Origin of the sequence: Bradyrhizobium sp. (genome assembly GCF_049519115.1) — a bacterium.
Classification (GTDB): Bacteria; Pseudomonadota; Alphaproteobacteria; order Rhizobiales; family Xanthobacteraceae; genus Bradyrhizobium.
Map to the genome: position 1 here is coordinate 113,666 of NZ_JBEKRB010000015.1, position 56,354 is coordinate 170,019.

Below are 56,354 nucleotides of genomic sequence, written 5' to 3' on the forward strand. Positions count from 1 at the left end.
TCGCGTCGTCCCAACGGACGCCTTCCGGATAAAACTGTTCGCCGGGATGGGTCATGGGCGCGATACAAGGTGTGAGGAGAGCACAATGCCAGATGCTCCCCTCCCTCTTGTGGGGAGGGGTTGGGGGTGGGGGTATCTCAGGTACGGTGCCTGCGACTTACCCCCCTGCCTAACCCTCCCCCACAAGGGGGGAGGGAATGGAGAGGGCGCGTTTTCTTTCCCCATCACGCCGCTTTCGCCGTCTGCGCCAACGACGCAAACGTCTTGCCTTCGGCGGCGAGGCGCTTGAGCAGCGGCGCCGGTTCCAGCGACGGATCGTCGGTCTCCTTGGCGTAAAAAGCCAGGCGGTCGGCGACGTGCTTCAGCCCGACCCGATCGGCATAGAACATCGGGCCGCCGCGATAGACCGGCCAGCCATACCCATAAAGCCAGATCACGTCGATATCGCCGGGACGTGCCGCGACTTTTTCTTCGAGTATCCGCGCGCCTTCATTGATCATCGGATACATCATGCGCTCGAGGATCTCCTCGTCGCTGACGACGCGGCGCTTGCGGCCGAGACGTTGCAACGTCTCGTCGATCAGCTTCTCGACTTCGGGATCGGGCAGCGGAGCCCGCGAGCCGGCTTCATATTTGTAGTAGCCCTTGCCGGTTTTCTGGCCGAAGCGGCCGGCTTCGCACAGAGCGTCGGCGATTTCCGACTTGATGCCGCGATCCTTCCGCGACCGCCAGCCGATATCGAGGCCGGCAAGATCGCCCATCGCGAACGGCCCCATCGGCATACCGAATTTAGTGACGACGGCGTCGACCTGTTGCGGCAGCGCACCCTCGAACAACAGTTTTTCGGCCTGCTTGCCGCGCTGCGCCAGCATGCGATTGCCGACGAAGCCGTCGCAGACCCCGACCACCGCCGGAACCTTCGCGATTTTCCGCGCCACCGCCACGGCCGTGGTAAGCGCGTCGGGCGCGGTCTTGGCGGCGCGCACGATTTCGCACAGCTTCATGACGTTGGCCGGCGAGAAGAAGTGCATGCCGAGCACGTCCTGCGGGCGCGTGGTTTCCTTCGCGATCTCGTCGATATTGAGATAGGAGGTGTTAGACGCCAGCACGGCGCCGGCCTTGGCGTATTTGTCGAGCGCGGTAAAGACTTCCTTCTTGATCGCCATGGTCTCGAATACGGCTTCGATAATGAGGTCGGCATCCCTGACGTGCTCAAGTCCGACAACGCCGTTGATGAGGCCCATGCGCTTGGCGGGCGCATCCGCCGGAATACCGCCGCGCGCGGCGGTCGCTTCATAATTCTTCTGCATCACGCCCAGACCACGCTTGAGCTGCTCTTCGCCGGTCTCGATCAGCGTGACGGGAATGCCGGCATTGGCAAACGACATCGCGATGCCGCCACCCATGGTGCCGGCGCCGATGATGGCGACGCGTTCGACGGTGCGCGGCTTGGTGCCGTCGGGAACGCCGGCAATCTTGGCGGCCTCGCGCTCGGCAAAGAACGCGTAGCGCTGCGCCTTGGACTGATCGCTCGATACCAGTTTGAGGAACGTTTCGCGTTCCTTCTTGATCCCTTCATCGAACGGCAAGTCGATAGCCGCGCCCACCGCGTCGGCCGCCGCAAACGGCGCCTCCAGCCCGCGGGCCTTTTTCGTCAAGGCCGCCACCGCATTGGTGAAAATCGAGCGGTCGGCTTTCGCGGCCGCCAACTTGCTGTCGTCATCGCGCAATTTCCGCAGCGGCCGCTTTTCCGCCAATACCTTGCGGGCGAACGCTTCGCCGCCGGCGGCGGGGCCTTCGACGATTTCCTCGATCAGGCCATTCTTCAGGGCGTCGGAGGCGGAAATCGGGTCGCCGCCCACGATCATCTTGACCGCCAGTTCTGGTCCCACCGCGCGCGGCAGGCGCTGCGTGCCACCGGCGCCGGGCAATATCCCCAATTTTACCTCAGGCAGACCCAGCCGGGCTTCCTTGGTTGCGACGCGGTAGTGACAGGCGAGGGCGACTTCAAGCCCGCCGCCCAGCGCGGTACCGTGAATCGCGGCGATCACGGGCTTGGAGGAGCTCTCGATCTCGGCCAGCACGTCGTGAAGGCTCGGAGGGACCGGCGGCTTGCCGAACTCGGTGATGTCGGCGCCGGCGATGAAGGTGCGTCCGGCGCAGGTGAGGACGATCGCCTTCACTTCCGGATCGGCAATCGCGCGTTTGACGCAATCCTTGATGCCGCCGCGCACCGCAGCGCTCAGCGCGTTGACCGGAGGACTATCGACCGTGACGATGGCAACCACGTCATGACGCTCAAGCCTGACCACTTCGTTCACGGCACTCTCCCTAGGACTCGCCTGTTCTTGCGCAGATTATTTTCAGTCTACCAATTTATTCCGCATTGCGGAATTGAATTCCGCATCTTGACAGCGAGGGTTATTTTGAAGCACGTCCCTTGTCAACAAAAGCGCGTTATCGAGCTTTGCTCAAGCGTCGGCGACAGATCATGAAGCGTCAAGGCAAGAAAGTAGCGACTGATCGCAGTTTCGTCGTCGCACTTTCCCGCGGTCTCGATGTGTTGCGCGCATTTCAGCCCAATGACGGGCTGCTCGGCAACCAGGAAATCGCCGCCCGAACCAAGCTGCCCAAGCCGACCATCTCCCGGCTGACCTATACCCTCACCAAGCTCGGTTATCTGACACCGGTTCCGCGGTTCGAGAAATATCAACTCGCCCCCGCAGCGCTCGCGCTCGGCTATTCTGCGCTCGCCAATCTCGGCGTCCGGCACCTGTCGGAACCCTACCGCGAACAATTGATGCGCGAGACCGGCGGTGCGGTCGCCATCGGCGGCCGCGACCGGCTCAGCATGATCTATTTCGGCCAGAGCCGCGGCATGACGCTTGGCGTTCAACTGGACGTCGGCTCGCGCATACCGATCGCCACCACGGCAATGGGGCGCGCCTATCTCTGGGCGCTGCCCGAAGACGAGCGCAACGCATTGCTGCGCGACTTGCGCGAACATTACGGCGCCCGCTGGGCCAAGATGCGCGACGGCATCGAACAGGCCGGCGAAACCATGACCAAACATGGCTTTGCGATCTCGGCCGGCGAATGGCACGACGACATCGCCGCCGTCGGCGTAGCACTAAAGCTCAATGACGGAACCGGCCCATATGCGTTTAACTGTGGCGCGCCCGCGTTCCGCTTCACGGAGGACCGGCTGCGCAACGACATCGGCCCCCGTCTGGTGGCCATGGTCAAGAATATCGAAGCCGTCCTCGGCGGATTAGCGCCGCAAGCAAAAAAACAAGACGGCAGGAAACTGAAAACAGGAGGGAAAGTTGCGCGTGTGGTTGAGGAGATCAGGTAGCGCCTGCCGTTCTGATCAAGCAACGGCTCCGATAACCGGCCTGTGCGGGGCATGATGGGCCAGGCCCAAACGGCACAGGCCTTATCGCCTTTGCTCGCGGTTTGCGACGTCAGCGTCGTGTTCGGCGGCATTGTTGCGTTGAACGGCGTATCGTTCGACATGCAGCAAGGGCAGATCCTGGGCCTGATCGGACCGAACGGCGCCGGCAAGACTACGCTCTTCAACTGCCTGAGCCGGCTCTACCAGCCGAGCAAGGGCGACATCCGCATGGAGGGCGCGAGCATCCTGAAGCGTCCGCCGCACCGGATCGCCGAAATCGGCATCGGCCGCACCTTTCAGAATGTCGCTTTGTTCTCCAACCTTTCCGTGTTCGACAATGTCCGCATCGGCGCGCACGCCCGGACCCGGAGCGACATCGTCAGCGACGCGCTGAGGCTGCCGGGGATTCGCCGCAACGAAGTGGCGCTCAACGCGCGCGTTCAGGAAATCCTCAACTATCTCGAACTTGAGGACGTGGCCCACACCATCGTTTCGGGCCTGCCCTTCGGCACCCAGAAACGCGTGGAGCTGGCGCGCGCGCTCGCCGCCGAACCAAAGATCCTGCTGCTCGACGAGCCGGCCGGTGGCCTCAACCACGAAGAAGTCTATGCGCTCGGCGATCTGATCCGGCGCATTCGCAACGACCGCAGCGTCACGGTGCTATTGGTTGAACATCACATGGGCCTTGTGATGTCGATTGCCGATCACGTGGTGGCGCTTAATTTCGGCCGCAAGCTCGCCGAGGGCACGCCGGCCGCGGTGCAATCCGACCCCGACGTGATCAAAGCCTATCTCGGGAGCAAGGATCAATGACGGCGCTGTTGAACATCAAGGCGCTCAACGCTTACTACGGCCAGGTTCAGGCGCTGCACGGCCTCGAATTCACGTTGAACGAAGGCAGCGTGACGACGCTGCTCGGGGCCAACGGCGCCGGCAAGACCACGACCTTGCGTGCGATCTGCAACATGGTTCGCACCTCGGGCGCAATCGAGTTCGACGGCGCTCCCCTCTCCAACCGCTCGACCGAGAACATCGTCCGTCTCGGCATCGCCCATGTGCCGCAGGGCCGCGGCACCTTCACCACCATGACGGTGGAGGAGAATCTTCAGCTCGGCGCGATCACGCGTGGCGACAAGGCCAATGTGACGTCCGACATCGACCGCATGTATGCGCATTTTCCCGTCCTCAAGCAGCGGCATACCCAGCAGGCTGGCACGCTTTCCGGCGGCGAGCAGCAGATGCTGGCGGTGGCACGCGCGCTGATGCTGCGGCCGCGGCTGATGCTGCTCGACGAACCGTCATTCGGGCTCGCGCCGATCATCGTGCGCGACTTGTTCAAGATACTCGGCAAGATCAACCGCGAAGAAAAGGTCACGATCCTGGTGGTCGAGCAGAACGCACAGCTCGCGCTGGAAATCGCCGACCAGGCCTATGTGATCGAAACCGGCCGCATCGTGATGTCCGGCAGGGCCAACGAGATCGCGGGCAACGAAGACGTCCGCAAATCCTATCTCGGCTATTAGGGAGCGGGGCCATGGAGCTTTTCACCAATCAGGTCCTGGCCGGCATCGCCACCGGCGCGATCTATGCCTGCATGGCGCTCGCTGTCGTCATGATCTATCAGGCGATCGACCATCTCAATTTCGCGCAGGGCGAAATGGCGATGTTCTCCACCTTCATCTCCTGGCAGTTGATGCAGTGGGGCGTACCTTACTGGGGCGCCTTCCTGCTCACGCTGGTCCTCTCCTTCATCGGCGGCATCGCGATCGAACGGCTGTTGTTCAAGCCTCTGGCGAAGGCGCCGATTCTCACCAACGTTGCGGGCTTTATCGCGCTGTTTGCGATCATCAACAGCTGCGCCGGCCTGATCTGGGATTTCACCATCAAGCAATATCCGACGCCGTTCGGCTCGGCGCCCTTCCTCGGCAGTCAGCTGATCTCGACCCATCAGGCCGGCATGATCGGCGTGACCGTGCTGCTCCTGATCGCGCTCTATATCTTCTTCCGTTACACCCGGATCGGGCTCGCGATGCGCGCGGCCGCTTCCGTGCCGGAGTCGGCCCGGCTGGTCGGGATCAACACCTCCTGGATGATTGCGCTCGGCTGGGGCATGGCCGCCGCGATCGGCTCGATTGCCGGCATGCTGATCGCGCCGGTGGTATTTCTCGAACCCAACATGATGGGCGGCGTTTTGATTTACGGTTTCGCTGCCGCCGTGCTCGGCGGCCTCACCAGCCCGTTCGGCGCTGTCATCGGCGGGTTTCTGGTCGGCATCTTCGAAAATCTGGCCGGCACCTACATTCCCGGTGTCGGCAATGAACTGAAGCTGCCGATCGCGCTGGCGCTGATCATCACTGTTCTGGTTGTCAAACCGGCCGGGCTGTTCGGCCGGCCGATCGTGAAGCGAGTTTGAGCATGAGCGCCGTGCAGGAAACCGTCGCCGCAGCGCCCGCGATCGAAGCCGTTCCGAAACGGGCGATGACGCTCGGCGCCGGCACCTCGCTGATCGTGCTGGCGCTGTTGATCGCCATGCCGCTGTTCGTGAAGAACTTCATTATTTTTCAAATGACCATGCTGCTGGTCTATGGACTGGCGGTACTGGCGCTGAACATCCTGACCGGCGGCAGCGGGCAATTTTCGCTGGGACAGAGCGCCTTCTATGCGGTCGGCGCCTACACCTCGGCGATCCTGATGGAACATGCCGGGATGAACTACGCGCTGACGCTGCCGATCTCCGGCCTGATCTGCTTCGCCTTCGGCTTCCTGTTCGGCCTGCCGGCGCTGCGGCTTTCCGGCGTCTATCTCGCGCTCGCGACGTTTGCGCTGGCGACCGCGATGCCGCAACTCCTCAAGCTCGGCTATTTCGAAACCTGGACCGGTGGCGTGCAAGGCCTTGTGGTCACCAAGCCCGACCCGCCGGAGGCCATGCAGAGCGTGCTTTCCTGGGTGCACCTGAAGATGTCGCAGGACATGTGGCTCTATTACTTCACGCTCATCATCACGATTGCGATCTATATCTTTTCCGTCAATCTTCTGAAATCGCGCTCGGGCCGCGCCTTCATGGCAATCCGGGACAACGAGATTGCGGCTTCCGCGATGGGCATCGATGTGGCGCTCTACAAGACGCTGGCGTTCGGCGTCTCGGCCGCGATCACCGGTATTGCCGGCGGACTGGGCGCCATTGCCGTTCAGTTCGTCGCGCCCGACGGCTACACCATCACGCTCGCGATCTCGCTGTTTCTCGGCATGGTGGTCGGCGGCGTCGGGTGGCTGCCCGGTTCGATCGTAGGCTCAGCCTTCATCATTTTCGTGCCGAACATCGCCGAAGGCATCTCAAAAGGTCTTTCCGGCGCCGTGTTCGGCGTCATTCTGTTTCTCGTGATCTTCCTGGTGCCGCACGGCGCGAGGCAAGTCGCCATGGTTGCCCAGCATCTCGCTGGCCGCCTCAAAAGACGTTAAAAACACTTCAAGGAGAAAACGATGCTTGCAAGACGAAACTTACTGATCGCCGCGGTCACCACGGGTGCTGTCGCGTTCTCGACCGGCAGCGCACTGGCGCAAAAGAAATACGACAGCGGCGCGAGCGACACCGAGATCAAGATCGGCAACATCATGCCCTATAGCGGCCCCGCTTCCGCTTACGGCGTGATCGGCAAGACCGAAGCCGCCTATTTCAACAAGATCAATGCCGAGGGCGGCATCAACGGCCGCAAGATCAACTTCATCACCTATGACGACGGCTATAGCCCGCCCAAGGCGGTCGAACAGGCGCGCAAGCTCGTCGAGAGCGACGAGGTGCTGGTGGTCTTCAATCCGCTCGGCACGCCGTCGAATACGGCGATCGAGAAATATATGAATTCCAAAAAAGTCCCGCAGCTCTTTGTTGCGACCGGCGCCACCAAATGGAACGAGCCGAAGGAGTTTCCATGGACCATGGGCTGGCAGCCCAGCTATCAGAGCGAGGCGCGGATCTACGCCAAATATCTGCTGAAGGAAAAGCCCAACGCGAAGATCGGGGTGTTCTATCAGAACGACGATTTCGGCAAGGACTATCTGAAGGGCCTCAAGGACGGCCTTGGCGACAAGGCTACTTCCATGATCATCGCGGAAGAAGGCTATGAGACTTCCGAGCCCTCGATCGACAACCATATCGTCAAACTGAAGGCTTCCGGCCCCGACGTCTTCATCAGCATCACGACGCCGAAATTCGCCGCACAAGCGATCAAGAAGCTCGCCGAAATGAACTGGACGCCGCTGCACATCGTGTCCAACGTGTCGAGTTCGGTCGGCGGCGTGATCAAGCCGGCCGGATTTGAAAATGCGCAAGGCATTCTTTCCGCCAACTACGCCAAGGATGCCTCCGATGCGCAGTGGGACAACGACCCCGGCATGAAGAAATTCGTGGAATTTCTCGCCAAATACGCGCCCGACGCCAACAAGCTCGATGGCTCGGTGGTGTACGGCTACGGCGCCGCGCAGACCATGGTGAAGGTGCTTCAGATGTGCGGCGATGATCTCACGCGGGAGAACGTGATGAAGCAGGCGGCCAGCCTGAAGAACTTCGCCCCCGATATGCTTCTGCCCGGCATCACCATCAACACCTCCGCGACCGACTTTGCGCCAATCAAGCAGTTGCAGATGGAGCGCTTCAAGGGTGAGAAGTGGGAATTGTTCGGCGAGATCATCTCGAGCGAACTGAGCAACTAACGGCAGAACTGCGGAGCCGGTCGTTACGCCTCAAACGCCTACCAAAGAAGCAGCCCTTCACATCACTTGCGGAGGGCTTTTTCTTGTGAGCGACATGGCAAAATGATACGCAAGTCAATGGAAAGAGCTTTCGATCAAGAAAGCCGCTACCCAAAACAACCATCAAATCGTGGACGAGAGGGAGAACGTCATGGCTGCTTTCGCCAACAGAAGTGCGATCGCGTCGCTTGTTGCACTCGCAATATTAGCTGTGTCCGCCGGCGGTGCGCTGGCGCAGAAGAAATACGATACCGGCGCCAGCGATACCGAAATTAAGATCGGCAATATCATGCCCTATAGCGGACCTGCCTCCGCTTACGGCATACAAGGCAGAACCGAGGCCGCCTATTTCAAGATGATCAACGATGCCCACGGCATCAACGGCCGCAAGATCAACTTCATCAGCTATGACGACAGCTATAGCCCGCCCAAGACCGTCGAGCAGGCGCGCAAGCTTGTCGAGAGCGACGAGGTTCTGTTCATCTTCAATTCGCTGGGCACGCCGCCCAATTCGGCGATTCACAAATACATGAACGCCAAGAAGGTGCCGCAACTCTTCGTCGCCACCGGCGCCACCAAATGGAACGATCCGAAGGACTTTCCGTGGACCATGGGCTGGCAGCCGAGCTACCAGAGCGAGGCGCGGATCTACGCCAAATATATTTTGAAGGAAAAACCGAACGCCAAGATCGCGGTGCTCTATCAGAACGACGATTACGGCAAGGACTACCTTAAAGGTCTGAAAGACGGGCTGGGCGACAAGGCTGCGTCCATGATCATCGCCGAAGAAAGCTTCGAGACCTCGGAGCCGACGATCGATAACCATATCGTCAAGCTCAAGGCGACCGGCGCCGATATTTTCGTCGATATCGGGACGCCGAAATTCGCGGCACAGGCGATCAAGAAGGTCGGCGAAATCGACTGGAAGGCGCTGCACTTCCTCAACAACGTGTCCGCGTCGCTCGGCAGCGTCATAAAACCCGCCGGCTTCGAGAATGCCCAAGGCATCATTTCCGCGGCGTATCTGAAGGATGTTTCGGATCCGCAGTGGGACAACGATCCCGGCATGAAGCAATTCCTGGATTTTCTCGCCAAGGATTTCCCGGAGGCCAACAAGCTCGACGGTTCGGTCATCGTCGGCTATGCCGTCGCGCAAACCCTGGTGCAGGTGCTCAAGCAGTGCGGCGACGACCTCACCCGCGAGAACATCATGAAGCAGGCGGCAAACCTGAAAGACTTCCGCACCGACGTGCTGCTGCCCGGCATCCGCATCAACACCTCGGCGACCAATTTCGCTCCGATCAGCCAGCTCCAGTTGATGGTGTTCAAGGGTGAGCGCTGGGTGCTGTTCGGCGATATCATCAGCGGCGAGGTCGGCGGCTGACGTTTTTGTCACGAACCCAGACAAGCCCCCCGAAGACATGGTCTTTCGGGGGTTTTCTTTTGGCTCAATGCGGTGGATAACGGCGTTCCTGCCCTGAGTTTTTCGAGCGAAGCCACAACGCCATGACCGACCGACGCCCTCTGTTGCGCGCGATTTTCGATGCTGCCGTTGCCGCCGCGCATCCGGACGTTATCTTGTCGGCCCATCTGCCGCCCGCGCCGCAGGGAAAGATCATCTGCCTTGCCGCCGGCAAAGGCGCGGCTGCGATGGCCGCGGCCGCGGAACGGTATTATCTCGACGAACTCAAACTCGAGCCCGCGCGCCTCTTTGGCCTCGCCACAACCCGCCACGGCCATGGCGTGCCGACACGGCGGATCAGGGTGGTCGAAGCCGGTCATCCCGTGCCGGACGAAGCCGGGCTGAAAGCCGCCGATGAGACGCTTGCACTCGCGCGAGAAGCGGGCCCCGATGACCTGCTATTGGTGTTGCTGTCCGGCGGCGGTTCGGCCAACTGGGTTGCGCCGGCCGACGGCGTGACCTTCACGCAGAAACAGCAGGTGAACCGCGCGTTGTTGCGCTCGGGCGCCCCGATCGGCGAGGTCAACACGGTTCGCAAACATCTGTCGCGAATCAAGGGTGGCAGGCTCGCGCGTGCCGGACAGCGCGCCGAGATCGTCACGCTCGCGATCTCCGACGTGCCCCATGACGATCCCTCCGCAATCGCCTCCGGACCCACGGTGCCGGATCCGACGACGCTGGCGGATGCGCGCGCCCTCGTCGCCAAATATAACCTCGCGATCGACGATGCCGTTCGCCGCGCCCTCGACGATCCCAAAAATGAAAGCTGCAAGCCGGCCGATGCCGCCTTTGCCCGCGCGACGTTTGAATTGATCGCGCGGCCAAAGGCTTCGCTCGACGCCGCCATCAAGGTCGCGGTGGATGCCGGCTATACCACCATCGATCTCGGCGCCGATCTCGAAGGCGAAGCGCGCGAGGTTGCCGCCGATCACGCCAAGCTTGCGTTGAAAGCGCGCGCGGAAGGCAAGCGGGTGGCGATCCTCTCGGGCGGCGAACTCACGGTGACCGTGCGCGGCAACGGGCGCGGCGGCCCCAACCAGGAATATGCGCTGGCGCTCGCGGACCTTCTCAAGGACACGCCAGACATCTCGGCGCTGGCCGCCGATACTGATGGTGCCGACGGCGGCGCCGGCTCGGCCTCCGATCCCGCTGGCGCCATCATCGACCACGCCACTTTCGCGAAAATGAAATCGCTTTCGCTCGATCCCGCGGCCTATCTCGCCAACAACGACGCGACCGCGTTCTTCGCCGCCACCGGCGACCTGCTCCAGACCGGGCCGACGCTGACCAATGTCAACGATGTCCGGGTGATTTTGGTGGATTGAAGACCCCCTCATCCCGAGGAGGCGCGCCTGCGCCGTCTCGAGGGATGGTCCATCGGCCTTCATGGTCCGAGGCGCGCTAAGACGCGCTCCTCACCATGAGGCATCCACCTCAAAACTCGTTGGCAACCCTGGTCAGCATCGCCACCAGCGCCGCGCGATTAGAAGGACCGAGCAACTCGTTGAGACGCGCCTCATGCTTGGCGGCCACCAGTTTCTTGGCCCGCGCGAGCGTTGTCCTGCCCTTGTCGGTCAGAACGAGATGATGCGACCGCCGGTCGCTCGCCGACCGAACCCGCGCACATAGTTCGCGGGTTTCGAGGGTATCGAGCATCGCCACAAAATTTGGCCGGAGAATTCCGAGCGTGTTGGCGATCTCGGTCTGGTTACGGCCGGGATTGCGGTCGAGCAGCAGCAGCACGGAAAATTGCGCGGGCGTCAGTTGCAGCGGTGCCACGCAGCGCAGAAAATCCTCGAAGATTCTCAGCTGCGCGCGTTTCAGCGCATAGCCGAGCATTTCCGACAATTCGCCGAGCTCGATCGGCGCGTCGTCGGTCTCCTTGCGGGCGGAACGCGATGCTTTGGCGGCGGTGCCGGTTCTGGAAACGGTCATCATCAGGTGTTTGAAAATCGCGTTACGGTCGAATACCCCATACCCGAAGGAAATTCCTGAAGGCAGCCGGGCCTTGAGGTTATAGATGATAATTGTTATCCACCATACCAAAGTTGCACGGCGGACATCAACCGCCGGCTCGCATGAGGGATGAGGGAGCGGCCCGCTTGAACACGACCATCATGCTGTTCCTGCTGCAGGACGGCATCACCAACGGCGCGATCTATGCCCTGCTCGGCCTCGCGCTGGTATTGGTCTTCGCCGTGACGCGCGTCATCCTGATTCCGCAAGGCGAATTCGTCACCTACGGCGCGCTGACCTATGCGACTCTGGCGTCGGGTCAGGTACCGGGCACGGCGCGGCTCGCCGTCGTCATGGGCATCGCCGCTCTCGGCCTTGACCTCGTGATGCGCCGGCGAATCTTGCGGCCCGCTTTGATCGGACGGAGCCTTGCGATCAATGTGCTGTTGCCCGTAGCCATCCTGGCGCTGACCTCGACGCTTGCCGGCAAACAAACGCCGATCGGGATCGACATCGCACTCTCGCTTCTGATCGTCGGCGCGATCGGGCTTTATCTTTACCGCATCGCCTTTGCGCCGATCGCGCACACTTCCGTGCTGGTGCTATTGATCGCGGCGGTCGGTTGTCATCTTGCGTTGCAAGGCATTGGTCTCGTCTTCTTCGGCGCCGAGGGCCAGCGCGGTCCGCCGCTGTCGAACGCGTCTTTCACCATCGATCCCTTGCGCTTCACCGGCCAGAGCGTTGCGGTCTATGCGGTGACGCTCGCGCTGATCGCTGCGCTCTGGCTGTTTTTCGGATTCACGCTGTATGGCAAGGCGCTGCGCGCCACCGCCGTGAACCGTCTGGGCGCACGGCTGGTCGGCATCAGAACCGCGATGTCGGGACAAGTCGCGTTCCTGCTCGCCGCCGTCATCGGCGCCACTTCGGGCATCCTGATCGTGCCGATCACCACGCTTTATTACGACACCGGCTTTTTGATCGGCTTGAAAGGCTTTGTCGCGGCCATCATCGGCGGCCTCGTCAGCTATCCCTTGACGGCGATCGCCGCACTTCTGGTCGGCACCGTCGAATCGTTCTCGTCGTTCTACGCCAGCAACTTCAAGGAAGTGATCGTGTTCGCGCTGATCATTCCGGTGCTGCTGTTGCGCTCGCTGGCTGCGCCTGCGGCCGACGACGAAAAGGATTAACCGCGATGGGGCAGCGGTGGCCAGCGATGCTGTTTGCGCTCGTCATGGTGGCGATCCCGTTCGTGCCGGGCATGCCGCCGTTCTGGATCGTGCTGCTGGACAATATCGGGCTTTCGGCGCTGGTTGCGATGGGGCTCGTGATGCTCACCGGCGTCGGCGGCCTGACGTCGTTCGGCCAGGCGGCATTTTGCGGCTTCGGCGCCTACACCACGGCCGTGCTGACGACCGCTTACGGTCTCTCGCCATGGCTGACACTGCCGCTTTCGCTGCTCGTCAGCGGCGTCTTCGCGGTGGCGCTCGGTCTGATCACCGTGAGGCTCTCCGGTCACTATCTGCCGCTCGGCACCCTCGCCTGGGGCCTCGCCCTTTTTTACCTGTTCAGCAAGCTCGAATTTCTCGGCCGCAACGACGGCATCTCTGGCATTCCGCCGCTTGCGATTTTCTCGCTGAAGATGATCAACCCCGACACGATCTATTTCGCGATCTGGGCCGCGGTTGTCCTTTGCGCGCTGCTCACGATGAATCTGCTGGATTCCCGCACCGGGCGGGCGATCCGCGCCTTGAGACGGGGGCACGTTGCGGCCGAAGCTTTCGGCATCCACCCGCCGCGCACCAAACTTCTGGTGTTTATTTACGCCGCCGTGCTGGCGGGATTATCCGGCTGGCTCTATGCGCACTTCCAGCGCGCGGTGAATCCGACCCCGTTCGGGGTCCAGACCGGCATCGAATATCTTTTCGTCGCGGTGATCGGTGGCGCCGGTTATGTCTGGGGCGGTGTATTGGGTGCCGCGATCGTCGTCGTCCTGAAGGAAATCCTTCAGGACTATTTGCCTTATCTGTTCCATGGCGAAGGCCAGCTCGAGACCATCGTGTTCGGCATGATGCTGGTGCTGCTGCTTCAACTCGCCCCTCACGGCGTTTGGCCATGGCTGGTCCGGCGCTTGCCGATCAAGGCAGATCGCAAACACACAGATCCATCCCTGCTATTGCCACCACGGAAAAAGACCGGCGCGGAAAGCGACGTGCTGCTGCGCGTCGATCACGCGCGCAAGCAGTTTGGCGGCGTGATCGCGGTCAATGACGTCTCCTTCGATGTGAGGGCGCGCGAGATCGTCGCCTTGATAGGCCCGAACGGCGCCGGCAAGAGCACGACGTTCAACCTCATTACCGGCGTGCTTCCTGCTTCCGGCGGCACCATTTCCGTGCTCGGCAAGGTTCTCCAAAACGCAATCCCGCAGGCGGTGACGAAACTCGGCATCTCCCGAACATTCCAGCACGTCAAACTCGTGGCCGACATGACGGTCCTCGAAAACGTCGCGATCGGCGCGCATCTTCGCGGCAATGCGGGCGCACTCGCCAGCCTGTTTCGCCTCGACCGCAACGACGAAGCGAGATTACTGACAGAGGCGATGCGCCAGATCGACCGCGTCGGGCTATCGGAACAGGCCTATGCGCTTGCCGGAAACCTGTCGCTCGGCCAGCAGCGCATTGTCGAGATTGCGCGCGCATTGTGTGCGGACCCGATGCTGTTGCTGCTCGATGAACCGGCGGCGGGGCTGCGCCACCTCGAAAAGCAGCGGCTGGCCCATTTGCTGCGCGAGCTTCGCGATGGCGGCATGTCGGTGCTGCTGGTGGAGCACGACATGGGATTTGTTATGGGCCTGGCCGATCGCGTCGTGGTGCTCGACTTCGGCACCAAACTTGCCGAAGGCAACCCCGAAACCATCAAGACCAATCCCGATGTGATCCGCGCCTATCTCGGAGCCGCGACATGAGCGCCAGCACGCGCAACCTGTTGCAGCTCACCGATGCCCACATCGCCTATGGCAAGGTCGAAGCGGTTCGCGGCGTGTCGCTCGATGTCGCCGAGGGCGAGATCGTCACCATCATCGGCGCCAACGGCGCCGGCAAGACGACCCTGTTGAACGCCATCATGGGCATTCTGCCGCTCAGGGGCGGCGTGACTTTTGCCGGAACCGATTTCGCCCGGCTGGAGATCGAGGACCGCGTCGCGGCCGGATTGAGCCTCGTGCCGGAGCATCGCGAACTGTTCACGGCGATGAATGTCGAAGACAATCTGCGGCTCGGCGCCTTCCGGGTCGGAAAATCATCGCCGGCCCAATCGCTGGACCGCGTCTATGCGCTGTTTCCGCGGCTGAAGGAGCGGCGCCGGCAATTGGCGGGAACGTTGTCCGGCGGCGAACAGCAAATGCTGGCCATGGGCCGCGCGCTGATGGGCGTGCCGAAACTCCTGATGCTGGACGAGCCGAGCCTTGGGCTCGCGCCGACCATCGTTGCCGACATCTTCCGGACCATCACCGAATTGCGCGGCAGCGGCGTGTCGGTGTTGCTGGTCGAGCAGAACGCACAGGCCGCGCTGCAGATCGCCGGCCGCGCCTATGTCATGGAACTCGGCGAATTCGTCTTAGCCGGGACCGCAAAGGATATCGCCGCTAACGCGGGCGTCGCGGCAAGCTATCTCGGCTTCTAGTGCAATGTTACCCATGAGCAATGTTGCCGGGGACCCATTTGTCTCTCCAGATCAGGTGTTTCACCCCCGGCTCTCCTTCCGAGGCCGCCGCTTCCGTATTAACACCTTAATGAAACTTTAGCCGTTGTAAGGGTACCTTGGCCGGATCAGAAACAATTGCATGACGATTTTGACAAGGCTGCCCGAGTTTTGTCGAAGCCCAGAGGTCCCCGGTGGTAGCGGCATCGGCAGCATTACTTTCAGAATTGGACGCGATTGATGGATGGCCTCCCGAGCGGTGGGCCGACATCCTCAATCAAGTTACAAAGTTTTTCTTGGGCCATGCGGACAGCCTGACTACCCACCAGATTGCCCTGTTTGATGACGTCTTTGTCCGGTTGATTGATCGGGTCGACCGACAGCTCCTGACACAAATCAGCCGCCAGTTGACCGAAGGGAAATGCACGTTGCCGCTGGCAACCCGGCGGCTTGCCTTGCACGAAGACGAATCGATCTCGCTACCTATCCTGAAATCCGGAAATCTCGCGCAGGCCCTGCTGATCGACGTGGTTCAATCCTGCGGCAGCAAGCAACGCCTGGCGGTCGCATGCCGGAACGACATCGCCCGTTCCGTCAGCGAGGTCCTCGTGGGTTGCGAAGATCGGGCCGTTCATCACGCGCTTGCCGAGAACAAGGGTGCCAAACTGTCCGAGGAGAGTTGGGCCGGGCTGATCAAGCTCGGTGAGAGCGACGCGGCCCTTGCGGAAAGGCTCGGGCGAAGAAGGGACATTCCGGCCCAGCTTAAACGCCAGTTTCGCTCCAAGCTGGAAGACACCCGGATGCGCGAATTGAACGCGATGCCCGGCGTGATGCGAGATCAAATTGAAAATACGATCGCCACGACCGAGATCGTGGAGAATTCGGATCAGCGCCCGGACTATGCGAGCGCACAGGCTAAAATGATGGAACTCGGCCGCAAGGGCAGGTTAAACGATTCGACCATCAACCGCTTCGCGATATCAGGTGAGTACACCAACATCGTCGCGGCGCTTGCCTTGCTGACCGGCTCGCCAACGGACGTCATCGAGCGTTTGATAGCCAGCGATAGCATTGAAGGGGTCGTTCTGGCCTGCAAGGCATCCAGGCTTGACTGGGCAACGGCCAACGCGATCGTAAGGCACCGCCCCGGCCACTCGCCGGTCCCTGCCGAAGAGTTGGAAAAAGCCAAGAAGACCTTCGAGACATTTTCACTATCGGCGGCGCAGCGGACGGTTCGATTCTGACGGTGGTTCGCCGGTTAGAGCGTTTTCGAGCGAAGTGGAAACCGGTTCGCGTAAAGAAAACGCGTCAAAACAAAAGACTGGTGCGCCCGCTTCAGCCGAATTTGCCCTGATCTATCGGTCGGTAAACCTCTGCATTTTTCAAGGACGTTTTACGCGCTTCTGTTCGGCCTTGTTGTTTGTCAGAAAGCGTATGCCTGCGATCGTGCCGTCAAGCCAAACCAGCTCACAGCGTCGAAACGCCAGCCCGGTCGATGACAGGACCAAAAAGAATTCCTTGGCCTGCAAGAGGTCGGTCGTTCCCTCGATTTCAAGCCTTGCCCCCGTCGACGACACGTCGCGCATCATGCAACTGCCGCCGCCACGTACCATCGACGCCCATGAGGTTCGCAGGGTAGGCGTGTTGAAACTGAACCCGGTCCGATTTGCGATTGCCCCAGGTCACGCGATCCCTTTCGCGCAGCCGCATCACCATACCTGGTGGACGCCTGCGCCTTTACGTCTTCCGGCAAAGTCAGGATGGTTCATGACGGCGGCCGAACAGGTCAGCGCAATAACGCGCGTTATCTGCCAATCGATTTTGATAGCGTGATAGCTTCCAAAGCGGAACCTAGTTTCGAACGATTAATGAAGCGTGATGATTACAGCCTCGTGATCCGCGCGGCCGACGGACTTCATTTTCATATTCAGAAAATTTCAGAAAGTGCGGCCTCTCACATCGCCGGGATGTATTTGCCGTCCTTCACCGTCAGCAGAATGCGCGAACGATCGTCGAGGCCGGAGCGATCCTTTTCGGTCCAGTTGTAGACGCCCTGCGTCGCCGCGATTTCGCGTTCGCTCATGAAGCCCTGACGAATCGCTTCGCGGAATTCGCTCGTACCCGGCTTGGCGCTCTTGAGCGCGGCCGGAATTACACGCTTGAGAACCTCGAATGCGTCATAGGCGTGGCCGGCGAACTGGCTGCGGCTGTTGGCGCCATATTTGGTTTCGTAAGCTGTATTCAGCGCGAGGCCCGGCTTTTTGGTGAGCGCGCCATCCGCCTGACCTTCCGGATTCATCACCGGGCCCGACGCCATGATCACACCTTCGGCCGCAGGACCTGCGATCCGGATGAAATCCATGCTGGCGGCGCCGTGGGTCTGATAGATCAGGCCCTTGTAGCCACGTTCGCGCAACGCCGACTGCGGCAGGCCTGCCGCGGTGCCGGACGCGCCGACCAGGATCGCATCGGGATTGGCGGCGACGAGCTTCAGCACCTGGCCAGCGACCGACGTATCCGGCCGCGCAAAGCGTTCCTCGTCGACCAGCGTCAGCCCCATCGGACCACCCTGACGTTTGAAATCGTCAAACCAGAGATCGCCGTAGGAATCGGAGTAACCGATATAGCCAACGGTTTTGATGTTGTGCGCCTTCATGTGCTCATACAGCACCTTGCCCATGATCGGCACCGGCTGGGGCAGCACAACCGACCATTTGGCGCGCTCCGGCGTCACCGGAAACGGCGCCAGACCGATATGAGGAATGCCGGCCTCGGCGGCGACATTGGAGATCGCAATCGTCGGCGGCGTGGTCGAAGACCCCACAATGACGTCGGCCTTCGATTCCGTGACGAAGCGCCGCGCATTGGTGGTGGCATTGGTCGGATCGCCGCCGTCGTCGAGCACGATAACCTTGAGCGGGATGCCTGCGATTTCCTTCGGCACGAATTCGAGCGCATTGCGCTCGGGCACCCCTAACGCGGCGGCGGGCCCCGTCGTGGAAATCGAGATGCCAATCGTGATTTCGCTTGTCTGCGCACCGGCCGGCGACACCGGCAACGCGATGACGGCGAGCGCGGCCGCAATGAGAACCATCCTGTTCATGAATTCCTCCCTCATTTTATCTCGTTGTTTCGCTCTCGCTTATCGAGCGGTTATCACTTCATGAATTTCGCAACGATTTCCTCGGGCACCGGAGCCGACTTCAGACGGCTGGGTTCGTCGGGGTGATGCCCGACCAGCACCCGCGTCTCGAACGCCTCGATTGCAAGCCGCTCGCCCTTGTAGACCTTGTGGGTCACCTCGAAGCTCGACCGCTTGAAGCCATCGACCCGGCTTTCGATCGTGATCCAGTCGCCATGGGTCGAGGAGATATAGAATTTGGCCCGCGTGTCCACCATGGGAATGCCGACCAGGCCGTATTTCCTGACGATGTCCTGCTTGGAGAAGCCGGCCGCCTCGAACATGATCGAGGTCGAGTCATCGAACATTTCGAAATAGCGCGGGTAATAAACGATATTGGCGGGGTCGCAATCGCCCCACTGGATTTGCACATCCCTGCGATGAACGAACATTCCGATCGGTCCTACTTCGGCGCCATCCGCAGCGAAGCATCGAGCCGCACCACTTCGCCGTTCAGATAAGGATTATCGATCATCTGCATCACGAGCGAGGCAAATTCTGTGGGATCGCCGAGGCGGCGCGGAAACGGAATTGCGGCGGCGAGCGAATCCTGCGCTTCCTGCGGCAGGCTGGCGAGCAGCGGTGTCAGGAACAGGCCCGGCGCAATCGCCAAAACCCGAATACCGAACTGCGCGAATTCGCGTGCGATCGGCAGCGTCATCGCGACAATGCCGCCTTTCGAGGCCGAATAGGCCGCCTGCCCGATCTGGCCGTCATAGGCGGCGATCGAGGCGGTGGAGATCACCACGCCGCGTTCACCATTCGACAGCGGCTCGAGCTTCGACATATCGGCAGTCGCGAGCCTCAGCATGTTGAAGGAGCCGATCAGGTTGATCTTGATGACGCGGTCGAAATCGGCGAGCGGCATTGGCCCCTCGCGGCCGATCACCCGCTTGGCGACGCCGATGCCGGCACAGTTGATCAATACCCGCGCCGGGCCATGGGCCTTGGCAGCTGCGGCAAGCGCGGCTTCCGCCGACGCCGAATCTGAGACGTCGCAGGTCACGGCGACGCCGCCGATCTCGGCCGCCACTGTTTCCGCCAACTTGGTATTGAGATCGCACACCGCGACCTTGGCGCCGTCCTTGGCGAGCCGCCGCGCAGTGGCGGCGCCCAAACCGGACGCACCGCCGGTGACAATCGCAGCCTGACCTTTCAATTGCATGACTTCCTCCTGAAATATTTCTCGGCTTAAGGCGATATCACGTCGGCGTCCGGCGTGGGCGAATAAAGCGTTTCAACCGTGGCCCTGCGGTGGTCGAGCACCGCGCGCTGGTTGATCGATCCCTTGTCGGTGACTTCGCCGCGATCGATCGAGAGCGGCGCATCGAGCAGAAGCGCGCGGGCAACACGCGTCGAGGAGCCGGTCGCGGCTGAATGAAATGCGGCAAATCGCTGCCGGAAGGCGCGGCGGACTTCCGTATCTTGCGCGCAGACGGCGACGTCGTTGGAAGGCAGCGCCGGGTTGATCAGGCGGCAGCCTTCGAGATCGAGCACGACCAGTGCGGTGACGTCGTCGCGGTTGATGCCGGCGATCACGACGTCGCGCACCAGAGGCGCGCACGCCGCGATGAAGCGGGCGCGCAGCGGACCGACGCTGACCCAGGTGCCACTTGCCAACTTGAAATCCTCGGCAATGCGGCCATCGAAGTCGAGACCGGCCGAAAGATCGCCCGCGACCGCGGGTTTGGCGGCATCGCCGAATTTGTAAAATCCCTCCTCGTCGAAGGCGGCCAGGGTGAGATCGGGTTGGCGCCAATAACCCGGCGTGACATTGGGCCCCCTGACGCGCAATTCGTGCTTGCCGTTGGCCGGCACGAGTTTGATTTCGTTGCCGGCAACCGGAAGCCCGATATGGCCGGAGCGGCTGGTACGCGGATTGACTGAGACGCTCATTGGCGCGCTCTCGGTGGCGCCCAGCCCCGTCAGCATCGGCACGCGGAAGCCGGTTTCCAAGACCGAGAGTTCGTCGAGGCTATTCCAGACGAAGGGCGACATCGCCGCTCCCGAGAAAAACATCGCCTGCAAGCGGCGGAAGAAGGTTTGCCGCAACTGTGCGTCGTCGCGCAGATAAGGCAGCAACGATTCGTAACCTTTCGGGACATTGAAATAGACCGTCGGCGAAATCTCGCGCAAGTTTCGCACGGTCGCCTCGATCCCGCCGGGCATCGGCTTCCCGGCATCGAGATAGATCGAGCCGCCGTTGAACAGCACCAGCCCGAGATTGTGGTTGCCGCCAAAAGTGTGATTCCACGGCAGCCAGTCAACGATGACCGGCGGCTCCTCTTTCAGGAAAGCCAGGGTCTCGCGGATCATGACCTGATTGGCGCAAAGCATCCGCTGCGTGTTGATGACGGCCTTGGGATTGCCGGTCGAGCCCGACGTCAGCAGGAATTTGACGATCGTGTCGGGACCGGTCGCCCGATACGCATCGCCGAGATCGGAATGCAACGGTTTGATCAGCAAATCGGAAAACTTCGTGACCGCGCGGCCGGACAGCGTGCCGCGGGAGGCCACGACTTCGACGTCTCCGGAAACGTTCGCTTGCAAGGCGGCTGCGAATTGATCCGCGTCCTCGACGAAGACCAGTCCCGGCGTCAGGAGCTTCATTAGATATGAAAGCTTGCCGTAGTCTTTGGAGATCAACGAATAGGCCGGCGACACCGGACAAAACGGCACGCCCGCGACCATGGCGCCGAACGACATCAGCGCATGGTCGATCGAGTTGCCGGACAGAATCAGAAGCGGCCTCTCGGCCGACAGGTCGCGCGCCAGCAAGCCGGACGCGATGCTATGGCTTGAGCTCAGAAGTTCTGCGTACGTGATCTTGCGCCAGCCGCCATGATGATCGCGCTCGGCCATGAAAAGGCGGTCTGGCGCAACGGCGGCCCAATGATGCAGGGAATCGGTCAGCCGGGCTGGATATTCAACGATCGCCTGTTGCGGCATGAGATAGATGGTGCCGTCGTCGCGGCGATCGATCGTGACTTTGGGATCGCTAAACGAAATCGGACGCAACGGAGGCAAGCTGACGCCCGATGACGGCAGGTCACCGCTCGCTTGCAAGGACAGGTCGGCTTTCGCGCTCATGTCCGGTGCTCATCCTCCCGATTAGTTATGTTTTATAACTAATTTGGTTGGAGTCAATAATTCCGAGGCCGATGGCGATGGTCTTTATCCCTCCCCCGCGGAACGCGTGGGGAGGGTGGCCGTCGCGAAGCGACGGTCGGGTGGGGGCGTGAGTGAGTGTAAACGAAAAAGTCCAATAGCTTTTCTAGATTCCCCACCCCGCAAAGGGGAGGGATAAGAAAGGACATGACTCACAACACCTGATGCACGTCGATCACGACACGATCGGTGTGACGGGCGGCGGATGCCACGAACAGGCTTTGCATCAGCCAGCGATATTTTGGTGCTCCGGTTTCAAACCGCGGCACGGTGCGGAAATAGAGCAGCGCCGGATCGACCGCATCGCCACGGTTGAGCCTTTGCACGAGTTCGGCCGGCCCCCGGCGGATGCCTCTGTTCTCGACATAGATCACCGCGCCATCGTCCGTTTCAACCGCGTATTTCGCCTCGAGCTCGATCGAGGAATCCGGCCGCACGATCTGGAAATCCGCCCCAAAGGCGCAGACCTTCCCGCTGATGTCGCGGCCCCTCACCTCGCCGCCAACGATCGGAACGATACGGCGCTCGCCGGTGCCGATATCGCCGACTGACACGATACCGGCGACGTGAGCGGTGATGGTGAAGACGTAGCGGGTCGCAAGGAGAGGCCCCATCGAATCACTCCGTGACTTGTCAACGCGCCATCATGTGTTGCGGCAACCAGGTCGCCAGCAGCGGAAATGAGATCAGGATAATCAGGCGAACGATATCGGTAACGACAAAGGGAATAACGCCCTTGAAGATCGTGGTGAAGGAGACGTCCTTGACCACGCTCTTGATGACAAAGACGTTCATGCCGACCGGCGGATGGATCAGGCCGAGTTCGACCGTCATCACGATGATGACGCCGAACCAGATCGGATCAAATCCGAGTTGGGAGACCACCGGAAAGATGATCGGTACGGTGAGGATGATCATCGCCATGGCGTCCATCAGGCAGCCCAGTACCAGATACATCACCATGATCACCGCGAGCACGCCGTAGCTGCCGAGACCGAGCCCGGTGAGGAATTCAGTCACCTTTTGCGGCGTCTGCGTCACCGTGAGGAAATAGCCGAAAATCAAGGCGCCGATCAGCACCGTGAACACGGCCGCCGCCGTCCGCGTCGCCTGCAATAGCGAGGCGAGGATTTTCTCCTTGTCGAGCCGGCCGGTGAAGACGCCGATCAGAAACGCGCCGGTCGCACCGACGCCGCCGGCCTCGGTCGGCGTAAAGCGCGGCAGATAAGGCAGGCCGTAAAGGCCGCCGATGACGAAAACGAAAAGCAGAACCGGCGCCCAGATATCCCCAAGCGTGGCAAAACTCTCGCGCCATGACGTTTGCGTGCCCTTGGGGAGGAAGCCCGGCCGCAAATAGCCGATCAGCGCAATCGTCATCATATACATCGTCATCGCGAGCAGGCCGGGGATGATGCCGGCCATGAACAGTTTGCCGATGTCCTGCTCGGTGATGATGCCGTAAACCGCGAGCACGGTCGACGGCGGCAGCATCGCACCCAGGGTGCCGCCGGCTGCAATCACGCCGGTCGCAAAAGACTGCGGATAGCCGAAGCGGCGCATTTCCGGATAGGCCACGGCGGAAAATGTCGCGGCGGTCGCAACCGACGAGCCGCAGATCGCGGCGAAGCCGCCGCAGGCCGCGACCGTCGCGATCCCGAGACCGCCGCGCAAATGCCCAACAAAACCATTGGCGGCGCGGAACAGGTCACGGCTCATGCCGGAATGACTGACGAAAGTCCCCATCAACAGGAACATCGGAATCACACCGAACGTATAGTCGGTCACCGTGCGCATCGAGGTTTGACCGACCAGCTTGAGCGCCGGCGTGAAGCCGACGAGATAGCCGAAGCCGGAGACGCCGACGAGGCCCATCGCCATGCCGACCGGCACGCGCAGCAACATCAGCGCGAACAACGCGACAAATCCGAGGACGGCGACGGCATCCGTGCTCATGCCGCGCTCACTCCGTGCTCTTGAACTGGGGGTCGTGCATGTCTTCCGGATGGAAGATCAGCCGGTAGGTCCGGATTGCAATCAGAAGCACGGCAGAGACGTCGCCGATCCAGGCGACCGCGAAGAACGGCCAGGTGGGCAGGTGCATGTCGAAGGTCGTGACATGGTCCTGATAGGTGCCGCGCACCTTGTCAAACAGCGTCCAGGTCTGCACCGTCACCACGAACAGAAGTACCAGTGTCGCGAACACGTCGATCATGCGCTGGTATTTCGGGCCGACATTGCCCCAGATGAGATCGACGGTGATGTGGGTGCCGCGATAGCTGGTCGCGGCAATACCCCAGAAGATCAGAATGCCGAGCAGCATGCGGCCGATATCGAAGGAATCGGGAATCGAATAACTGAAAATATTTCGCAACAGCACCGCGACGAAAATATTGACGGCGACGATGCCGACAAAGCCCGCCGCGATCCACTCGATCGTGTCGATGAAGCGATCCATGAAATGGCGCATCAGCTATCGCTCCGAGAATGCTCGGGTTGGTTTGCCGCTAAAGCGCACTGGTTTTCACACGACATCATCATCGCGCTTTAGCTTGTCCTTTTCGCATGTCTCCGCGCAAACGCTTTCGCGTTTGTCGCGAGGGAAAACCGCTACACACTTTTCCGGATCATGCGTTACGGCGTCAGGGCGTTGTACTTGGTGAGCGAAGCGCGCAACTCAGTGAGCGCGGCATCAGGATCGACGCCCGCCTTGCGCACCCCGTCGCCCCAGGTCTTGATCAGTGGCTCGGAGGCTTTCTTCCACAACGCGGTCTGTTCCGCCGTCAGCTGGTAGACGTCTTGGCCCGCTTCCGCCTTCACCTTGTCGAGGCCAGAGTCTTCGAACTTGCCCCAGAGCTCGCCGACGCGCCCGGCAGCCTCGGTGTTGCAGTTGTCGTCGATCGCCTTTTTCTGGCGCTCCGACATGTCGTTGTATTTGTCCTTATTGATGACAAAGACGAAGGTCGTGACGTAAAGCGGCGCGTCCATCTGGAATTTCGTCACTTTGTCGATGCCGAACAAGACCAGCGATCCCCATGGGAAGGTGACGGCATCCGCCACGCCGCGCTCGATGATGTCGCGGACTTCCGGCGCGGAGGATTGCACATTGGTGCCGCCAAGCAGCGTCACGAAATTCGCGATCGTCGCGTCGGCGGGGCGAATCTTCATGCCCTTGATGTCGTCGGGCACGACGATCTTCTTGGTGCGGGAATGAAATGAAGACGGAGAATGGATGAAGGCGAGACAGAATTTGACGTCCTTCATCTCCTTGTCGGCATATTTGCGGTACCAGGCGTCCAGCCCCATCGAGCCGCCCTTGGCGTCCGACATCAGGAACGGCAATTCCCCGGCGCCGATGACCGGGAAGCGCCCGGGCTGATAGCCGGGATTGACGTAGGTGACGTCGGCGATGCCGTCGCGCGCCATGTCGTAATGATCGAACGCCTTGCCGAGCTGCTGTGCCGGATAGACGCGGGACTTGATCGTGCCGCTAGAGGCCTTCTCGACCGCGGCGCCCCAATCTTCCAGCGCCTTTTGCAAGGGATGCGATGCCGGCACCCAATGCGATAGCTTCAACTCGAAGGTTTTTTCCTGCGCGAAAGCGGCAGTCGTGCTGACGGCCAGCAGCAAGGCCAGCAGGGCTTTTCTCATTGGTCTCCCTCCCCGGGACGAACGCGGGCTTGGCTCAGCCGTCTTTATTTAACATGTTATATACAGCGCAATTGGCTTTCAAGGCGCGCGGATTGCCTGGGGCCACACGTCGAGCGTGCCTTCCAGCGTGCCTTGGCAGACCGTTATACGTTATAATCAGTTTTGGCGCTTGCATATGACGATTGCGGATCGCAGGCTGACGCCATCGGGGAGAACGCGCGTTGCGGACGAAAATAGCCATCATCGGCGCCGGGCCTGCCGGCCTTTTGCTTGGTCAGTTGCTGCACACCTGCGGCATCGACAACGTCATTCTGGAACGTCACACGCCGGACTATGTGCTTGGCCGCATCCGGGCCGGCCTTCTGGAGGGGGGCACCGTCGCACTGCTCGATGAGGTCGGCGCCGGCGAGCGCGCGCACCGCGAAGGCCTGGTCCATGAAGGCATCGAGCTTGCCTTTGGCGGAGAGCGCCACCGGATCGATCTGCATCGGCCCAGCGGAAAAACGGTGATGATCTACGGCCAGACCGAGGTGACCCTCGATCTGATGAACGCCCGGCGCGCCGCCGGGCTCACCAGCATTTACGAGGCTGAACACGTCAAGCCGATCGATTTCGACACCGACCATCCCCGCGTCTCCTATGTCAAGGACGGCATCACCCACGAGATGACGTGCGACTTCATCGCTGGATGCGACGGCTTTCACGGCGTCAGCCGCGCCAGCGTCGAACCAACCGCGATCGCGACTTATGAGCGGATTTATCCGTTCGGCTGGCTCGGCATCCTCTCGGAAACCCCGCCGGTCAGCCATGAGCTGATCTATTCCAATCACGCGCGAGGATTCGCGCTGTGCACCATGCGTTCGACCAAGCGCAGCCGCTATTACGTGCAATGTCCGCTCGAGGATCACGTCGACCAGTGGCCGGACGACCGGTTTTGGGACGAGTTGAAGCGGCGCCTCGACCAAAAAGCCGCCGATGAACTCATTATCGGCCCCTCGATCGAAAAGAGTATCGCGCCCTTGCGCAGTTTTGTCGCCGAGCCGATGCGGTTCGGACGCATGTTTCTTGCCGGCGATGCCGCCCACATCGTGCCGCCGACGGGCGCCAAGGGGCTCAATCTCGCGGCCAGCGATGCGCATTACCTGGCGCAGGCGTTCCGCGAATATTACGACGAGAAATCCACCGCCGGAATCGACGCCTATTCCGCCAAAGCGCTGTCGCGCGTCTGGAAAGCCGTGCGCTTCTCTTGGTGGATGACGTCCATGCTGCACCAGTTCCCGGACACCGGCACCTTTGGCGCCCGGATTCAGCTCGCCGAACTCGATTATGTCGTGAATTCGGCGGCGGCCGCCGCGTCGCTGGCTGAAAACTACGTCGGCCTGCCGTATTAGTTTTCCGTTTTAAACTTTGTAGGCGGTGATTTTCGTTCTTCTCTTGTCTTCAATGGCCGCTCACTCAGAGTGAGGGTCATCCATGATGGCGTCCGATATTCCCGAAGGTTTCGAACGCCAAACCCGGCGTAGCCCCCTCACCGATCCTTGGGAGCCGATCTATTCGAAGCAAACGCCTGACGCGATCATCCTGGGACTTCGACTGGCCACGGCGCACACCAACGCGCGCGGCTTCGGCCATGGTGGGTTGATTGCGGCGCTCACCGATAAAGCCATGGGCCATAGTTGCGGCCACAAGATGCGCGGCGCTCACTCGCTGGTGACGGTCAGCATGTCGATCGATTTCATCAGCAGCGCCCAAATCGGTCAGTGGCTCCTGTTCGAGAGCGAGGTGATCAAGACCGGTGGCACGCTTTGTTTTGCGCAGTGCCGCGTCACCACCGATGACGCCGTAATTGCCCGCGCCAACGGAACGTTCCGCGTAGTGAAGAAAGAACTAGCCTAACCAAAGTGCCAGTCGCTGATTTCGACCACGAGATCGATGAAGGTGCGCACCTTCGCCGACAGCAACCGCGAGGTCGGGTAGATCATATGGATCGGCAGCGCCGGCTGCTCGAATTTTGTCAACACGGCTTTGAGGCGGCCGCGCTTGATCGCTTCCGCAGCCTGATAGGCCAGCACCCGCGTCAAGCCGCCGCCCGCCTCCGCATACCGGATCGCGGCGTCTGCCGAATTGGTCGACAAGCGCGGTGAATGGTCCAGGCGGACTTCGTTTCCGCCTTCGACGAATCGCCATTCATCCGAGCCCGCCGCGCCGCCGAACTGAATGGTATCGTGCGCGGCGATGTCCTGAGGCCTCTTCGGCTCGCCGCGGGCCCTCAGATATCCAGGCGAGGCCACCGTGATCCGCCGCATCTCGCCGACATGGCGCGCCACCAGCGAAGAATCGGCCAGATGGCCGATCCGGACCGCGAGATCGATGCCCTCCTCGACCAGATTGATCATACGATCCTCCAACCTCAATTCGGCGGACACCTCGCGGTAGCGCTTGAGATAGGCCGTCAGCACGGGGCTGACGTGAAGACGCCCGAAGCCGACCGGCGCGGAGATCACGAGCCGCCCGCTCGGGCGGGCGCGTTCGCTTTCGGCCGCGATCTCGGCTTCCTCGACATCGGCGAGAATTCGCCTAGCACGTTCGAGATAGCGCGCGCCCGCATCGGTGAGCGTCACCGACCGCGTGGTCCGCTGCAACAAACGCGTGCTGAGATGATTCTCCAGCCCCGCAATCAGCCGCGTGACCCCGGAGGGCGACAGGCCAAGCTTGCGCGCGGCCGGGGCGAACCCCTTGAGATCCGCAACCGTCACAAAAGCCTGCATCGCGTCGAGCCGATCCATTGCATTATTTCATATATTGCAATGATCTGCTGTCAACCGCGGTGATTGTTTTAGAAGGGGATGGGGACCATTTCTACGTCGAAGAACGATCACTATCTCCGGAGATTTCCGATGTCAGAAACCCATCTTTATTCCAGCGATGTCGGGTTCACTCCCGCCGTCAAGGCGATCCAGACACGCAAGGGATCGCGCGAGGCCTATGCCCATGTCGAGGAACGCGGCGGCTGGCGCACCGAGGTCGATGAAAACCTCGCGGCGTTCCTGGCCGAGGCCAATAGCTTCTATCTTGCAACCGCGTCCGCCGATGGTCAGCCCTATATCCAGCATCGCGGAGGGCCGAAGGGCTTTATCCGGATTCTCGACAAGAACACGCTCGCCTTTGCCGACTACAAGGGAAACCAGCAATTCATCACGCAAGGGAATTTATCCGAAAATCCCAAGGCCTATATTTTCGTGATGGATTATGCCCACCGCCGCAGGGTCAAGCTGTGGGGCGAAGCGCGAATCGTCGAAGACGATCCCGCGCTTCTAAAATCGTTGATGCCTGGAGGTTATCGGGCGCGCCCCGAGCAGGCGATCCTGTTTCGGATCTCCGCCTGGGATACCAATTGCCCGCAGCACATTCCGCAGAAATTCGATGCGGCTGACGTTGCCGCGGCACTTGCCTCGCGCGATACGCACATCGCGGAGCTTGAGGCGGAACTCGCCGCGCTCAAGGGAGCGAGCGGCGAGGCCACATCTTAGGCCGCCTCGCGGAGCGGGGCCCAGGCGAATTCCGGATAATATCGTCCCATCATCCGGTCGACGTAAGCGACCAGGTTATCGAATTGTTGGGCTCGCTCGCGCAACGACGAGATAAAGAACGGCGTTAGAATTCCGGCCAACATGCCAAACGCGGTCGCATCCGCGCCGCAGGGGGTTTCGCCCGTCAGATATGACTTGTCGCCAAGCTGCAGCGACAACGCGAGCAGCGAGCGCACGGCGAGATCGACATCCTCATCCGGCGCATGCCGGCCGAGACCGCTGATCAGATAATTCTCGGCAACGCGGAATTGCGCATCTTCGCGCAGCTTTTCGCGCATATGCGCCGGCGCGCCGTCAAAGAAGTGCGCCGGCCCTTTGGCGAAATTTTCCGGATTGACCCAGCGTGCACCGACCAGCGCCCAGTACATATGATGTTCGATCATGCGTTCGAACGCCCAGGCCTGCGCCCGCTGCTGCAGATTAAGCGGCGCGTCGAAATCGAAGCCATATTTGCCCTCGAGATGCGCGCGGATGAACGTCGAATCGGCGATCGCCTCGGCATCGTCCTGGATGTAGGGCAACTGCCCCTTCGGCGATGCCGTCGGCCTGGCCTTTTCCTTGACGTAGGCGAGGCCCGCCATCTTGAGCTGGACCTCGGTTTTGGTCACGAAGGGGCTGATTTCCGGCAGGCCGAAGCCGGGGCCAAAGCCATAGAGCGTAATCACTGGAGCACTCCCATTCTCCTGAGAAACCGCGTCAGACTAGCCGTGGCCTGCTGCCACCGTGGTGTCAGCAGCGGCGCCAGTATCGCCCAGAGATCCAGGCCGTAGAGTATGATCATGGGACAACCCCTCTCGATTTGAGTCTTGCCCCCGGTATACTTGCCAGCTGCTGCCAACGTGGTGTCAGCATCGAATGACACTGTCGGAAAAAGATACGAGACCTCCGATGCGACGTGCCGATCGTCTGTTCCAGATCATCCAGGTGCTCCGACGCACCCGCAAGCCGATGACCGCGGATGCAATCGCGGCCGAACTGGAAACCTCCAAGCGCACGATCTATCGCGATATCACAACCTTGATGGAGCAACGGGTACCGATCCGCGGCGAGGCTGGCGTGGGCTATATCCTCGAAAAGGGCTTCGACCTGCCGCCCTTGATGCTGACACCCGACGAGATCGAGGCTGCGGTGCTTGGCGCGCAATGGGTCGCCGGCCATGCCGACGAAGCGTTGTCACGCGCCGCGGCCGACTTGATTGCGAAAATCGCCGAGACCGTGCCGGAGCGGTTGCGGCCGTTCGTGCTCGAACCGGCGAGCCGCGCCCGTCCGGGATGGCGCAAGGAGCCCGACTGCATCGATATGGGGCGAACACGGACGCAAATCCACGAGGGACGAAAGATCGCGCTGCGCTATCGGGACGAGCACGGGCGCGACAGCGAGCGCACGATCTGGCCGATCGCCATCGGCTATCTGGAGGCGGTGCGACTCCTCGCCGCATGGTGCGAATTGCGCCGGGACTTCCGCAGCTTTCGCACCGACCGCGTCATCGATGCGGTCTATCTCGAGGAAAAATACCCCGAGCGGCGCGACTTATTACGGGCGAAATGGCGGCGCAGCCTGGTCTGGGAAGCCCCGAGCGATATCTGAATATGGAAACCGGCAAGCCATCTGCGAATTCCGAAAGCCCGTGCCAGTCGTGCGGCGCCTGCTGCGCCTATTCGCAGAACTGGCCACGCTTTTCGACCGAAGACGACGCGGCGCTCGACCTCATTCCGGCAAAGTTCGTCAACGAGAGACAATCCGGCATGCGCTGCGACGACAACCGTTGTTCGGCGCTGGCGGGGCGGGTCGGGGTTGAAACCTCTTGCGTGATCTATGCCGTGCGGCCCGAAGTGTGCCGCACCTGCATGCCCGGCGACGCCGAATGCGCTCTGGCGCGCAGCAAATGGGGACTGCCGGCGTTGGCGTCCCTTGCCCTGGAATGAAAAAGCGAAGGTTAAGCCGTAACGGCCTTTTATGCCGTGACAGCCTTGGCGAACTCGGCAAAATCCTCGTCGTCGAGTTCGTCCTCGATCGGCGCTACCGTCGAGAGCGGTTTGGTGGAGAGCGTGATTGGTTTGCGGCCGCCAACAGACACCGACGACGTCCGCGCCGCCGGTTCGCGCGACAGTCCGTAAAGCGTCGAGCCGACGCGACCGCCGACCTGGACCAGGTCCTGCTCGCTGCAGCTTGCCGCAATCGTCAGCGCCAGCGAATAAAGGTGGCTCCGGCGATAGCAGAACAGCGCCAGCATGGCCCGAACATCGGGCGAAACGCTTGCTACCAACTGCGGCAGGCCGTGTTCGCTGGCACGATACATTTCACCGAGCAGGTCGTCCTGGACCGGGCAAAAATCGTTCTCGAAGGCATCGCGGCTTGAAAACATCTGCATATCCCCTGATGTGGAGGATGCAATGCGACTCTCTAACGAAAGGTTAACCACGGCCCCCAGTAGTGTCACGGGAGACTTGATCGAAAGGGCTTCATCGGAACCGCATTCGACCGAATCAGTTCGCGGCCATGAAGATCGACAGGCCGAAGTCGGTGAGGTGGTGCAGCGCCTGGTCCACGCCGATCAACGTCCAGAACCACGGATGGTGGTTTTCCTGTGTCACGCCCAGTCGCGACGACACCAGCCCCTTGCAACGATCGACCGTGAAATGAATGACAAAATCGATCACGGCCAAGAACCAGAACCGGGGCGCGACGATCAGGATAAACACAAGTGCGACCGCGAAATGCACGCCGCAATGGGCGAGCAGCGGAAGAAACCAGCCGGTTCTCTGATCCTTGCCGATCGCCATCCATGACGTTTGCAGCACGAAATCGGCGATGACGTGCTTGACGGTCAGGAGCACCATCCATCCGATCAACGCGCCGAGAGGTACTGACGCGGACATGGGGGGAAACGACAATCTGAAGCCCTCGGGCGTGAATGACTGGGTAAAAACTTGCGGAGCTTCAATGCGACTTCTTCTCAGCCCCCGACAAATCGGGTCACGGTTCCCGTTTTTATGGCATCTCCTAGTCCGGAATGCACCACCAGCATCCTGGAAAAACGCAGGGTGTGACCGAACGGCACATTCCTGGAGTTGACAGACGCGTAAACCGACCCCGGACCGCACCAGGAGTAAGGTTACTGAAGGCGGTTGGTTTGCAATTCGTCGTCATGCGGATATCATGGCAACTTATAAAATTATCGTTCTTTTTTAGGTATTTAGGACAGCATGGGCGCGATTTCGGCGCCCTTTGAGTTGCGGATATGGGCCATGAGTGCTGAAGTCCCAACGCCATCATCCGACACGCGACGTTCGCGCCGACCGCTTCTCAACAGCAACCGCAAACAAGTGGTCCTGTTTGCGGCGCTGACATTGCTCTTGACGGTTGCAACCGTATGGGGCGGCCGTGTCTGGCTCAGGAATTCCGAAACGTTGACCTTCGCCGTCGGCGAGACCAACGGGCTTGAGGCCCGTTTTGCCGCCAGGCTTGCCGCCATGCTCAAGGCGACCTCCTCGCGGCTCCGGATCAAGATCATTCGCAACGCCGACAATGCCAGGGCGCTTGCCCAGTTCGACCGCAAACTGGCTGACCTCGCCGTGCTGCGAACCGATGCGAAAATCCCGCCCCGCGCCCGCTCGATCGCGATCCTCGAACACGACGTGCTGATTCTGATCAGCCCCGGCGACAAGAAAATCAAATCGCTGGCAGAATTGAAGAAAAAGAAGATCGCGCTGCTGACAAGCGGCAACAGCAACGTTGCTTTCATCCGCAATGTTCTCGACGTACCTGAAGGAGCAGATGCCAGTTGGCGGCTGCAACTGGCGCCGCCGAATTCGACGCTCGACAGACTATTCGCATCCGGCGGCTATGGCGCCGTCATTGCCGTCGACCATGCCTCCGCGATCGTAAAGGACAAGAGCTTCGAGCAGATCGCCAAACGCACGCCCTTCACGATCAATGCGATCGACGAATCGAAGGCCCTGAGCCGCCGCTACCCCGGAATTTCGGAGGAAACGCTGGCCACCGGACTGTTGTCCTCGACGCCGCAAATTCCCGACGACGACCTGGATACGGTAGGGCTGCAATGGCTCTTGGTCGGCCAGGCCGCGATTTCGGCCAACACCGCGGGCGAACTGGCGCGCACCATCTATGAGAACAAGGCAGAGCTTGCGCTCGACGACGGCTTCGCCTCCAAGATCGAACCGGCCGAGGTCGACAAGACCGCCTTCGTTGCCGCCCATCAGGGCGTCACCGAATATATCAACGACACCGCCAAATCGTTCCTGGAACGTTATAGCGACCTTGGCTATTTCGGTGCGGCCGTGCTCAGCATCATCGGCTCGCTGTTTGTCGCGCTTTATACCAAGGTGACGCGGGTGGCGCCGGAGAAAGCCAGCGAACTCGCAACCGCCATTCTCGACATCGGCGAGCGGGTCGCGCATGCCCAGACGATGGAAGCGCTCGACAGCGTTCAAGACGAACTCGAAAGCGTGCTGCGCGGCGCGGTGATCGGACTGCGCGACGGCACCATTTCCAGCGATGGACTCGACACGTTCAAGCTCGGATACGAATTCGTGCGCGACGAGATCGGCATGCGGCGCGAGAGCCTGAAGCGGCAGGGCGGCCACGACGACAATGTCGTGATCGTCAAGACCGCGCAAAGCGCTTAAGGACACATCGGCGCCCCATGTCCACATCGCCTTTTCCCGCACGTCTAGAGAAGTTCGTGACCGCGACGACCGGCCGCAACATGACCAAGGCGGCCTATGTCGCCGTCACCTGCGGCGTTGCGATGATGGTACTGCTGACGGTCGAGCCGGCCTACTCGGCCCTGCACGCCGGCGTCGACGCGCTGCTGTGGGCGTGTCTCGCCTATTTTGTCTTCGAATGGGTGATCAGGCTGCGCTACGCAGCCCGTACCGGCCACCGGTCGGCCTATTTGTTTTCCTTCCGGGGCATCGTCGATGCGATCTCCGCGCTTGCAGTGCCCGTCGCGCTGGCGACAGGGAGCAACCCCAAATCGTCCTGGCTGCTCGGCATGTTCTGGGTCCTCAAGGTCGTGCCCGGCATTCGCGGCCTGCGGCAATTGCGCCGGGTTCTGGTGCAGGAATCCGGACCGCTGTTGAGCGTGCTCGTGATCTTCCTGGTGGTTCTCTTCATGGCGTCGATTGCGGAATTCTATCTCGAGCACGATGTCCAGCCGATGGCGTTCGGCAGCGTTCCGGCCGCCTTGTGGTGGGCGGTCGCTACCCTCACCACGACCGGATATGGCGATGTGGTGCCGATCACCCCGCTCGGCCGCATCATCGCGGCCGGTGTCATGATCTGCGGCCTTGGCGTATTCGGCCTGTGGACCGGTATCCTCGCCACTGGATTCGCCGCCGAAACCCGCCGCGATAATTTCCTGCGAACCTGGGAATATGTCAGCAAGGTGCCGTTCTTTGCCTCGCTTGGCTCCGCTGCGATCGCCGACGTCACGCAGATGCTGCGGACCATCGACCTTCCGGCACGCACCACCATCATTCGCCAGGGCCAGTCCGGCGACTGCATGTATTTCATCGCCAGCGGCGAGGTCGAGGTCGATTTGCCGGGCAAGAAAGTGGCACTTGGCGAAGGCGCCTTCTTTGGCGAAATGGCGCTGCTCGGCAATAGTCTACGCTCAGCCAACATCACCACGACGCGGGTGTCGCAATTGCTGGTGCTCGATCTCGTGGACTTTCGGCTGCTGATGGCGCGCCACCCCGATATCGCCGAGACCATCGATGCCGAGGCCAAGCGGCGCGTGCTGGAGAATAAGTAACAAAATAACGGAGAAAAAGAATGTCGGAAACCGACGCAAGCCCGCCGGTGCTGGAACGCCAGGGCGCACGCGCCACCATTCGCTTGAACCGGCCCAGACATCTCAATCGATTGCAGGCCGACGATCTCGACGTGCTGATGAAGCTGTTTGCGGAGATCGAAACGGATTCCGCGGTCCGTGTTCTGGTTCTCACCGGCACCGGCCGCGCCTTCAGCGCGGGCTATGACCTCAATTCCGTAGCCGAGCGCGCCACCAGCGAGGTCGAACAGAAAAGCGCCGGCTCAGCCTTCGAGGCGGTCGTCAACCGGCTCGAAGATATCGGCGTTCCCACGATCTGCCGGCTCAATGGCGGGGTCTATGGCGGTTCGACCGATCTGGCGCTCGCCTGCGATTTCCGCATCGGCGTCGACGCTTGCGAAATGTTCATGCCGGCCGCCCGGCTCGGCTTGCACTACTATAAGAGCGGCATTGCGCGTTACGTGGCACGGCTCGGGCTCGACAACGCCAAGCGGTTGTTTTTGACCGCCGAGAAAATCGGCGCGTCGGAAATGCTGCGGATCGGCTATCTGACGTCGATGGTTCCGGCCGAAGCGCTGGACGAAGAGGTCGACAGGCTGGCCGGCGTCCTCGCTGGAAACGCACCGGTCGCGATGCGCGGCATGAAGCGCACCATCCACGAGATCGCGCGCGGCAAACTTGATGAAGAGGCCGCCGACAGCCGGCACCGCGACAGCATGCGCGGCGAGGAGATCAAGGAAGGCATCAAGGCCTTTGCCGAGAAACGCCCGCCAAGGTTTTGATGAAACTCCTATCTTGTCTCGGTGCGCATTCTTCGTCATGGCCGGGCTCGTGCCGGCCATCTACGTCATTGAAGGACGCGTAAGACGTGGATGCCGGCACAAGGCCGGGCATGACGAGTCCCTTCAATCATCCACAAAACTTGCCGCCTCTGCCAGACTCGCCCGCGAGGTGCGATAGCTGTTGATGCGGTGATCGCGATCTGCATAACCAAACGATATTCCGCATACCACGCGCCTAGTGTCGCCGAGCTTGAAATGGCGCCGGATCAAACCTGACTGATGCGCCAGTGCTGCCTGCGGAATCGTGCCGAGACCGAGCGCCTGGGCCGCCAGCATGAAGTTGCTGACATAAGCACCGCAATCGATCGCGCCATAGACGCCGAGCGCCTCGTCGGTGTGGATGATGGCGACATGCGGCGCGCCAAAGAAGTTGAAATTCTCCAGCGACTGTTTCGCATAGGCAGCTCTGTCGCCGCGTTGAATGCCAAGCGTGTTGTACAACTGAAAGCCGCTTTCCCGTCGCCGTTCGAGATAGACGCCGCGATATTCCCGCGGGAAGGGAAAGTCGCCGTCGTCCATGCCGGAGCTTGCCGCCGCATAAATCTCTTTGCGGAATTTCTCGCGTGCTTCGCCGCTGGCGATCACGATCTGCCAGGGCTGGCTGTTGCACCAGGACGCGGTGCGTTGCGCCGCTTCGAGGATTCGCTCGATGACCGGGCGCGGCACGGGATCGGGCTTGAATGCGCGGCAGGAAAAGCGTTCCCCGAGCAGCTCTTCCAGCACGCCGATCCGCTTCTCGTCTTCCAATCGCATGTGGCATCCTTTCTTCAGCCTTGCGCTCAAGCTAGACGTGGTGGGCCGGCACAGGCAAGCTGGAGCGATGCCGCTCCTTGGGCGGCAAAGCCCGATCGTGACGCGGAGACCGCATGGACATGAATCATCCGCCCATTCCGCTGCCTTCTTCGATTCGCTCCCGCAGCATCGACGGCATCAACGGCCTCACCGTGCACGTGCTGGAATCGGGCTTTGAGACTCAAGGCCGGCCTTGCGTTTTGCTGCTGCATGGCTTTCCGGAACTGGCCTTCAGCTGGCGCAAAGTCATGCCGGCGCTGGCGGACGCCGGCTACCATGTGTTGGCGCCGGATCAGCGCGGCTATGGCCGCACCAACGGATGGGACACGAACTTCGACGGCGACCTCGCGCCGTTCCGGCTGACGAACCTGGTGCGCGACGCGCTCGGGGTCGTCACAGCGTTCGGCCATCGATCGGTCGCGGCCGTCGTCGGGCACGATTTCGGCAGTTCGGTCGCGGCATGGTGCGGCGTGATCCGGCCCGACGTATTTCGATCGGTCGTCTTGATGAGCGCGCCGTTCGCAGGACCGCCGCAAATCGCACTGAACACGGCCGACACGCCGCCAGAGCCGAAGCGTGAAGACCCGGTGCATCGCGAGTTGGCCGCGTTGCCACGGCCGCGCAAGCATTATCACTGGTATTATTCGACACGCGAAGCCGACAACGATTTGTCGCACACGCCACAGGGCATGCATGATTTTCTCCGCGCCTACTACCATCACAAAAGCGCGGACTGGAAAGACAACCAGCCTTATCCGCTGAAATCCTGGTCGGCGGGCGAGCTTGCCAAGCTGCCGACCTACTATGTGATGGATTTCGCGAAAACCATGCCCGAGACGGTCGCGGAAGAAATGCCATCGAGGGAAGCGATCGCCGCCAATACGTGGCTTCCCGATCATGAGTTGGCCGTGTACAGCGCCGAATATCAGCGGACCGGATTCCAAGGCGGCCTGCAATGGTATCGCTGCGGCACGTCGGGTGCCTTCACCACCGAGCTTGAAACCTGGTCGGGTAGAAGCATCGACGTGCCCTCCTGCTTCATCTCGGGCAAACAGGACTGGGGCACCCATCAGCGGCCGGGCGTTTTCGAGACGATGCAAAAAAGCGCCTGCACGCGCATGCTCGACGTTCATCTGGTCGAGGGCGCCGGACACTGGGTGCAACAGGAACAGCCCGGCGAGGTCAGCCGCCTGCTGCTGCAATTTCTCAGCGCGGCCGGCCCTTAGGCAGTTAGCCGATCATTTTAGCCCCGGTGCCAGCACGGCTCTCGGGAACCATTCTAAAATGCTGGCGTTGCCGCCCGACGGGTTTTCCGACCCGACGCAGGAAGTTGAAGGAGGAATTATGCATAAAACGATCACCGGGCTATTGGGCGCAGTGGCAACGCTCGGCGTGGCCCAGGCTGCCCCAACGCCGGACACCAACGATGCTTTGAAGGCGAACTCTTTTGCCGAACTGCTTGAACCAATTCCCAACGCGACGGCGGTTCTGAACGCGATGGACGAAAAGCCCGCTACGGAAAATAACGTTCAGCTTGCTTACCATCATCACCACCATCACCACCACTGGCGGCGGCGACATCACCATCATCACCACCACCACCATTGGCGGTGAACGGACCGCCCGATCAACAGGACCTCTCAAGGTCCTGTTTTTTTGCGTCTCTTCCTGGCTAGGCTTGACGGGTTTTCTCTTTCGCGGCCCGGTGCAGGTGCCGGTAAGTCCCGTCAAATACGGTTTCCGTCGAAGAGGTCCATTCAGTTCCGGCCGAAAGATTCGGTCGATTATTGTAAATGCGGCGCGCCTGAAGTTCGCGCTCGGCAAATTCCTCCGAACTCATGGGCTCGAGCTCGAAATCGGCCTCTTCCGGAATCACGATGATCTGCGCAAATGGCTCTTTCGGCCTGAAGATATGTGTACGTCCCTCGGCCGGCGCCTTGAAGACGCAGAAAAACATCATCGGCCACCAGTTCCGCACCAGGGCCGGGACCGCAATCGGTACGGTGTCGCTGGCGTCGGTGTAGAAGCGCGGATGCGGTTCGGTCCTGATCGCCATGCCCTTCTCGACCTTCAGATCGAGCAGGATCTGGTAGGTGTAGAACGTGTCGCCAAAATTCCGGAATGGCGGCCATTGCAGACCACTGTCGGGCGGATCACCCCAATCGCTCTCCAGAACGAGGTGCCCGTCCCTGGTGCTGACATGCAGTTCATTGTCATAGGGATAGAAGAGTTCAATCCCGTATTGGGCGCCTTCCGAAAACGGAACGCAGTGCCACACCTGTTCGCGTGAACCGTCGGCACGGGGCTCCCGCTTCCCGGCCCACCCGGGGATCTCGAGCTTGGTCCGTCGCGGCGCAAGCCGCGGATCATTGAGTCGATATTTGACCTTTCGCATGACGCTCCCTTGCAAAGTGTCGAAAAGTCGAACGGGCGGGAACCCGAAGGGTTCCCATCAGGCAGGAAGCGACAGGGAACTGCAGGTTTGACCTTGGACGGCCAGCTGTTATAAGTTTAGAACAATTCTAAACTGTACAAAGGCCACGCCGTGAAGAAGTTTGCCGATTTGACCGAGCGGGAAGTGCTGGCGGTGGCGATCGCCTCCGAAGAGGAGGACAGCCGCATCTACATGTCTTTCGCGGAAGACCTCGTGGAGCGTTATCCGGAATCGGCCAAGCTGTTTGAGCAAATGGCGGAGGAGGAAAAAGGCCATCGCCACATGCTGCTGGAAATGTATGAGAAGCGTTTTGGTGCGAATCTGCCGCCGATCCGCCGCGACAACGTCAAAGGTTTTTTGCGCCGCCGCCCGATCTGGCTGACCAAGAATCTCTCGCTCGACGCCATCCGCAAGGAAGTCGCGACAATGGAGTTCGAGGCCGAGCGATTTTACATCAAGGCCGCCGAGCAGACCCAGGATGTCGGCGTCCGCCGGCTGCTCGCCGATCTCGCGGAGGCAGAAAAAGGCCACGAGCACATCGCCGCCAAATTGACCGACGAAATCCTCACCCCCGATGTACGCGCGGACGAAGACAAGACGCGCCGCCGCGTATTCGTGCTGCAATATGTGCAGCCGGGCCTCGCCGGATTGATGGATGGATCGGTATCGACGCTGGCGCCGCTGTTTGCCGCCGCGTTCGCCACGCACCAGAACTGGCAGACTTTTCTGGTCGGCCTCGCCGCCTCGATCGGCGCCGGCATCAGCATGGGTTTTGCGGAAGCCTTGTCGGATGACGGCTCGCTGACCGGCCGCGGCTCGCCATGGCTGCGCGGCGCAGCGAGCGGCATCATGACGGCACTCGGAGGCCTCGGCCACTCCATGCCCTATCTCGTGCCTGACCGCTGGGCCAATGCCTTCTGGATCGCGACTGCGATTGCTGGCGTCGTGGTCTTCTTCGAACTTTGGGCGATTGCCTATATCCGCGCGCGCTACATGGACACGCCGTTTCTCCAGGCCGTGTTCCAGATCGTGTTGGGCGGCGTCATCGTGCTTGGCGTCGGTATTCTGATCGGCGCGGCCTAGAAAACATTGACGATAACAACGCCGGCCTAGCGGCCGTCATCTTATCCCCGCAATATTCCGGTGCAAGCGAATGCAGACGGGGAGAAAAGCGTGACGACATCGCCGTGGAGTTTTGCGACAGCAACCGAATTGTCGGATGCACTCGCACGAAAACGGGTCTCCGCCGTCGAGTTGGCGGAACACGCGATCGCCCGCATCGAACGCCATGACGGCAAAATCAACGCGGTCTGCGTCCGCGATTCCGAGCGCGCGCTTGAGGCCGCCCGCGCCGCCGACACGACGCGCGGGCGCGGCGAAACGAAGCCGCTGCTCGGTATTCCCCTCACGGTGAAGGAATCCTACAACGTCGCTGGACTACCGACGACCTGGGGTATTCCGGCGCAAAAGGATTATCATCCGAAGGAAGACGCGCTCGCGATCACGCGCATCAAAAACGCCGGTGCCGTCATCCTCGGCAAGACCAATGTGCCGCTTGGGCTCGGCGATACCCAGAGTTACAACGACATCTACGGCACGACCAACAACCCTTACGATCTCACCCGCACGCCCGGCGGGTCTTCGGGTGGATCGGCGGCGGCGCTCGCGGCTGGCTATGGCCCACTATCGCTCGGTTCTGATTTGGCGGGATCGTTGCGCGTTCCGGCCTGCTATTGCGGCATCTTCGCGCACAAGCCGACCCTGTCACTCGTGCCCACACGCGGACACTTGCCGCCGTCATTGCCGCCGCTGCCGCTCGAGCGCGACCTCATCGTCATCGGTCCGATGGCGCGCAGCGCGGCCGACCTTTCGCTTCTGCTCGACGTCATCGCCGGGCCCGATCCGCTGGAAGCCGGCAAGGCTTATCAATTATCGCTGCCGGCGGCGCGACATCATTCGCTGAAGGACTTCCGTGTGCTTGTGATCGACAGCGACCCGCTGATGCCGACAGACACGGTGGTAGGCGCAGCGATTGAGCGGCTGGCGAACGGCCTCGAAAAGGCAGGCGCCGACGTCGCGCGCAAAAGCCCGCTATGGCCGGACTTTGCTGCGACATCCCGGCTTTTCATGCGATTGCTGCTGTCATTCGTCTCGGTCGGACTCGACCCCGAAGCCCATGCCGGTGCGACCGCAGCCTCTGCCAGCCTGCCGGCGGCAGATATCAGCCTGCAAGCCGAGCGGCTGCGCGGCATCGCGCTTAGCCATCGCGACTGGCTGTTGGCCGATGGCGCACGCGCAAGGCTGCGCGCGCAATGGCGCGCCCTGTTCGAGAGTTTCGACGCCGTGATCTGCCCGATCATGCCGACGCCGGCCTATCAGCACGATCATTCATCCACGCCGGATCAGCGCCGCATCAAGATCGACGGCAAGGATTACCCATCCACCGATCAACTGGCATGGCAGGGAATCGCGAACCTGACGGGCCTGCCCGCAACCGCGGTGCCGATCGGCCATTCGCCGGAGGGCCTGCCGGTCGGTGTTCAGATCGTCGGACCGTGGCTTGAAGATCGTACACCGCTCAAGCTTGCCGAGCTGATCGAGCGCGAATTCGGCGGCTTTGTCCCGCCGCCGGCCTTCGACGACTAGGCGGCCAACTCGCCGACCTCGGCCATGCCGAGCGCGGGTTCGCCGAGCAGGGCGTCCGTGATCGCGCGCTGCTTGCCGTCGTCGGCAAGGTGAAACGGATCGCCGGTCGAAAGCCGGTGATCGATCACAAGCCGGGACAATAACAGCCTGCGCGCATCGCCACGCATCTCGTGAATACGGTGAGCTTCCCATGCCAGCGCCACTGCGCTCGCCACATGATACAGCAGGCCGGTGGCCCGGCGCGCCTCGGCTTCGTTGTCGCTGTGGCTAGCAACCTTGCGCGCAAAGCCAATTGCCGCGTCGATGAGCCCTCGCAAGCGGTCACGAAAGGCGACGGGAACGCCGGCGCTGTCGTCGAGCCTCGCATGCAGATCGGCTGCGAGCGCGCTATCTGCCCCATGGCGACCCACCGCCCGCTTCAAGGCATCGATGGCCACGATGTTGCCGGTGCCCTCCCAGATCGAGCCGAGATGCGCATCGCGCAATAATCTGGCGGTGGCGAATTCCTCGATGTAGCCGATGCCGCCGCGCATCTCCATGGCATCGCCGCAGACCTTGCGGGCGTCGCGCGTGGCGCGAAACTTCAGCGTCGGCGTCAGGATCCGCAACAGGAGGGCGGCGTCCTGACTGCCGGCCTCGGCGCGATCAAGCGCATCAGCCGTCAAAAAGCTCATGGACAGCGCCTGCTCGGTGGCGAGCGTGATCTTCATCAACTGTCGCCGTGCCAACGGCAGATCGATAATACGGCCGCCGAACACCACGCGATTTTTGGCGACGGTCATCGCGTCGTGCCAAGCGCGGCGCATCAGTGCGGTGGATTTCACGCCGTTGGAGAGCCGCGACGAGTTGACCATCTCGGCCATCTGCACGAAGCCGCGGTCGAGTTTGCCGACCGCGTACGCAATTGCACCTTCGAGCTTGATCTCGCCTGAAGCCATCGAACGGGTGCCGAGCTTGTCCTTCAACCGCACAATTCGATAATGATTGGGTGAACCGTCATCGAGCGTTCGCGGCATCAGGAACAGACCGACGCCGCGCGTGCCCGGTCCGGCTCCTTCCGGCCGCGCCAACAGCATCACAACCTTGGCGTCCGCGTTCGAGCAAAACCATTTCTCGCCATGGAGCCGCCAGTGATCGCCTTCGGCGACCGCGGCCGTGGTCAACGTGCCGACGTCGGAGCCGCCTTCCTTTTCGGTCATGAACTGACCGCCCTGGGTCAGCCGCTCCATGTCGGTTACCAGGAGGCCATCGAGATATTTTGCCTTCAGCGTCTCGCTGCCGAAATTAGAAAGTAGCTTGGCGCAGCCGTCGGTGACATTGATCGGACAGCCGAGGCCGAACTCGGTCTGATTGAACAGAAACGTAAAGGCATGCTTGGCGACGACGGGATATTTGTCCGGCCAGCCCAAGATGCCCTTGCGAAGCGACATCGCATGAATACCGAACTCGCCGAAGGCGGCGCGTTCGAGCTCGCGATAGGCGGGATGATATTCGATCCATTGCACATCGCGGCCGAAACGGTCGCGCTGATGCAGCACCGGCACATGCCGGTCGGCGAGCCGCGCGCATTCGTCGAGATGACCGCCCGCGAGGCCGCCCAAACGATCAAGATGCGGCTCGATATGGCGAAACAAGGCTTCCGGCAGATGGATCCGCAACAGGTCCGCCAAGGCTGGATCCGTGCGGTAGAAATTCATGCCGGAGGTGTCCGGCGCCAGCAGGCCCGGCCGATCGGAATTCGCAATGCGATTTTGCGAACGCTCCTGCATTGAATTCCCTGGGTTGCTTCCTCATCTGTTGAGGGAACTATCGCATATCCCGCGCTGGAAAAAAGGTAGGAACATTCGATGGAGACCCCAAAATACAAGAAGGCCCTGATCGTCGGCGCCGGCGCGGGCCTGAGCGCCTCGCTGGCGCGGCTGTTCGCGCGCGAAGGCATCGGTGTCTCGCTCGCCGCCCGCAGCGTCGAAAAGCTCGGCGCGCTGTGTTCGGAAACCGGCGCGCGCGCCTATGCCTGCAATGCGACCGACCCCGACGAGGTCGAACGTCTGTTTGGCCTGGTCGAGCGCGAGAGCGGGATGCCCGACGTGGTGGTCTATAATGCCAGCGGCCGGGCGCGCGGCCCGTTTGTCGAGCTGGTGCCGGCGGATGTGGCGCAGGCGATTGCGGTCAGCGCCTTCGGCGGCTTTCTGGTGGCCCAGCAGGCGGCCAAGCGCATGCTGCCGAACAGACACGGCGCCATCCTGTTCACGGGCGCCTCCGCCAGCGTGAAGGGCTACGTGCAGTCCGCACCGTTTGCGATGGGAAAATTCGCGCTTCGTGGATTAGCCCAAAGCATGGCGCGCGAATTGTCGCCACAGGGCATTCATGTCGCGCATTTCGTGATCGATGGCGGCATTCGCAGCGATACGCGCGTTGAGGCCGCCGACCGGCCGGACTCCATGCTCGACCCCGACGCGATTGCGTTGAGTTACTGGAACGTGCTGCAACAGCCGAAGAGCGCCTGGACCTGGGAGTTGGAACTGCGGCCCTGGGTCGAGAAGTTTTGAAGATTGGGGCAATTCCTTTGAAGCTGCTTTTCGCTGTCATTCCGGGGCGCGAGTAAAACGAGCGAACCCGGAATCCATCTCTCCAGAAATTCCGCGGCGCGATGGATTCGGGGTCTGCGCCTGACGGCGCATCCAGGAATGATGAAGGCGTTTACACCACCATCTCTGCCACGCGCTGCGCAGCCGCAAGCTTCCAGCTCGCGCACGGGATATCCTGACGTATCGGATCGATCGGCTTTTCGAAGCGCGCCAGCTTCCAATCGTCCGGGTGGCGCGTGAAGGCAAAGCCGGACTTGTGGGCCAGCGCGATCATCGCTTCGTTGGAACGCAAGGTGTCGCCGAACATGTGGCGCGCGCCCAGCGCAGCCGCCCGGCACTCGAGATTGCCGAGCAGCGCGGAGGCGATGCCCTGGCGCTGCCAGCGATCGTCGATGGAAATGCCGAATTCGAAACTTTCCGTCGCAGAATCGAATCCATAACGGGCTTCGCCGACGATGGTCTCGCGGCCGTCGTTCATCATGACCGCGACCACGCTGAACCGGTCATTTTCACCGACATGAATGAAATGCCCGAGCTCGCTGGCCGACAGCTCGCTCATCGCACCGAGGAAGCGGCTGTGGCGCGATTGCATCGAAAGCTTGCGGAAGTAGCCTTGCAGCGCCTCGCCCTCGTCGGCGCCGACGAAACGGACGGTCAGCGTCTTGCCGTCGCGCAGCCTCAGATGGTCGGTGTGGCGTGGATGTTCGAGGAGACTAATCGCGGTCATGGCGGCCTCCCACCGGATTCGAAGAATTTGGCCGGCGCCCCTTTTTAAAGGCGGCGCCGGCCTCGGCTGCGTTCAAGCCCGCCAGAATGGCTTCTCGGCCTCGCGGACAACCTCGCTCCACGACAGGCCGACATCGTGCAGGTCGCGGTCGGACCAATGAGTCAGTTCGTGACGCTGTTGCCAGCGGTCGGCCCAAACATGGAATCGGTGGCTCAGCCGGGCCAAAAAGCCCAATTCATGATTATTTGTCAGTGTTTCGGATAAACATAAGGACATTTCGCCCTCCTAGATCCAACGATTTGAGCCAATATCGGTGGTTTTTGGCATTGCCGCAAACGACACTTTGGGCCATGATGGATGATATAAGCTCATGAATTGGTGCCATGGTCGCCCGCCTCCCCTCGCTCAACGGATTACGCGCCTTCGAGGCCGCTGCCCGGCATTTGAGTTTCACGGCAGCCGCCAGCGAACTGAACGTCACCCAGACCGCGATCAGCCACCAGATCCGGCGGCTGGAGGCCGAACTCGGGATCAGGCTGTTCGTCCGCCAGAACCGCAGCCTGACGCTGACGCCGGAAGCGAGGGAATACCTGCCGGGCATTCGCGCCGCCTTTAACGATCTGCGGCTGGCCACCGACCGGCTGTTGCGCAAGGACGGCGACCGCGTGCTGACGGTATCGACACTGGCGTCCTTTGCGGCGAAATGGCTCTTGCCGCGGCTGTCGAGCTTCCAGCAGGCCCATCCCGAGATCGATGTCCGCATCACCTCCTCGACCAGCCTGGTCGATTTCCGCCGCGACGATGTCGATGCCGCCATTCGGTATGGCCGCGGACACTGGGTCGGCCTGCGCGCCGACTGGCTGACAGCCGACGAATTGTTTCCGGTGTGCAGCCCGGCGCTTTTGAAGGGCGACAAGCCGTTGCAGTCTCCCAAAGACCTCGCCCATCACACCTTGCTGCATACCAGTGGCGGTTATGACGACGACTGGCGGCTGTGGCTGACGGCGGCCGGTCAGCCTTCGGATATCTCGAAACAGCGGGGTTTGAGCTTCGACCTGATCCTGATGACCGTGCAGGCCGCCATCGACGGGCTCGGGGTTGCGCTCGGCCGAACCACCTATGTCGAAGGCGATATCGCCAAGGGCCGGCTGGTGGTGCCGTTCAAGATGGCGCTGCCGGCCGACGCCGGCTTTTATCTGGTCTCACCGCAGGCACGCGCCGAATCGCCCAAACTGTCGGCGTTTCGGCAATGGCTCCTGGCCTCGGTCCAGGGCGGCTTGAAAATCGCCTGAAGTGGGCTCCGCGAAGGCAAGCGATTGTTGGAATCGGACCACCAGCGTGGCAGATTGGCCCGACAAATAAACGAATGTCTCCGAAAATGGCGCCGATACGGCGCAAGGTGCGGGGACCCAGGGAGAATATGATATGTCGCAAGCGTCCAGTTCGCCGCCGCCCCAGCTCAAATCGCGAATTGGCGCCATCCTCCGGTCCACCAGCGGCAATTTCCTCGAACAGTTCGATTTCTTCCTGTTCGGTTTTTATGCCCCCTTGATCGCGAAGGCGTTCTTTCCCTCCGAAGACGAGACCGCAGCCCTGCTCAACACGTTCGGCGTGTTCTGGCTGGGCGCCCTGATGCGCCCGGTCGGCGCGATCGTGCTCGGCGCCTATATCGACCGCATCGGCCGCCGCAAGGGTCTGATCGTCACCTTGGCGATCATGGCGATCGGCACGGTGACGATTGCGGTCTGCCCGACCTATGCGACCATCGGCGTGGCTGCGCCTGTTATCGTTCTCGTCGGCCGCTTGCTGCAAGGCTTCTCTGCCGGCGTCGAGCTCGGCGGCGTTTCGGTCTATCTCGCGGAGATTGCGACGCCCGGCAACCGCGGCTTCTACACCTCGTTCCAATCCTCCAGCCAACAGGTCGCGATCTTCGTCGCGGCCATCATCGGCTTTACCTTGAACGCGATGATGCCGGCAGATGCGATCGCGGCATGGGGCTGGCGAATCCCGTTCTTCATCGGCTGCCTCATCATTCCCTTTATTTTCCTGCTGCGGCGGACGCTCGAGGAAACACCGGAATTTCTGTCGATGAAGAAGCATCCAACGACGAAAGAGGTCTTCAGCTCGGCAGCGGTAAACTGGAAGATCATTGCGCTCGGAATGATGCTTGCAGCGATGACAACCGTGACCTTCTACTTCGTCACTGTCTATACGCCGGCCTTCGGCAAGGAACTGAACCTCACCGCGCAAGATAGCCTGCTGGTCACCCTCATGGTTGCCGTCACCAATTTCATCTGGAATCCGGTCGGGGGTGCGTTGTCCGACCGCATCGGCCGAAGACCGGTGTTGTTGGCGATTGCGGGCCTGTCCTTCGTGACCGCCTATCCGGCGCTGCTCTGGCTCACTGCCGCACCGACCTTCGGCAAATTGCTGGCGGTCGAGATGATGTTGTCATGCTATTTCGGCGTCTACAGCGGCACCATGCTCGGTGCGCTGGTTGAAATCGTGCCGGCGCATGTCCGCACCACCTGTTTCTCGCTGGCATTCGCGCTCGCAGCGGCGCTGTTCGGTACCTTCACGCCGTTCGCGGCAACCAAGCTGATCGCATTGACCGCCGACAAGGCGTCTCCCGGCTTCTGGCTGATGTGCGCCGCGGCGAGTGGCTTCATCGCGGCAATTGTCATCTATCGCAGCGGAGCGATCGAGGCGCGCGAACAGGCAGTCGCTGCCCAGCAAGCGTGACATGGCGACCGGTCGGGCTCTCGTCCACCGTTTTGATTTTCCATGCAAAGAAGACAAACGGTGCGGCGGTTCAGAAGTCCGCATCATTCTGCCGCGTGTTCGTCATGCGGATTTCTGAACCGAAGCCACACCGAGTCAATTTGCTAGTGTCCTTTCGATTCCGAAGTTCGTAAACGTGGGGCCGCTGGATGAGACGAACTTCGGAATCGGGACACTAGCGGATGGTTGAGTTGACCCGTCAATACGACGTGCTGGTAATCGGCGGCGGCAATGCTGCGCTTTGCGCCGCGATCAGCGCACGACGCGACGGCGCCTCGGTGCTGGTGTTGGAGGCGGCGCCGAAATTTTATCGCGGCGGCAATACCCGGCACACCCGCAACATGCGCTGCGCCCACGACGCGGCGACCGACATCCTCACCGGGCCCTACACCGAAGACGAGTTCTGGGAGGATCTGCTTCGCGTCACCGGCGGCCAGACCGACGAAGAGCTCGCTCGGCACATGATCCATGAGTCGAAGGATATCCTGCATTGGATCGTCCAACAGGGCGTGCGTTGGCAACCGTCGCTCGGCGGCACGCTGAGCCTGGGGCGGACCAATTCGTTTTTTCTCGGTGGCGGGCGCGCCATGCTGAACGCGCTGTACCTAACCGCCGAACAACTCGGCATCGATGTTCTCTATGACGCGGAAGTCATCGACCTCGACATCGCCGACGGCATGTTTTTATCGGCCACGTTCAAGCGCGGCGACGGGAGCGTGACTGTTGCAGCCTCGGCGCTGGTTGCGGCTGCCGGCGGTTTCGAGGCCAACATCGAATGGCTCAAGCAATATTGGGGCGAGGTCGCCAACAATTTCCTGATCCGCGGCACGCCCTATAATCGCGGCTCGGTCCTGAAGGTTCTGCTCGACAAGGGCGTGCAGGAGATCGGCGACCCCACGCAATGCCACGCGGTCGCGATAGATGCCCGCGCACCGAAATTCGACGGCGGCATCATCACGCGGCATGATTCCGTGGTGTTCGGTATCGTCGTCAACCGGGATGGCATGCGCTTTTACGATGAAGGCGAAGACATCTGGCCAAAACGTTATGCGATCTGGGGACGCCTCGTCGCCGCCCAGCCCGATCAGATCGCCTACATTATTTTCGATGCGAGCTCGCGCAACAGCTTCATGCCGACGCTGTTTCCGCCGATCGAATCTCTGACGCTCGGCGGCCTCGCCGAAAAGCTGACGCTCGATCCCGCGGCGCTGGAAAAAACCGTTGCCGGCTTCAACGCCGCGGTTCGGCCGGGCACTTTCGATCACACAATTCTGGACGATTGCCGCACCGAAGGTCTGACGCCGCCGAAGACGCACTGGGCGCGGCGTATCGAGACCCCGCCCTTCTATGCCTACCCGGTACGGCCCGGCATCACCTTCACCTATCTCAGCACGCGCGTGAACAGGCAGGCGCGGATGCAGATGAAGGACGGCAAGCCGTCCGCCAACATGTTCGCCGCCGGCGAAATCATGTCCGGCAACGTGCTGGGCAAGGGTTACGCCGCGGGGATGGGCATGACCATCGGCAGCGTGTTCGGCCGCATCGCAGGCCGGGAAGCGGCGAGGAATGCAAGGAACTGACTTCGCGGTGAAGCAGAAGGACAACGCCATGTCACGTTACGTGCTGACCGCCGCAGCCGCGGTTTTGATGACGGCCATCGCCGCACAGGCCGCCGATCCCATCGCGCTGCGCGACATGGGCTCGTTCCATGTCGGCGGCCGCCTGGTCGAGATCAGCGGCAAGCCGACCAAGGAAGTGACCTTCACGCCGGGCGGCGTGCCGGCGAAGGTCGATCCGAACGGCGTCTACCAAGTCGAGCAGATGTATGTGCAATACTTCCTGCCCGCCAGCGAACATGGCGCGTTTCCGCTATTGATGTGGCATGGCGGCGGACTGACCGGCGTCACTTGGGAGACCACGCCCGACGGGCGCGAAGGCTGGCTGAACTATTTCCTGCGCAAAGGCTGGAGCGTCTACAATTCCGACGCGGTCGAGCGCGGCCGCGCCGGCTGGGCGCAATATCCCGACGTCTTTAAAAGCGAGCCGGTGTTCCTGACCACCGCCAATCCGTTCGAACGCTTTCGCATCGGCGACGGGCCGAACTCGTATGATCAAGATCCCGCAAAACGCAAACTGATGCCGGGCAGTCAGTTTCCCGCCGAAGGCTACGACAACTTCGTCAAGCAGGGCGTGCCGCGCTGGACCACCAACGATGATGCGACGATCGCGGCCTATATCGCCGAGGTCGATCGGATCGGCCCCTGCATCATCATGGTGCATAGCCAGGGCGGCAGCTTCGGCTTCAAGGTGGCGCAGGCGCGGCCCGACAAGGTCAAGGCGCTGATCGCGGTCGAGCCCGCAGCCGTCGGCGATCCCGCCAAGATCGATACGCTGAAGAACATTCCGACCCTGATCATCTATGGCGACTACATCGATCGCGATTCGCGCTGGCCGAAGATGCGCGCGGCCGGCATCGCCTTTGCCGATGGCATCAAGGCCGCGGGCGGCAGCGTCGATATCATTGATCTGCCGCAGGCCGGCATCAAGGGCAATTCGCACATGATCATGATGGACAAGAACAATGCCGAGGTCGCCAGCCTGATCCAGAGCTGGCTCGAACGCAAGGGCCTGACCAAGTGAACATATCGACAAAGCCGTCCAGCGTGCACGGCACCCAGATCCTGAACGAAGCCGATCGTCTGATGACGGTCTGCAACTCCTGCCGCTACTGCGAGGGCCTTTGCGCGGTGTTTCCGGCGATGGAGATGCGCCGCGCCTTTTCCGACGGCGACCTCAACTATTTTGCCAATCTCTGCCACGCCTGCGGCGCCTGCTACACAGACTGCCAGTTCTCGCCGCCGCACGAATTCGACGTCAATGTGCCGAAGACGCTGGCCGCCGCCCGAGCCGAATCCTGGGCGACTTACGCCTGGCCGCGCGCTTTCTCCGGCCTGTTCGTTCGCAACGGCCTCGCCATCAGCCTTATTGCGGCGGTGAGCGTCGCCGCCTTCATTTTCGGGTTTGCCGCCTTGACCGACCATCAGGTGCTGGTCGGCGTGCATACTGGCCCCGGCGCGTTCTACGCGCTGATGCCGCACAACGCGATGGCCGCCTTGTTCGGCGCGGCATTTCTCTACGCCATCATCGCGCTCGCGATGGGGCTGCGCGCCTTCTGGCGCGACATCGGTGAGCCCATGGGCACGCTGACCGACCCGCCATCGCTGTGGCAGGCCATGAAGGACGCCGGCCAGCTGCGCTATCTCGATGGCGGCGGCGTCGGCTGCTTCAATGAAGACGAGCGCCCGACCGATCACCGCAGGGTCTACCATCACCTGACGTTCTACGGCTTCCTGCTGTGTTTCGCCTCGACCTCGGTGGCCACCCTCTATCATTATCTGCTGGCACGCGAGGCGCCCTATGCCTGGTGGGACCTGCCGGTGGTGCTGGGTACGCTCGGCGGCATCGGGCTTGTGATCGGGCCGATCGGGTTGCTCGCGGGAAAATTCAAACGCGACCCCGCGCTGGTCGACACCAACAGTACCGGCATGGATACCGCGTTCACGCTGATGCTGTTTCTGACCGGCCTCACCGGACTTGCGCTGCTGCTGTGGCGCGAGACCTCGGCAATGGGTCCGTTGCTGGCGTTGCACCTCGGCGTGGTGTTTGCGCTGTTCATCACTCTGCCTTACGGAAAATTCGTGCACGGCCTCTATCGTTATGCCGCGCTGGTGCGTTACGCGCGCGAGCGGCACATGATGAGCCATGTTTGATCCTGCCGGATCCGGGAGAACACCATGAAAGACCTCATCGCGATTGCCGAACAGGTCGCCGCCAAACTTGTCGCGCGGAAGGAAACCATTGCGGTTGCTGAATCCTCGACCGGCGGACTGATTTCGGCGAGCCTTCTCGCCGTGCCCGGCGCGTCGGCTTACTTCCTTGGCGGAGCCGTGGTCTACACCCGCGACGCGCGGCGGCTTCTCGCCGATATCCCCGACGAGGCGATGAAGGGAATCCGCTCCGCTTCCGAACCTTATGCTCAATTGCTGGCGAACCAGATCCGCACGCGTTTTTCGACTCATTGGGGTCTGTCGGAGACCGGCGCCACCGGGCCTACGGGCAACCGCTACGGCGACGCTGCTGGCCATAGCTGCATGGCGGTCGCGGGGCCGGCGTCGCAGGTCATCACGCTCGAGACCGGCAGCGCCGACCGGCACGGCAACATGCACGCCTTCGCCTCGCGCGCGCTTAATTTGCTGTTGGAGAATTTGTCGCGGTGAGAATTATTTCTCCCTGAACGCGCGCATCAACTGATCGTTCAGCGGTTTGATCAGGTAAGATAACAAGGTGCGCTCGCCGGTCTGGACGAAAGCCTCGACCGGCATGCCGGGGATCAGTTTGACATCGCCCAGGCGCGCGATCTCCGCCGCTGGCATCGAAACGCGGATCGTATAGGTGGACTGCCCGGTGCGCTGATCGGTGGTGGTGTCGGGCGAGACGCGGGTGACGACCCCGTTCAATTCCGGCGTGGTGCGCTGGTTGAAGGCCGACAGCCGCAGCAGCGTTTTCTGGCCGACCTGCAACTTGTCGATATCCTGCGGGGCAACCTTGGCTTCGACCTGAAGGTCGTCGGCCTGCGGCACGATCAGCATGATGGCGTCACCTGCGGTGATGACGCCGCCAACCGTATGCACGGAGGATTGCAGCACCATGCCGTCCTGCGGCGCGCGGATGTCGACCCGCCGCAACTGGTCTTCGGCCGTGACCTTACGCTCGACGAATTCGCCGATCTTGTCATTGGTCTCGCGCAGGTCCTTCGACACGTCGCTGACCACGTCCTTGTCGACCTGGATGATCTGCAACTCGGTTTCGGTGATCTTGCCCTTGGCCTGCGCCCGCGAGGCGATGTATTGCGCGCGTTCGCCCGACAGTCTCGCCGCGTCGCGTTCGAGCGTCGTCAGCCGCGCCATTTGCACCAGATGCTTGTCGTAGAGATCGCGAACGCCCGTCAATTCCTTCTCGACCAGTTCGATTTCCTGGTCTTTCGCCTTTTCCTGTGCCGCAAGACCTTTAATTTCCTCGTTCAACTGAACGATGCGTTCGCGCAACTGCGCCTTTTGACCGGTCCTGCCGTTGACACGCACTTCGAACAGCTTGGCTTCACTCGCCATGACCGCCTTGACTTCGGGATCACTGGCGCGATCGGTCAGCATCGGCGGGAATGTGATCTTGTCGAGGCCGCGTTGCTCGGCTTCCAGCCGCGCCGCGCGCGCCCACAGGCCGTCGAGGTTCTTGGTGACGATCGCAAGGCTCGCCTTGGTGACGGTGTCGTCGAGCCGCACCACGATATCACCCGCCTTGACGAGATCACCGTCATGGGCACGCACCTCGCCGACCACGCCACCGGTCGGGTGTTGAACCTTCTTGACGTTGGATTCGACGACGATCGATCCCGGCGCAATCAACGCGCCGGAGATCTGCGCGGTCGAAGCCCAGCCGCCGAGGCCGCCCGCCAGCAGAATGACCACCGATAGTCCCACCAGCAAATGCCGCTTGATCGAAAAACGCGTGCCCTTCTGCCCAAGATCGCTCATAACTTTTTGCAAATCGATCATGGCTTGGCGATGCCTCCGTCAGAGACGATCTTGATCGGCGTGGGCGCGGCGACGCGCGGCTGCAGAACCTGCCCCAGCACGGTTTCCTTCGGCCCGAAGGCCTGCACGCGGCCGTCCTTGAGCACGAGCAACTGATCGACCGCCTCGATCCCGATCGGCCGGTGTGCGACGACCACCACGATGGCGCCGCGTTCGCGCGCCCCGCGGATGGCGCGCGTCAAGGCTTCATCGCCTTCGGTATCGAGATTGGAATTCGGCTCGTCCAGAACGATGAGGAAGGGATTGCCGTAGAGTGCCCGCGCCAGCGCCACGCGTTGCGCCTGCCCTGCCGAAAGCGCCGTTCCCTGCTCGCCGACATGGGTGTCGTAGCCCTCGCGCATCCTGATGATCATCTCGTGGACGCCGGCTTCCTTGGCGGCCGAAATGATGCCGTCGGAAGTGGCTTCGGGATCGAAGCGGCAGATATTCTGAGCGACGGAACCGGAAAACAATTCGACGTCCTGGGGCAGGTAGCCGATATAGCGGCCGAGCACGTCCGAGGACCATTGGTCGAGTGCCGCGCCGTCGATCCGCACCTTTCCGCGCACCGGCTGCCAAACCCCGACCAGCGCGCGCACCAGCGAGGATTTGCCGGACCCACTCGGCCCAATGATGCCAAGGCCGTTGCCGGCCGTCAGCGCGAAGGTCACGTCCTGAACAATGAGCCGCTGGTCGCCGGGCGGCACGATACCGACGCCCTCGACCGACAGACGGCTCGACGGCGTTTGCAGCAAGGTCGGCGTGGCGCGGGCCGGCATCGAATCCAGCAAGCCGGTGAGGCGGTGCCAGCTCTGGCGCGCGGTGATAAAACTCTTCCAATGCGCAATCGCAAGATCGACCGGTGCGAGCGCCCGCGCACTGAGGATCGAGCCGGCGATGATGATGCCGGCGGTCGCCTCCTGATGAATCACCAGATAAGCGCCAACCGCCAGCACGGCCGATTGCAGCATCATCCGCATGACCTTGGCGGCGGCGCCAAGCCCGCCGGAGACGTCGCTGGCGCGCTGGTTGCCATCCAGATAGTTCTGATTGGCTTCCGCCCAGCGCCGGGTCAGCCGGCCGGACATTCCCATCGCGACCAGCACTTCGGCATTGCGCCGGCTGGCCGCCGCGAGATCGTTGCGCCGCGCCGCCAGTCCCAGCGCCTGACGCGCCGGGGTGCGCGACAAAAACTCGGTCATGACGGTGAGCGTCACCAGAATGACCGCACCAACCAGCGCAGTCACGCCGATCAGCACGTGGAAGGCGAAGCAGATCGCCAGATAAAACGGCAGCCACGGCAGGTCGAAGAACGCGCCCGGTCCCATGCCGCCGAGAAAGCTGCGCACATTGTCGAGGTCGCGCAGCGGCTGAAGGCCCTCATTGCGACTGCCTACGGTCAGCGGCAGGCGCACCACGATATCGAACACCCGCGCATTGAGCGTCTCGTCGAGCGAGGTTCCGATGCGGCCGAGGATTCGTCCCCGGATCAGGTCGAGGACACCTTGCGCGGCATAAAGGAAGCCTGCCAGGAGGATCAGACCCACCAGGGTCGGAACGCTGCGGCTCGGCAGCACCCGGTCATAGACCTCGAGCATGAACAACGACCCGGTCAGATAGAGCAGGTTGATCATGCAGCTCATGACGCCAACGCCGATAAAGGCGCTGCGGCAGGCGCGCAACGCTTCGCCGAGTTCGGAACGCCGGACACCGGAAGCGGCTGCCATTTAACCTGATCTCTTCACCTGGGGATCGCGTGCCCTGCTCATCACAGGTCCGCGACCTATTATTACCGATTCCTGGCGTCGCCGTCGAATGAAGTCACGTTAACCTAAATGCCTTCAGATCAACGGCTTTTCCGTCCGCCGGGCGGGCAAAACCCGCCCGCTTCGTTAGGTCACGCAACGGGCGCCAGAAGTTCAAGGCCGGCCGGCAAGGCTCGACCGGCCCGGCCTATGAAAGGCGTCAGAAACGGCCGCCGGTCCGGACTAGTCTCACGATTAGGAGCAGGATGATGGCGCCGATCGCCGAATAGATGATTTCCGATATTAGGCCCGAGCCGATCGTGATGTGAAGCTTCGGGAACAGCCAACTGGCGATAAAGGCACCGGCAATGCCGACAATGATGTCGCCGATGATGCCAAAGCCGGTGCCGCGCACGATCTTGCCGGCCAGCCAGCCCGCGACGAGGCCGACGAACAGAATAACGATCAGGCTCTCACTCGATATGTACATGAACAATCCCCCGGTTGCCGCGCGGCGTTCCTCCCGCGCTGGTCGGAAACCTATCCATTATTGGCCGACGAGGCCACGTCAATTTGAAGCCGAACAGGCCCGGCGGGGACGATATTGCCGGGGACCAAAACCCGCCTGACCTGGTGTCCAGATTCCGAAGTTCGTCGCATTTTGCGGAGCGACATTTCGAACTTCGGCATCGAAAGGACACCAGCAAACCTATTGATCTAGTGTGGCTTTGGTTCAGAAGTCCGCATAACGAACTCGCGGGCCACAATGAAGCGGACTTCTGAACCGCCACACTAGGCCGTCGCGGCGACCGCGACACGTTCCGCCAGAATGCACCTTGCAACTCGCTCGTTGGCCATTTGCACGTTGGGCGGAAGCGCATCGAGGCATCTCGGTTCAGCAAAACCGCACCGTGGCGCAAACGAGCAATTGGTGGGAGCCTTGTCGAGCGTCGGCGGCGTTCCCGGGATCGTCTCCAGCCGCTCGCCGCGTTTGGCGCCATGGACGGTCGAGGCCAACAACCCTTTCGCATAGGGATGAACCGGCGAGCGCACGATCTGGCTGAGCGTGCCCTGCTCCACGATTTCGCCCGCATACATCACCGCCACGCGGTCGCAGATTTCGACGGCAACCCCGATATCGTGGGTCACGAAAATCACCGACATGCCGAACTCGCGCTGCAACTCGCGCAACAGCAAAAGAATCTGGATCTGCACGGTGGCATCGAGCGCCGTGGTCGGCTCGTCCGCGAGCAGGACCTTCGGCCGGCAGGCGAGCGCCAGCGCAATCATCGCCCGCTGGCGCATGCCGCCCGACATCTCGTGCGGATAGGTGTCGAGCCGGCGTTTGGCCGAGGGGATGCGCACCACTTCCAGCATTTCCAGCGCACGCGCCCTCGCCTCGCTCTGGCTTTTGCCCTCGTGACGCATCACGGTTTCGGCGATCTGCTGGCCAATCGTATAGACCGGATCGAGCGCCAGCGCCGGTTCCTGGAAAATCATCGAAACGGTCTGGCCGCGGAAGGCCGACAAT

At 61.7% G+C, this 56,354-nt stretch carries 55 protein-coding genes and 1 pseudogene (2 of these 56 running past the window's edge); 31 read left to right on the plus strand and 25 right to left on the minus strand.

Going from position 1 to position 56,354, the window contains the following annotated elements; all coding sequences use genetic code 11:
- Both pimA and ABSE61_RS14275 read right to left on the minus strand, forming a co-directional pair.
- Positions 1–55: the 5' end (the start) of a dicarboxylate--CoA ligase PimA gene (pimA, locus tag ABSE61_RS14270; protein WP_423871766.1), read on the minus strand. It extends 1,637 nt beyond the left edge of the window; only the first 55 of its 1,692 coding nucleotides appear in the window; its start codon is at positions 53–55; the stop codon falls past the left edge of the window.
- Between the two features lie 169 nt (positions 56–224).
- Positions 225–2,321, minus strand: coding sequence for a 3-hydroxyacyl-CoA dehydrogenase NAD-binding domain-containing protein (locus ABSE61_RS14275; protein WP_423871767.1), 2,097 nt, complete (start codon positions 2,319–2,321; stop codon positions 225–227).
- A gap of 170 nt (positions 2,322–2,491) precedes the next feature.
- Between ABSE61_RS14275 and ABSE61_RS14280 the strand changes: the two genes are divergently transcribed.
- From ABSE61_RS14280 to ABSE61_RS14315, 8 genes are all read left to right on the plus strand, one after another.
- On the plus strand, positions 2,492–3,355 hold the full coding sequence (locus ABSE61_RS14280; RefSeq protein WP_423871768.1) for an IclR family transcriptional regulator: 864 nt from the start codon (positions 2,492–2,494) through the stop codon (positions 3,353–3,355).
- Between the two features lie 54 nt (positions 3,356–3,409).
- Complete coding sequence (locus ABSE61_RS14285; protein ID WP_423871829.1) at positions 3,410–4,207, plus strand: ABC transporter ATP-binding protein; 798 nt, start codon at positions 3,410–3,412, stop codon at positions 4,205–4,207.
- Positions 4,204–4,917: an ABC transporter ATP-binding protein gene (locus ABSE61_RS14290; protein WP_423871769.1), complete on the plus strand. Its 714-nt coding sequence runs from the start codon at positions 4,204–4,206 to the stop codon at positions 4,915–4,917. Before ABSE61_RS14285 ends, ABSE61_RS14290 begins: the two co-directional genes overlap by 4 nt.
- 11 nt (positions 4,918–4,928) lie before the next feature.
- Positions 4,929–5,807 carry a branched-chain amino acid ABC transporter permease gene (locus tag ABSE61_RS14295; RefSeq protein ID WP_423871770.1) on the plus strand — a complete coding sequence of 293 codons (879 nt, stop codon included), beginning with the start codon at positions 4,929–4,931 and terminating at the stop codon, positions 5,805–5,807.
- A gap of 2 nt (positions 5,808–5,809) precedes the next feature.
- Positions 5,810–6,853 (plus strand): branched-chain amino acid ABC transporter permease, encoded by a 1,044-nt coding sequence (locus ABSE61_RS14300; RefSeq protein ID WP_423871771.1) that lies wholly within the window; start codon positions 5,810–5,812, stop codon positions 6,851–6,853.
- A gap of 21 nt (positions 6,854–6,874) precedes the next feature.
- Entirely contained in the window at positions 6,875–8,101 is a 1,227-nt protein-coding gene (locus ABSE61_RS14305; protein WP_423871772.1) for an ABC transporter substrate-binding protein, read from the plus strand.
- A gap of 190 nt (positions 8,102–8,291) precedes the next feature.
- Positions 8,292–9,524, plus strand: a complete 1,233-nt coding sequence (locus ABSE61_RS14310; RefSeq protein ID WP_423871773.1) for an ABC transporter substrate-binding protein — start codon at positions 8,292–8,294, stop codon at positions 9,522–9,524.
- Between the two features lie 122 nt (positions 9,525–9,646).
- Positions 9,647–10,927 carry a glycerate kinase type-2 family protein gene (locus tag ABSE61_RS14315; RefSeq protein WP_423871774.1) on the plus strand — a complete coding sequence of 427 codons (1,281 nt, stop codon included), beginning with the start codon at positions 9,647–9,649 and terminating at the stop codon, positions 10,925–10,927.
- A gap of 109 nt (positions 10,928–11,036) precedes the next feature.
- Here ABSE61_RS14315 and ABSE61_RS14320 read toward each other — a convergent pair whose 3' ends face one another.
- The gene (locus tag ABSE61_RS14320) at positions 11,037–11,537 is read right to left on the minus strand and encodes a MarR family winged helix-turn-helix transcriptional regulator (RefSeq protein WP_423871830.1); all 501 of its coding nucleotides are present in this window, start codon (positions 11,535–11,537) and stop codon (positions 11,037–11,039) included.
- A 167-nt stretch (positions 11,538–11,704) separates the two neighbouring features.
- Here ABSE61_RS14320 and ABSE61_RS14325 point away from each other — a divergent pair, with 167 nt between their 5' ends.
- From ABSE61_RS14325 to ABSE61_RS14340, 4 genes are all read left to right on the plus strand, one after another.
- The gene (locus tag ABSE61_RS14325) at positions 11,705–12,745 is read left to right on the plus strand and encodes a branched-chain amino acid ABC transporter permease (protein ID WP_423871775.1); all 1,041 of its coding nucleotides are present in this window, start codon (positions 11,705–11,707) and stop codon (positions 12,743–12,745) included.
- 5 nt (positions 12,746–12,750) lie between these two features.
- Positions 12,751–14,520, plus strand: a complete 1,770-nt coding sequence (locus tag ABSE61_RS14330) for a branched-chain amino acid ABC transporter ATP-binding protein/permease (RefSeq protein WP_423871776.1) — start codon at positions 12,751–12,753, stop codon at positions 14,518–14,520.
- Positions 14,517–15,236: an ABC transporter ATP-binding protein gene (locus ABSE61_RS14335; RefSeq protein WP_423871777.1), complete on the plus strand. Its 720-nt coding sequence runs from the start codon at positions 14,517–14,519 to the stop codon at positions 15,234–15,236. The genes ABSE61_RS14330 and ABSE61_RS14335 overlap by 4 nt, the downstream gene beginning before the upstream one ends.
- 212 nt (positions 15,237–15,448) lie before the next feature.
- Positions 15,449–16,498 carry a DUF2336 domain-containing protein gene (locus ABSE61_RS14340; protein ID WP_423871778.1) on the plus strand — a complete coding sequence of 350 codons (1,050 nt, stop codon included), beginning with the start codon at positions 15,449–15,451 and terminating at the stop codon, positions 16,496–16,498.
- Between the two features lie 138 nt (positions 16,499–16,636).
- Here ABSE61_RS14340 and ABSE61_RS14345 read toward each other — a convergent pair.
- From ABSE61_RS14345 to ABSE61_RS14385, 9 genes and pseudogenes are all read right to left on the minus strand, one after another.
- Positions 16,637–16,940, minus strand: a pseudogene (locus ABSE61_RS14345) (PilZ domain-containing protein).
- Positions 16,941–17,208: 268 nt separating this feature from the next.
- Positions 17,209–18,357: an ABC transporter substrate-binding protein gene (locus tag ABSE61_RS14350; RefSeq protein ID WP_423871779.1), complete on the minus strand. Its 1,149-nt coding sequence runs from the start codon at positions 18,355–18,357 to the stop codon at positions 17,209–17,211.
- A gap of 53 nt (positions 18,358–18,410) precedes the next feature.
- Positions 18,411–18,827, minus strand: coding sequence for an acyl-CoA thioesterase (locus ABSE61_RS14355; protein WP_423871780.1), 417 nt, complete (start codon positions 18,825–18,827; stop codon positions 18,411–18,413).
- An 11-nt stretch (positions 18,828–18,838) separates the two neighbouring features.
- Entirely contained in the window at positions 18,839–19,600 is a 762-nt protein-coding gene (locus tag ABSE61_RS14360) for an SDR family NAD(P)-dependent oxidoreductase (protein ID WP_423871781.1), read from the minus strand.
- A gap of 26 nt (positions 19,601–19,626) precedes the next feature.
- On the minus strand, positions 19,627–21,525 hold the full coding sequence (locus ABSE61_RS14365) for a feruloyl-CoA synthase (RefSeq protein WP_423871782.1): 1,899 nt from the start codon (positions 21,523–21,525) through the stop codon (positions 19,627–19,629).
- A 230-nt stretch (positions 21,526–21,755) separates the two neighbouring features.
- Entirely contained in the window at positions 21,756–22,217 is a 462-nt protein-coding gene (locus tag ABSE61_RS14370; RefSeq protein WP_423871783.1) for a DUF3237 domain-containing protein, read from the minus strand.
- Between the two features lie 19 nt (positions 22,218–22,236).
- Positions 22,237–23,556 carry a TRAP transporter large permease gene (locus ABSE61_RS14375; RefSeq protein WP_423871784.1) on the minus strand — a complete coding sequence of 440 codons (1,320 nt, stop codon included), beginning with the start codon at positions 23,554–23,556 and terminating at the stop codon, positions 22,237–22,239.
- Positions 23,557–23,563: 7 nt separating this feature from the next.
- Positions 23,564–24,073, minus strand: coding sequence for a TRAP transporter small permease (locus tag ABSE61_RS14380; protein WP_423871831.1), 510 nt, complete (start codon positions 24,071–24,073; stop codon positions 23,564–23,566).
- 161 nt (positions 24,074–24,234) lie between these two features.
- Positions 24,235–25,251, minus strand: a complete 1,017-nt coding sequence (locus ABSE61_RS14385; RefSeq protein ID WP_423871785.1) for a TRAP transporter substrate-binding protein — start codon at positions 25,249–25,251, stop codon at positions 24,235–24,237.
- Positions 25,252–25,472: 221 nt separating this feature from the next.
- On the opposite strand from ABSE61_RS14385, the gene pobA reads away from it, so the two are divergent.
- Positions 25,473–26,642, plus strand: coding sequence for a 4-hydroxybenzoate 3-monooxygenase (gene pobA / locus ABSE61_RS14390; RefSeq protein WP_423871786.1), 1,170 nt, complete (start codon positions 25,473–25,475; stop codon positions 26,640–26,642).
- A gap of 82 nt (positions 26,643–26,724) precedes the next feature.
- The gene (locus ABSE61_RS14395) at positions 26,725–27,147 is read left to right on the plus strand and encodes a PaaI family thioesterase (protein WP_423871787.1); all 423 of its coding nucleotides are present in this window, start codon (positions 26,725–26,727) and stop codon (positions 27,145–27,147) included.
- Here the strand turns inward: ABSE61_RS14395 and ABSE61_RS14400 are convergent.
- On the minus strand, positions 27,144–28,037 hold the full coding sequence (locus tag ABSE61_RS14400; protein WP_423871788.1) for a LysR family transcriptional regulator: 894 nt from the start codon (positions 28,035–28,037) through the stop codon (positions 27,144–27,146). The two genes, ABSE61_RS14395 and ABSE61_RS14400, sit on opposite strands and share 4 nt — an antisense overlap.
- A 111-nt stretch (positions 28,038–28,148) precedes the next feature.
- Here ABSE61_RS14400 and ABSE61_RS14405 point away from each other — a divergent pair, with 111 nt between their 5' ends.
- On the plus strand, positions 28,149–28,781 hold the full coding sequence (locus tag ABSE61_RS14405) for a pyridoxamine 5'-phosphate oxidase family protein (protein WP_423871789.1): 633 nt from the start codon (positions 28,149–28,151) through the stop codon (positions 28,779–28,781).
- Here ABSE61_RS14405 and ABSE61_RS14410 read toward each other — a convergent pair.
- Positions 28,778–29,506 (minus strand): glutathione S-transferase family protein, encoded by a 729-nt coding sequence (locus ABSE61_RS14410; protein ID WP_423871790.1) that lies wholly within the window; start codon positions 29,504–29,506, stop codon positions 28,778–28,780. The genes ABSE61_RS14405 and ABSE61_RS14410 overlap by 4 nt on opposite strands.
- A gap of 223 nt (positions 29,507–29,729) precedes the next feature.
- Between ABSE61_RS14410 and ABSE61_RS14415 the strand changes: the two genes are divergently transcribed.
- Positions 29,730–30,428, plus strand: a complete 699-nt coding sequence (locus ABSE61_RS14415) for a helix-turn-helix transcriptional regulator (RefSeq protein WP_423871791.1) — start codon at positions 29,730–29,732, stop codon at positions 30,426–30,428.
- 2 nt (positions 30,429–30,430) lie between these two features.
- Complete coding sequence (locus ABSE61_RS14420) at positions 30,431–30,766, plus strand: YkgJ family cysteine cluster protein (protein ID WP_423871792.1); 336 nt, start codon at positions 30,431–30,433, stop codon at positions 30,764–30,766.
- A 29-nt stretch (positions 30,767–30,795) separates the two neighbouring features.
- Here the strand turns inward: ABSE61_RS14420 and ABSE61_RS14425 are convergent, their stop codons facing one another.
- Entirely contained in the window at positions 30,796–31,206 is a 411-nt protein-coding gene (locus tag ABSE61_RS14425) for a hypothetical protein (protein ID WP_423871793.1), read from the minus strand.
- Positions 31,207–31,327: 121 nt separating this feature from the next.
- Positions 31,328–31,681: a DUF3307 domain-containing protein gene (locus tag ABSE61_RS14430; protein ID WP_423871832.1), complete on the minus strand. Its 354-nt coding sequence runs from the start codon at positions 31,679–31,681 to the stop codon at positions 31,328–31,330.
- 408 nt (positions 31,682–32,089) lie between these two features.
- Here ABSE61_RS14430 and ABSE61_RS14435 point away from each other — a divergent pair, with 408 nt between their 5' ends.
- Genes ABSE61_RS14435 through ABSE61_RS14445 form a run of 3 tightly spaced genes read left to right on the plus strand, consistent with a single transcriptional unit; the run spans position 32,090 to position 35,420 of the window.
- On the plus strand, positions 32,090–33,490 hold the full coding sequence (locus ABSE61_RS14435) for a TAXI family TRAP transporter solute-binding subunit (RefSeq protein ID WP_423871794.1): 1,401 nt from the start codon (positions 32,090–32,092) through the stop codon (positions 33,488–33,490).
- 17 nt (positions 33,491–33,507) lie between these two features.
- Positions 33,508–34,620: a cyclic nucleotide-gated ion channel gene (locus tag ABSE61_RS14440; protein ID WP_423871795.1), complete on the plus strand. Its 1,113-nt coding sequence runs from the start codon at positions 33,508–33,510 to the stop codon at positions 34,618–34,620.
- Positions 34,621–34,640: 20 nt separating this feature from the next.
- On the plus strand, positions 34,641–35,420 hold the full coding sequence (locus ABSE61_RS14445) for an enoyl-CoA hydratase/isomerase family protein (RefSeq protein WP_423871796.1): 780 nt from the start codon (positions 34,641–34,643) through the stop codon (positions 35,418–35,420).
- 123 nt (positions 35,421–35,543) lie between these two features.
- On the opposite strand, the gene ABSE61_RS14450 is transcribed toward ABSE61_RS14445, so the two are convergent.
- Positions 35,544–36,233 carry a nitroreductase gene (locus ABSE61_RS14450; protein WP_423871797.1) on the minus strand — a complete coding sequence of 230 codons (690 nt, stop codon included), beginning with the start codon at positions 36,231–36,233 and terminating at the stop codon, positions 35,544–35,546.
- Positions 36,234–36,346: 113 nt separating this feature from the next.
- On the opposite strand from ABSE61_RS14450, the gene ABSE61_RS14455 reads away from it, so the two are divergent.
- Both ABSE61_RS14455 and ABSE61_RS14460 read left to right on the plus strand, forming a co-directional pair.
- Positions 36,347–37,498 carry an alpha/beta fold hydrolase gene (locus ABSE61_RS14455; RefSeq protein ID WP_423871798.1) on the plus strand — a complete coding sequence of 384 codons (1,152 nt, stop codon included), beginning with the start codon at positions 36,347–36,349 and terminating at the stop codon, positions 37,496–37,498.
- A gap of 118 nt (positions 37,499–37,616) precedes the next feature.
- On the plus strand, positions 37,617–37,886 hold the full coding sequence (locus ABSE61_RS14460; protein WP_423871833.1) for a hypothetical protein: 270 nt from the start codon (positions 37,617–37,619) through the stop codon (positions 37,884–37,886).
- 58 nt (positions 37,887–37,944) lie between these two features.
- Here ABSE61_RS14460 and ABSE61_RS14465 read toward each other — a convergent pair whose 3' ends face one another.
- Positions 37,945–38,667 carry a hypothetical protein gene (locus ABSE61_RS14465; protein ID WP_423871799.1) on the minus strand — a complete coding sequence of 241 codons (723 nt, stop codon included), beginning with the start codon at positions 38,665–38,667 and terminating at the stop codon, positions 37,945–37,947.
- A gap of 150 nt (positions 38,668–38,817) precedes the next feature.
- Here ABSE61_RS14465 and mbfA point away from each other — a divergent pair, with 150 nt between their 5' ends.
- Positions 38,818–39,789: an iron exporter MbfA gene (gene mbfA / locus ABSE61_RS14470; RefSeq protein WP_423871800.1), complete on the plus strand. Its 972-nt coding sequence runs from the start codon at positions 38,818–38,820 to the stop codon at positions 39,787–39,789.
- Positions 39,790–39,879: 90 nt separating this feature from the next.
- Positions 39,880–41,352, plus strand: coding sequence for an amidase (locus ABSE61_RS14475; RefSeq protein WP_423871801.1), 1,473 nt, complete (start codon positions 39,880–39,882; stop codon positions 41,350–41,352).
- Here the strand turns inward: ABSE61_RS14475 and ABSE61_RS14480 are convergent.
- The gene (locus ABSE61_RS14480) at positions 41,349–43,121 is read right to left on the minus strand and encodes an acyl-CoA dehydrogenase family protein (protein ID WP_423871802.1); all 1,773 of its coding nucleotides are present in this window, start codon (positions 43,119–43,121) and stop codon (positions 41,349–41,351) included. The two genes, ABSE61_RS14475 and ABSE61_RS14480, sit on opposite strands and share 4 nt — an antisense overlap.
- 78 nt (positions 43,122–43,199) lie before the next feature.
- Here ABSE61_RS14480 and ABSE61_RS14485 point away from each other — a divergent pair, with 78 nt between their 5' ends.
- Entirely contained in the window at positions 43,200–43,901 is a 702-nt protein-coding gene (locus ABSE61_RS14485; protein WP_423871803.1) for an SDR family NAD(P)-dependent oxidoreductase, read from the plus strand.
- Between the two features lie 151 nt (positions 43,902–44,052).
- On the opposite strand, the gene ABSE61_RS14490 is transcribed toward ABSE61_RS14485, so the two are convergent.
- The gene (locus ABSE61_RS14490) at positions 44,053–44,667 is read right to left on the minus strand and encodes a GNAT family N-acetyltransferase (protein ID WP_423871804.1); all 615 of its coding nucleotides are present in this window, start codon (positions 44,665–44,667) and stop codon (positions 44,053–44,055) included.
- 72 nt (positions 44,668–44,739) lie between these two features.
- Positions 44,740–44,943 carry a DUF1127 domain-containing protein gene (locus tag ABSE61_RS14495; protein WP_423871805.1) on the minus strand — a complete coding sequence of 68 codons (204 nt, stop codon included), beginning with the start codon at positions 44,941–44,943 and terminating at the stop codon, positions 44,740–44,742.
- 107 nt (positions 44,944–45,050) lie between these two features.
- On the opposite strand from ABSE61_RS14495, the gene ABSE61_RS14500 reads away from it, so the two are divergent.
- From ABSE61_RS14500 to ABSE61_RS14525, 6 genes are all read left to right on the plus strand, one after another.
- Positions 45,051–45,959 (plus strand): transcriptional regulator GcvA, encoded by a 909-nt coding sequence (locus ABSE61_RS14500; RefSeq protein WP_423871806.1) that lies wholly within the window; start codon positions 45,051–45,053, stop codon positions 45,957–45,959.
- 133 nt (positions 45,960–46,092) lie between these two features.
- Entirely contained in the window at positions 46,093–47,409 is a 1,317-nt protein-coding gene (locus ABSE61_RS14505) for an MFS transporter (RefSeq protein WP_423871807.1), read from the plus strand.
- A 230-nt stretch (positions 47,410–47,639) separates the two neighbouring features.
- Positions 47,640–49,028, plus strand: coding sequence for an FAD-dependent tricarballylate dehydrogenase TcuA (gene tcuA, locus ABSE61_RS14510; RefSeq protein ID WP_423871834.1), 1,389 nt, complete (start codon positions 47,640–47,642; stop codon positions 49,026–49,028).
- Positions 49,029–49,095: 67 nt separating this feature from the next.
- Positions 49,096–50,088, plus strand: a complete 993-nt coding sequence (locus tag ABSE61_RS14515) for an alpha/beta hydrolase (protein WP_423871835.1) — start codon at positions 49,096–49,098, stop codon at positions 50,086–50,088.
- A gap of 23 nt (positions 50,089–50,111) precedes the next feature.
- Entirely contained in the window at positions 50,112–51,218 is a 1,107-nt protein-coding gene (gene tcuB / locus ABSE61_RS14520; protein WP_423871836.1) for a tricarballylate utilization 4Fe-4S protein TcuB, read from the plus strand.
- A 24-nt stretch (positions 51,219–51,242) separates the two neighbouring features.
- Complete coding sequence (locus ABSE61_RS14525) at positions 51,243–51,725, plus strand: CinA family protein (protein WP_423871808.1); 483 nt, start codon at positions 51,243–51,245, stop codon at positions 51,723–51,725.
- Positions 51,726–51,728: 3 nt separating this feature from the next.
- Here ABSE61_RS14525 and ABSE61_RS14530 read toward each other — a convergent pair whose 3' ends face one another.
- From ABSE61_RS14530 to ABSE61_RS14545, 4 genes are all read right to left on the minus strand, one after another.
- Complete coding sequence (locus ABSE61_RS14530; protein ID WP_423871809.1) at positions 51,729–53,060, minus strand: HlyD family type I secretion periplasmic adaptor subunit; 1,332 nt, start codon at positions 53,058–53,060, stop codon at positions 51,729–51,731.
- Positions 53,057–54,805 (minus strand): type I secretion system permease/ATPase, encoded by a 1,749-nt coding sequence (locus ABSE61_RS14535; protein WP_423871810.1) that lies wholly within the window; start codon positions 54,803–54,805, stop codon positions 53,057–53,059. Before ABSE61_RS14535 ends, ABSE61_RS14530 begins: the two co-directional genes overlap by 4 nt.
- 238 nt (positions 54,806–55,043) lie before the next feature.
- Positions 55,044–55,313 (minus strand): GlsB/YeaQ/YmgE family stress response membrane protein, encoded by a 270-nt coding sequence (locus ABSE61_RS14540; protein WP_423871811.1) that lies wholly within the window; start codon positions 55,311–55,313, stop codon positions 55,044–55,046.
- 302 nt (positions 55,314–55,615) lie between these two features.
- On the minus strand, positions 55,616–56,354 hold the 3' portion of the coding sequence (locus tag ABSE61_RS14545) for an ABC transporter ATP-binding protein (RefSeq protein WP_423871812.1). 245 nt of this gene lie beyond the right edge of the window; the window shows 739 of its 984 coding nt (coding positions 246–984); the start codon falls outside the window, past its right edge; its stop codon occupies positions 55,616–55,618.

Bases quoted from the DNA above. Each gene is read 5' to 3' on its own strand.
- ABSE61_RS14465 (WP_423871799.1), bottom strand. From the start codon at position 38,667: ATGCGAAAGGTCAAATATCGACTCAATGATCCGCGGCTTGCGCCGCGA.
- ABSE61_RS14445 (WP_423871796.1), top strand. From the start codon at position 34,641: ATGTCGGAAACCGACGCAAGCCCGCCGGTGCTGGAACGCCAGGGCGCA.
- ABSE61_RS14290 (WP_423871769.1), top strand. From the start codon at position 4,204: ATGACGGCGCTGTTGAACATCAAGGCGCTCAACGCTTACTACGGCCAG.
- ABSE61_RS14530 (WP_423871809.1), bottom strand. From the start codon at position 53,060: ATGATCGATTTGCAAAAAGTTATGAGCGATCTTGGGCAGAAGGGCACG.
- ABSE61_RS14400 (WP_423871788.1), bottom strand. From the start codon at position 28,037: ATGGATCGGCTCGACGCGATGCAGGCTTTTGTGACGGTTGCGGATCTC.
- ABSE61_RS14515 (WP_423871835.1), top strand. From the start codon at position 49,096: ATGACGGCCATCGCCGCACAGGCCGCCGATCCCATCGCGCTGCGCGAC.
- ABSE61_RS14355 (WP_423871780.1), bottom strand. From the start codon at position 18,827: ATGTTCGTTCATCGCAGGGATGTGCAAATCCAGTGGGGCGATTGCGAC.
- ABSE61_RS14285 (WP_423871829.1), top strand. From the start codon at position 3,410: ATGGGCCAGGCCCAAACGGCACAGGCCTTATCGCCTTTGCTCGCGGTT.
- ABSE61_RS14335 (WP_423871777.1), top strand. From the start codon at position 14,517: ATGAGCGCCAGCACGCGCAACCTGTTGCAGCTCACCGATGCCCACATC.
- ABSE61_RS14480 (WP_423871802.1), bottom strand. From the start codon at position 43,121: ATGCAGGAGCGTTCGCAAAATCGCATTGCGAATTCCGATCGGCCGGGC.
- ABSE61_RS14385 (WP_423871785.1), bottom strand. From the start codon at position 25,251: ATGAGAAAAGCCCTGCTGGCCTTGCTGCTGGCCGTCAGCACGACTGCC.
- ABSE61_RS14425 (WP_423871793.1), bottom strand. From the start codon at position 31,206: ATGTTTTCAAGCCGCGATGCCTTCGAGAACGATTTTTGCCCGGTCCAG.
- ABSE61_RS14490 (WP_423871804.1), bottom strand. From the start codon at position 44,667: ATGACCGCGATTAGTCTCCTCGAACATCCACGCCACACCGACCATCTG.
- ABSE61_RS14415 (WP_423871791.1), top strand. From the start codon at position 29,730: ATGCGACGTGCCGATCGTCTGTTCCAGATCATCCAGGTGCTCCGACGC.
- ABSE61_RS14540 (WP_423871811.1), bottom strand. From the start codon at position 55,313: ATGTACATATCGAGTGAGAGCCTGATCGTTATTCTGTTCGTCGGCCTC.
- ABSE61_RS14535 (WP_423871810.1), bottom strand. From the start codon at position 54,805: ATGGCAGCCGCTTCCGGTGTCCGGCGTTCCGAACTCGGCGAAGCGTTG.
- ABSE61_RS14315 (WP_423871774.1), top strand. From the start codon at position 9,647: ATGACCGACCGACGCCCTCTGTTGCGCGCGATTTTCGATGCTGCCGTT.
- ABSE61_RS14395 (WP_423871787.1), top strand. From the start codon at position 26,725: ATGATGGCGTCCGATATTCCCGAAGGTTTCGAACGCCAAACCCGGCGT.
- ABSE61_RS14430 (WP_423871832.1), bottom strand. From the start codon at position 31,681: ATGGTGCTCCTGACCGTCAAGCACGTCATCGCCGATTTCGTGCTGCAA.
- ABSE61_RS14420 (WP_423871792.1), top strand. From the start codon at position 30,431: ATGGAAACCGGCAAGCCATCTGCGAATTCCGAAAGCCCGTGCCAGTCG.
- ABSE61_RS14350 (WP_423871779.1), bottom strand. From the start codon at position 18,357: ATGAACAGGATGGTTCTCATTGCGGCCGCGCTCGCCGTCATCGCGTTG.
- ABSE61_RS14320 (WP_423871830.1), bottom strand. From the start codon at position 11,537: ATGACCGTTTCCAGAACCGGCACCGCCGCCAAAGCATCGCGTTCCGCC.
- ABSE61_RS14485 (WP_423871803.1), top strand. From the start codon at position 43,200: ATGGAGACCCCAAAATACAAGAAGGCCCTGATCGTCGGCGCCGGCGCG.
- ABSE61_RS14405 (WP_423871789.1), top strand. From the start codon at position 28,149: ATGTCAGAAACCCATCTTTATTCCAGCGATGTCGGGTTCACTCCCGCC.
- ABSE61_RS14455 (WP_423871798.1), top strand. From the start codon at position 36,347: ATGGACATGAATCATCCGCCCATTCCGCTGCCTTCTTCGATTCGCTCC.
- ABSE61_RS14440 (WP_423871795.1), top strand. From the start codon at position 33,508: ATGTCCACATCGCCTTTTCCCGCACGTCTAGAGAAGTTCGTGACCGCG.
- ABSE61_RS14300 (WP_423871771.1), top strand. From the start codon at position 5,810: ATGAGCGCCGTGCAGGAAACCGTCGCCGCAGCGCCCGCGATCGAAGCC.
- ABSE61_RS14280 (WP_423871768.1), top strand. From the start codon at position 2,492: ATGAAGCGTCAAGGCAAGAAAGTAGCGACTGATCGCAGTTTCGTCGTC.
- ABSE61_RS14305 (WP_423871772.1), top strand. From the start codon at position 6,875: ATGCTTGCAAGACGAAACTTACTGATCGCCGCGGTCACCACGGGTGCT.
- ABSE61_RS14375 (WP_423871784.1), bottom strand. From the start codon at position 23,556: ATGAGCACGGATGCCGTCGCCGTCCTCGGATTTGTCGCGTTGTTCGCG.
- ABSE61_RS14365 (WP_423871782.1), bottom strand. From the start codon at position 21,525: ATGAGCGCGAAAGCCGACCTGTCCTTGCAAGCGAGCGGTGACCTGCCG.
- ABSE61_RS14360 (WP_423871781.1), bottom strand. From the start codon at position 19,600: ATGCAATTGAAAGGTCAGGCTGCGATTGTCACCGGCGGTGCGTCCGGT.
- ABSE61_RS14310 (WP_423871773.1), top strand. From the start codon at position 8,292: ATGGCTGCTTTCGCCAACAGAAGTGCGATCGCGTCGCTTGTTGCACTC.
- ABSE61_RS14505 (WP_423871807.1), top strand. From the start codon at position 46,093: ATGTCGCAAGCGTCCAGTTCGCCGCCGCCCCAGCTCAAATCGCGAATT.
- ABSE61_RS14500 (WP_423871806.1), top strand. From the start codon at position 45,051: ATGGTCGCCCGCCTCCCCTCGCTCAACGGATTACGCGCCTTCGAGGCC.
- ABSE61_RS14450 (WP_423871797.1), bottom strand. From the start codon at position 36,233: ATGCGATTGGAAGACGAGAAGCGGATCGGCGTGCTGGAAGAGCTGCTC.
- ABSE61_RS14460 (WP_423871833.1), top strand. From the start codon at position 37,617: ATGCATAAAACGATCACCGGGCTATTGGGCGCAGTGGCAACGCTCGGC.
- ABSE61_RS14295 (WP_423871770.1), top strand. From the start codon at position 4,929: ATGGAGCTTTTCACCAATCAGGTCCTGGCCGGCATCGCCACCGGCGCG.
- ABSE61_RS14330 (WP_423871776.1), top strand. From the start codon at position 12,751: ATGGGGCAGCGGTGGCCAGCGATGCTGTTTGCGCTCGTCATGGTGGCG.
- ABSE61_RS14495 (WP_423871805.1), bottom strand. From the start codon at position 44,943: ATGTCCTTATGTTTATCCGAAACACTGACAAATAATCATGAATTGGGC.
- ABSE61_RS14435 (WP_423871794.1), top strand. From the start codon at position 32,090: ATGAGTGCTGAAGTCCCAACGCCATCATCCGACACGCGACGTTCGCGC.
- ABSE61_RS14525 (WP_423871808.1), top strand. From the start codon at position 51,243: ATGAAAGACCTCATCGCGATTGCCGAACAGGTCGCCGCCAAACTTGTC.
- ABSE61_RS14370 (WP_423871783.1), bottom strand. From the start codon at position 22,217: ATGGGGCCTCTCCTTGCGACCCGCTACGTCTTCACCATCACCGCTCAC.